Source organism: Streptomyces sp. NPDC005775 (assembly GCF_042871565.1).
In the GTDB taxonomy this organism is placed as follows: Bacteria; Actinomycetota; Actinomycetes; order Streptomycetales; family Streptomycetaceae; genus Streptomyces.
In genome coordinates this window covers 250,364-306,693 of record NZ_JBIAIU010000011.1, presented here as the reverse complement: position 1 = coordinate 306,693, position 56,330 = coordinate 250,364, and the positions used below count along the sequence as shown (strand labels likewise).

General features: G+C 71.5%; 51 protein-coding genes and 1 tRNA gene. 21 read left to right on the top strand and 31 right to left on the bottom strand.

Features of this window, described 5'->3' with window-relative positions; genetic code table 11:
• The first annotated feature begins 461 nt into the window (after positions 1-461).
• The 6 genes from tkt (at position 462) to ACFYPA_RS25690 (ending at position 7,666) form a co-directional block, all read left to right on the top strand.
• The gene (gene tkt, locus ACFYPA_RS25715) at positions 462-2,549 is read left to right on the top strand and encodes a transketolase (RefSeq protein WP_389134367.1); all 2,088 of its coding nucleotides are present in this window, start codon (positions 462-464) and stop codon (positions 2,547-2,549) included.
• Positions 2,550-2,583: 34 nt separating this feature from the next.
• Complete coding sequence (tal, locus tag ACFYPA_RS25710; RefSeq protein WP_359083382.1) at positions 2,584-3,702, top strand: transaldolase; 1,119 nt, start codon at positions 2,584-2,586, stop codon at positions 3,700-3,702.
• Between the two features lie 5 nt (positions 3,703-3,707).
• Positions 3,708-5,240, top strand: coding sequence for a glucose-6-phosphate dehydrogenase (gene zwf / locus ACFYPA_RS25705; protein WP_359083380.1), 1,533 nt, complete (start codon positions 3,708-3,710; stop codon positions 5,238-5,240).
• On the top strand, positions 5,237-6,259 hold the full coding sequence (gene opcA, locus ACFYPA_RS25700; protein ID WP_359083378.1) for a glucose-6-phosphate dehydrogenase assembly protein OpcA: 1,023 nt from the start codon (positions 5,237-5,239) through the stop codon (positions 6,257-6,259). Before zwf ends, opcA begins: the two co-directional genes overlap by 4 nt.
• On the top strand, positions 6,256-7,041 hold the full coding sequence (gene pgl, locus ACFYPA_RS25695) for a 6-phosphogluconolactonase (protein WP_359083376.1): 786 nt from the start codon (positions 6,256-6,258) through the stop codon (positions 7,039-7,041). Before opcA ends, pgl begins: the two co-directional genes overlap by 4 nt.
• A 424-nt stretch (positions 7,042-7,465) precedes the next feature.
• Positions 7,466-7,666, top strand: a complete 201-nt coding sequence (locus ACFYPA_RS25690; protein ID WP_359350403.1) for a hypothetical protein — start codon at positions 7,466-7,468, stop codon at positions 7,664-7,666.
• A 46-nt stretch (positions 7,667-7,712) separates the two neighbouring features.
• Here the strand turns inward: ACFYPA_RS25690 and ACFYPA_RS25685 are convergent, their stop codons facing one another.
• The 14 genes from ACFYPA_RS25685 to ACFYPA_RS25620 form a co-directional block, all read right to left on the bottom strand.
• On the bottom strand, positions 7,713-9,266 hold the full coding sequence (locus tag ACFYPA_RS25685) for a PH domain-containing protein (RefSeq protein WP_389134362.1): 1,554 nt from the start codon (positions 9,264-9,266) through the stop codon (positions 7,713-7,715).
• Positions 9,263-9,766, bottom strand: coding sequence for a PH domain-containing protein (locus ACFYPA_RS25680; RefSeq protein ID WP_359083373.1), 504 nt, complete (start codon positions 9,764-9,766; stop codon positions 9,263-9,265). Before ACFYPA_RS25680 ends, ACFYPA_RS25685 begins: the two co-directional genes overlap by 4 nt.
• A gap of 4 nt (positions 9,767-9,770) precedes the next feature.
• Positions 9,771-11,423, bottom strand: coding sequence for a glucose-6-phosphate isomerase (gene pgi, locus ACFYPA_RS25675; RefSeq protein WP_389134358.1), 1,653 nt, complete (start codon positions 11,421-11,423; stop codon positions 9,771-9,773).
• Positions 11,424-11,595: 172 nt separating this feature from the next.
• Positions 11,596-11,931, bottom strand: coding sequence for an RNA polymerase-binding protein RbpA (locus ACFYPA_RS25670; RefSeq protein WP_078622699.1), 336 nt, complete (start codon positions 11,929-11,931; stop codon positions 11,596-11,598).
• Between the two features lie 108 nt (positions 11,932-12,039).
• Positions 12,040-12,276, bottom strand: coding sequence for a preprotein translocase subunit SecG (gene secG, locus ACFYPA_RS25665; protein ID WP_018104607.1), 237 nt, complete (start codon positions 12,274-12,276; stop codon positions 12,040-12,042).
• 110 nt (positions 12,277-12,386) lie between these two features.
• The gene (gene tpiA, locus ACFYPA_RS25660) at positions 12,387-13,163 is read right to left on the bottom strand and encodes a triose-phosphate isomerase (protein ID WP_136328652.1); all 777 of its coding nucleotides are present in this window, start codon (positions 13,161-13,163) and stop codon (positions 12,387-12,389) included.
• A gap of 6 nt (positions 13,164-13,169) precedes the next feature.
• Positions 13,170-14,381: a phosphoglycerate kinase gene (locus ACFYPA_RS25655; RefSeq protein ID WP_389134355.1), complete on the bottom strand. Its 1,212-nt coding sequence runs from the start codon at positions 14,379-14,381 to the stop codon at positions 13,170-13,172.
• A gap of 108 nt (positions 14,382-14,489) precedes the next feature.
• Complete coding sequence (gap, locus tag ACFYPA_RS25650) at positions 14,490-15,500, bottom strand: type I glyceraldehyde-3-phosphate dehydrogenase (RefSeq protein ID WP_136328654.1); 1,011 nt, start codon at positions 15,498-15,500, stop codon at positions 14,490-14,492.
• A 258-nt stretch (positions 15,501-15,758) separates the two neighbouring features.
• The gene (whiA, locus tag ACFYPA_RS25645) at positions 15,759-16,748 is read right to left on the bottom strand and encodes a DNA-binding protein WhiA (protein ID WP_359083369.1); all 990 of its coding nucleotides are present in this window, start codon (positions 16,746-16,748) and stop codon (positions 15,759-15,761) included.
• The gene (yvcK, locus tag ACFYPA_RS25640; protein ID WP_359083368.1) at positions 16,739-17,770 is read right to left on the bottom strand and encodes a uridine diphosphate-N-acetylglucosamine-binding protein YvcK; all 1,032 of its coding nucleotides are present in this window, start codon (positions 17,768-17,770) and stop codon (positions 16,739-16,741) included. The genes whiA and yvcK overlap by 10 nt, the downstream gene beginning before the upstream one ends.
• Positions 17,767-18,732 carry an RNase adapter RapZ gene (rapZ, locus tag ACFYPA_RS25635; RefSeq protein ID WP_359083367.1) on the bottom strand — a complete coding sequence of 322 codons (966 nt, stop codon included), beginning with the start codon at positions 18,730-18,732 and terminating at the stop codon, positions 17,767-17,769. Before rapZ ends, yvcK begins: the two co-directional genes overlap by 4 nt.
• A complete protein-coding gene (gene uvrC, locus ACFYPA_RS25630; protein WP_389134350.1) occupies positions 18,729-20,795 on the bottom strand; it encodes an excinuclease ABC subunit UvrC in 2,067 nt (688 codons plus the stop codon). The genes rapZ and uvrC overlap by 4 nt, the downstream gene beginning before the upstream one ends.
• Positions 20,796-20,920: 125 nt before the next feature.
• Positions 20,921-21,793: a hypothetical protein gene (locus ACFYPA_RS25625; protein ID WP_359083365.1), complete on the bottom strand. Its 873-nt coding sequence runs from the start codon at positions 21,791-21,793 to the stop codon at positions 20,921-20,923.
• Positions 21,794-21,797: 4 nt separating this feature from the next.
• On the bottom strand, positions 21,798-22,469 hold the full coding sequence (locus ACFYPA_RS25620; RefSeq protein WP_389134346.1) for a papain-like cysteine protease family protein: 672 nt from the start codon (positions 22,467-22,469) through the stop codon (positions 21,798-21,800).
• 230 nt (positions 22,470-22,699) lie between these two features.
• On the opposite strand from ACFYPA_RS25620, the gene ACFYPA_RS25615 reads away from it, so the two are divergent.
• Positions 22,700-23,626 carry a hypothetical protein gene (locus ACFYPA_RS25615; protein ID WP_359083363.1) on the top strand — a complete coding sequence of 309 codons (927 nt, stop codon included), beginning with the start codon at positions 22,700-22,702 and terminating at the stop codon, positions 23,624-23,626.
• Positions 23,627-23,669: 43 nt separating this feature from the next.
• Here ACFYPA_RS25615 and ACFYPA_RS25610 read toward each other — a convergent pair whose 3' ends face one another.
• Both ACFYPA_RS25610 and uvrA read right to left on the bottom strand, forming a co-directional pair.
• The gene (locus ACFYPA_RS25610) at positions 23,670-24,098 is read right to left on the bottom strand and encodes a Rieske (2Fe-2S) protein (protein WP_359083362.1); all 429 of its coding nucleotides are present in this window, start codon (positions 24,096-24,098) and stop codon (positions 23,670-23,672) included.
• Positions 24,099-24,420: 322 nt separating this feature from the next.
• Positions 24,421-27,471 (bottom strand): excinuclease ABC subunit UvrA, encoded by a 3,051-nt coding sequence (gene uvrA, locus ACFYPA_RS25605; protein ID WP_359350389.1) that lies wholly within the window; start codon positions 27,469-27,471, stop codon positions 24,421-24,423.
• Positions 27,472-27,646: 175 nt separating this feature from the next.
• On the opposite strand from uvrA, the gene ACFYPA_RS25600 reads away from it, so the two are divergent.
• Both ACFYPA_RS25600 and ACFYPA_RS25595 read left to right on the top strand, forming a co-directional pair.
• Complete coding sequence (locus tag ACFYPA_RS25600) at positions 27,647-28,336, top strand: maleylpyruvate isomerase family mycothiol-dependent enzyme (RefSeq protein WP_359083359.1); 690 nt, start codon at positions 27,647-27,649, stop codon at positions 28,334-28,336.
• 10 nt (positions 28,337-28,346) lie between these two features.
• Positions 28,347-29,003 carry an MBL fold metallo-hydrolase gene (locus ACFYPA_RS25595; protein WP_359083358.1) on the top strand — a complete coding sequence of 219 codons (657 nt, stop codon included), beginning with the start codon at positions 28,347-28,349 and terminating at the stop codon, positions 29,001-29,003.
• Positions 29,004-29,075: 72 nt separating this feature from the next.
• Here the strand turns inward: ACFYPA_RS25595 and ACFYPA_RS25590 are convergent, their stop codons facing one another.
• The 5 genes from ACFYPA_RS25590 to ACFYPA_RS25570 all read right to left on the bottom strand — a co-directional run bounded on the left by ACFYPA_RS25590 (position 29,076) and on the right by ACFYPA_RS25570 (position 36,331).
• Entirely contained in the window at positions 29,076-30,089 is a 1,014-nt protein-coding gene (locus tag ACFYPA_RS25590) for a TerC family protein (RefSeq protein ID WP_359083357.1), read from the bottom strand.
• Positions 30,090-30,352: 263 nt separating this feature from the next.
• Complete coding sequence (locus ACFYPA_RS25585) at positions 30,353-32,308, bottom strand: TerD family protein (protein ID WP_359083356.1); 1,956 nt, start codon at positions 32,306-32,308, stop codon at positions 30,353-30,355.
• Between the two features lie 236 nt (positions 32,309-32,544).
• Entirely contained in the window at positions 32,545-33,123 is a 579-nt protein-coding gene (locus ACFYPA_RS25580; RefSeq protein ID WP_359083355.1) for a TerD family protein, read from the bottom strand.
• Positions 33,124-33,254: 131 nt separating this feature from the next.
• On the bottom strand, positions 33,255-35,378 hold the full coding sequence (gene uvrB / locus ACFYPA_RS25575) for an excinuclease ABC subunit UvrB (RefSeq protein WP_359083354.1): 2,124 nt from the start codon (positions 35,376-35,378) through the stop codon (positions 33,255-33,257).
• Between the two features lie 62 nt (positions 35,379-35,440).
• Positions 35,441-36,331: an MHYT domain-containing protein gene (locus tag ACFYPA_RS25570; protein WP_359083353.1), complete on the bottom strand. Its 891-nt coding sequence runs from the start codon at positions 36,329-36,331 to the stop codon at positions 35,441-35,443.
• Positions 36,332-36,545: 214 nt separating this feature from the next.
• On the opposite strand from ACFYPA_RS25570, the gene ACFYPA_RS25565 reads away from it, so the two are divergent.
• The 3 genes from ACFYPA_RS25565 to ACFYPA_RS25555 all read left to right on the top strand — a co-directional run bounded on the left by ACFYPA_RS25565 (position 36,546) and on the right by ACFYPA_RS25555 (position 39,461).
• Positions 36,546-37,460, top strand: coding sequence for a glycerophosphodiester phosphodiesterase family protein (locus ACFYPA_RS25565; protein WP_359083352.1), 915 nt, complete (start codon positions 36,546-36,548; stop codon positions 37,458-37,460).
• A gap of 46 nt (positions 37,461-37,506) precedes the next feature.
• Positions 37,507-38,049 (top strand): methylated-DNA--[protein]-cysteine S-methyltransferase, encoded by a 543-nt coding sequence (locus ACFYPA_RS25560; protein ID WP_359083351.1) that lies wholly within the window; start codon positions 37,507-37,509, stop codon positions 38,047-38,049.
• 113 nt (positions 38,050-38,162) lie between these two features.
• Positions 38,163-39,461: an MFS transporter gene (locus tag ACFYPA_RS25555; RefSeq protein ID WP_359083350.1), complete on the top strand. Its 1,299-nt coding sequence runs from the start codon at positions 38,163-38,165 to the stop codon at positions 39,459-39,461.
• 55 nt (positions 39,462-39,516) lie between these two features.
• Here ACFYPA_RS25555 and ACFYPA_RS25550 read toward each other — a convergent pair whose 3' ends face one another.
• Positions 39,517-39,879, bottom strand: coding sequence for a cupin domain-containing protein (locus ACFYPA_RS25550; RefSeq protein ID WP_328893325.1), 363 nt, complete (start codon positions 39,877-39,879; stop codon positions 39,517-39,519).
• 238 nt (positions 39,880-40,117) lie between these two features.
• On the opposite strand from ACFYPA_RS25550, the gene ACFYPA_RS25545 reads away from it, so the two are divergent.
• Both ACFYPA_RS25545 and ACFYPA_RS25540 read left to right on the top strand, forming a co-directional pair.
• Positions 40,118-41,059: a pseudouridine-5'-phosphate glycosidase gene (locus ACFYPA_RS25545; protein ID WP_359314790.1), complete on the top strand. Its 942-nt coding sequence runs from the start codon at positions 40,118-40,120 to the stop codon at positions 41,057-41,059.
• Positions 41,056-41,958, top strand: coding sequence for a PfkB family carbohydrate kinase (locus ACFYPA_RS25540; RefSeq protein WP_359083348.1), 903 nt, complete (start codon positions 41,056-41,058; stop codon positions 41,956-41,958). Before ACFYPA_RS25545 ends, ACFYPA_RS25540 begins: the two co-directional genes overlap by 4 nt.
• A gap of 17 nt (positions 41,959-41,975) precedes the next feature.
• Here the strand turns inward: ACFYPA_RS25540 and ACFYPA_RS25535 are convergent, their stop codons facing one another.
• Positions 41,976-42,623 (bottom strand): uridine kinase, encoded by a 648-nt coding sequence (locus tag ACFYPA_RS25535; RefSeq protein ID WP_359083347.1) that lies wholly within the window; start codon positions 42,621-42,623, stop codon positions 41,976-41,978.
• Positions 42,624-42,710: 87 nt separating this feature from the next.
• On the opposite strand from ACFYPA_RS25535, the gene ACFYPA_RS25530 reads away from it, so the two are divergent.
• Positions 42,711-43,076, top strand: coding sequence for a nuclear transport factor 2 family protein (locus tag ACFYPA_RS25530; RefSeq protein WP_359083346.1), 366 nt, complete (start codon positions 42,711-42,713; stop codon positions 43,074-43,076).
• 58 nt (positions 43,077-43,134) lie between these two features.
• Here ACFYPA_RS25530 and ACFYPA_RS25525 read toward each other — a convergent pair whose 3' ends face one another.
• Both ACFYPA_RS25525 and ACFYPA_RS25520 read right to left on the bottom strand, forming a co-directional pair.
• Positions 43,135-43,644, bottom strand: a complete 510-nt coding sequence (locus tag ACFYPA_RS25525) for a cupin domain-containing protein (protein ID WP_389134403.1) — start codon at positions 43,642-43,644, stop codon at positions 43,135-43,137.
• A 95-nt stretch (positions 43,645-43,739) separates the two neighbouring features.
• On the bottom strand, positions 43,740-44,417 hold the full coding sequence (locus ACFYPA_RS25520; RefSeq protein WP_359083343.1) for a helix-turn-helix domain-containing protein: 678 nt from the start codon (positions 44,415-44,417) through the stop codon (positions 43,740-43,742).
• Positions 44,418-44,505: 88 nt separating this feature from the next.
• On the opposite strand from ACFYPA_RS25520, the gene ACFYPA_RS25515 reads away from it, so the two are divergent.
• Entirely contained in the window at positions 44,506-45,717 is a 1,212-nt protein-coding gene (locus ACFYPA_RS25515; protein ID WP_359083342.1) for a pyridoxal phosphate-dependent aminotransferase, read from the top strand.
• 30 nt (positions 45,718-45,747) lie between these two features.
• Complete coding sequence (locus ACFYPA_RS25510; protein ID WP_359083341.1) at positions 45,748-46,365, top strand: peptidase; 618 nt, start codon at positions 45,748-45,750, stop codon at positions 46,363-46,365.
• Positions 46,366-46,681: 316 nt separating this feature from the next.
• Here ACFYPA_RS25510 and ACFYPA_RS25505 read toward each other — a convergent pair.
• Positions 46,682-46,768: transfer RNA gene (locus ACFYPA_RS25505), tRNA-OTHER, on the bottom strand.
• Between the two features lie 38 nt (positions 46,769-46,806).
• Complete coding sequence (locus tag ACFYPA_RS25500; RefSeq protein WP_359083340.1) at positions 46,807-47,538, bottom strand: hypothetical protein; 732 nt, start codon at positions 47,536-47,538, stop codon at positions 46,807-46,809.
• A 219-nt stretch (positions 47,539-47,757) separates the two neighbouring features.
• On the opposite strand from ACFYPA_RS25500, the gene ACFYPA_RS25495 reads away from it, so the two are divergent.
• Entirely contained in the window at positions 47,758-48,276 is a 519-nt protein-coding gene (locus tag ACFYPA_RS25495; protein WP_389134335.1) for a DUF3574 domain-containing protein, read from the top strand.
• 32 nt (positions 48,277-48,308) lie between these two features.
• Here the strand turns inward: ACFYPA_RS25495 and ACFYPA_RS25490 are convergent, their stop codons facing one another.
• Positions 48,309-48,845 carry an HXXEE domain-containing protein gene (locus ACFYPA_RS25490; protein WP_359083339.1) on the bottom strand — a complete coding sequence of 179 codons (537 nt, stop codon included), beginning with the start codon at positions 48,843-48,845 and terminating at the stop codon, positions 48,309-48,311.
• A gap of 132 nt (positions 48,846-48,977) precedes the next feature.
• Between ACFYPA_RS25490 and ACFYPA_RS25485 the strand changes: the two genes are divergently transcribed.
• Both ACFYPA_RS25485 and ACFYPA_RS25480 read left to right on the top strand, forming a co-directional pair.
• A complete protein-coding gene (locus ACFYPA_RS25485) occupies positions 48,978-49,568 on the top strand; it encodes a TetR/AcrR family transcriptional regulator (protein WP_359083338.1) in 591 nt (196 codons plus the stop codon).
• A gap of 68 nt (positions 49,569-49,636) precedes the next feature.
• Positions 49,637-49,945, top strand: coding sequence for a hypothetical protein (locus ACFYPA_RS25480; protein ID WP_359083337.1), 309 nt, complete (start codon positions 49,637-49,639; stop codon positions 49,943-49,945).
• A gap of 13 nt (positions 49,946-49,958) precedes the next feature.
• On the opposite strand, the gene ACFYPA_RS25475 is transcribed toward ACFYPA_RS25480, so the two are convergent.
• From ACFYPA_RS25475 to ACFYPA_RS25465, 3 genes are all read right to left on the bottom strand, one after another.
• Positions 49,959-51,263, bottom strand: a complete 1,305-nt coding sequence (locus tag ACFYPA_RS25475) for an SWIM zinc finger family protein (RefSeq protein ID WP_359083336.1) — start codon at positions 51,261-51,263, stop codon at positions 49,959-49,961.
• The gene (locus ACFYPA_RS25470) at positions 51,260-54,325 is read right to left on the bottom strand and encodes a DEAD/DEAH box helicase (protein WP_389134330.1); all 3,066 of its coding nucleotides are present in this window, start codon (positions 54,323-54,325) and stop codon (positions 51,260-51,262) included. The genes ACFYPA_RS25475 and ACFYPA_RS25470 overlap by 4 nt, the downstream gene beginning before the upstream one ends.
• Positions 54,326-54,537: 212 nt before the next feature.
• Positions 54,538-55,488 (bottom strand): slipin family protein, encoded by a 951-nt coding sequence (locus tag ACFYPA_RS25465; protein WP_389134327.1) that lies wholly within the window; start codon positions 55,486-55,488, stop codon positions 54,538-54,540.
• 255 nt (positions 55,489-55,743) lie between these two features.
• On the opposite strand from ACFYPA_RS25465, the gene ACFYPA_RS25460 reads away from it, so the two are divergent.
• On the top strand, positions 55,744-56,091 hold the full coding sequence (locus tag ACFYPA_RS25460) for a hypothetical protein (protein ID WP_359083333.1): 348 nt from the start codon (positions 55,744-55,746) through the stop codon (positions 56,089-56,091).
• The last annotated feature ends 239 nt before the right edge of the window (positions 56,092-56,330 follow it).

Sequence of the window (56,330 nt, the reverse complement as noted above, 5' to 3'; positions counted from 1 at the left end):
AGAGAAATCCCAGCAAGCTCCGGGCGTGAAGGCCCAGTAAAGACTTGCGCGAACCAGACCACTGTAGACGTTGGGGACAGGCCGCCCTTCGCGGGGGTGGGGTCGTGTTGATGTGGCGTGGGCCGTTGCCGCCGCACACGTGCGAACGCCCGCACGCGCCCCCGCGGAACACCGGGCCACCCGGCGCACGCACCGCTCGCACAGGTGTGCTCCAGGACACGCGCCGGAGGCCTCTCAGAAGTGGGGGCCGACGCTCGTCGGAGGCCTCAGGAGTGAGCCCGCACGCTCATCGGAGTGGGCCCATCGGTGAGCCTCCGCGCTCATACGGGAGGCGGATTCCGCGGGCCGCCCGCACCCTGGTAGGAGCCGGAAATCGCGGGTACGGACGGGGGTAGGCTCGACAACGTCCGGTGCGGTCACAGTCACCGGTTTACGACAGTGGAGAGGAGCCCTGACTCAGGGTGAGCACCAAGCCGACCACCACAGACCTCCAGTGGACCGAATTGGACCAGCGGGCCGTGGACACCGTCCGCGTCCTGGCCGCGGACGCCGTACAGAAGGTCGGAAACGGCCACCCGGGTACGGCCATGAGCCTGGCTCCCGCCGCGTACACCATCTTCCAGAAGGTGATGCGGCACGACCCCGCGGACGCGGAGTGGACCGGCCGCGACCGGTTCGTACTCTCGGCGGGCCACACCAGCCTGACCCTCTACATCCAGCTCTACCTGGCCGGGTACGGCCTGGAGCTCGATGACCTGAAGGCCTTCCGCACCTGGGGCTCCAAGACCCCGGGGCACCCGGAGTACGGCCACACCACCGGGGTGGAGACGACGACCGGCCCGCTGGGCCAGGGTGTCGCCAACGCTGTGGGCATGGCCATGGCCGCCCGCTACGAGCGCGGCCTGTTCGACCCGGAGGCGGCCCCCGGCACCTCCCCCTTCGACCACATGGTCTGGGCCATCGCCGGCGACGGCTGCCTCCAGGAGGGCATCTCCGCGGAGGCGTCCTCGCTGGCCGGGCACCAGAAGCTGGGCAACCTGGTCCTGCTGTGGGACGACAACCACATCTCCATCGAGGGCGACACGGAGACCGCGGTCTCCGAGGACACCCTGAAGCGCTACGAGGCGTACGGCTGGCACGTCCAGCGCGTCGACCAGCTGCCCAGCGGCGACCTGGACCCGGCGGGTCTGTACGAGGCGCTGCTGGCCGCCAAGGCCGAGACCGAGCGCCCGTCGTTCATCGCGGCCCGCTCGATCATCGCCTGGCCCGCGCCGCACGCCCAGAACACCGAGGCCTCGCACGGCTCCGCGCTCGGCGACGACGAGGTCGCCGCGACCAAGCGCGTGCTGGGCTTCGACCCGGAGAAGTCGTTCGAGGTCGCCGACGAGGTCATCGCGCACACCCGTCAGGCACTGGACCGCGGCCGCGAGGCCAAGGCCGAGTGGGAGAAGGGCTTCGCCGCCTGGCGCACCGCCAACCCGGAGCGCGCCGCCGAGTTCGACCGGATCTCCGCGGGCGAGCTGCCCAAGGGCTGGGAGGACAAGCTCCCGGTCTTCGAGCCCGGCAAGGGTGTCGCCACCCGTGCCGCCTCCGGCAAGGTGCTCCAGGCGCTCGGTGAGATCGTCCCCGAGCTGTGGGGCGGCTCCGCCGACCTCGCGGGCTCGAACAACACGACGATCGACAAGACGTCGTCGTTCCTCCCGGCCGGCAACCCGCTCCCCGGCGCGGACCCGTACGGCCGCACCATCCACTTCGGCATCCGCGAGCACGCCATGGCCGCGGCCATGAACGGCATCGCGCTGCACGGCAACACGCGCATCTACGGCGGCACCTTCCTGGTGTTCTCCGACTACATGCGCAACGCCGTGCGCCTGTCCGCGCTGATGCACCTGCCGGTGACGTACGTGTGGACGCACGACTCGATCGGTCTCGGCGAGGACGGCCCGACCCACCAGCCGGTGGAGCACATCGCCTCGCTGCGCGCCATCCCGGGCCTGAACGTGGTCCGCCCGGCCGACGCCAACGAGACGTCCATCGCCTGGCGCGAGATCCTGCGCCGCTACACCAAGGTGTTCGGCAAGGGCGCTCCGCACGGCCTGGCGCTGACCCGGCAGGGCGTGCCGACGTACGAGGCGAACGAGGACGCGGCCAAGGGCGGCTACGTGCTCTTCGACGCGGAGGGCGGAGAGGCCCAGGTCCTGCTGATCGGCACCGGCTCCGAGGTCCACCTCGCCGTCGAGGCGCGCGAGGAGCTCCAGGCCGCCGGCATTCCGACCCGTGTGGTGTCGATGCCGTGTGTCGAGTGGTTCGAGGAGCAGGACCAGGCGTACAAGGACAGCGTCCTGCCGTCGTCCGTGAAGGCCCGCGTCGCCGTCGAGGCGGGCATCGGCCTGACCTGGTACCGGTACGTCGGGGACGCCGGCCGGATCGTCTCGCTGGAGCACTTCGGTGCCTCGGCCGACGCGAAGGTCCTCTTCCGCGAGTTCGGCTTCACCGGCGAGGCCGTCGCGGCCGCCACCCGGGAATCTCTCGCCGCCGCCACGCGCTGACGCCGTTATACGACTAGTAGGAGATGTAATTCTCATGACAGACGCACTCAAGCGCCTCTCCGACGAGGGCGTGGCGATCTGGCTCGACGATCTCTCGCGCAAGCGGATCACCTCGGGCAACCTCGCCGAGCTGATCGACCAGAGCCACGTCGTGGGTGTCACGACCAACCCGTCGATCTTCCAGAAGGCGATCTCCTCGGGTGACGGTTACGAGCAGCAGCTCACCGACCTCGCGGCCCGCAAGGTGACCGTCGAGGAAGCCATCCGCATGATCACGACGGCCGACGTCCGTGACGCCGCCGACATCCTGCGTCCCGTCTTCGACGCGACGGACGGACAGGACGGCCGGGTCTCCATCGAGGTCGACCCGCGCCTCGCGCACAACACCCTGGCGACGGTCGCCGAGGCCAAGCAGCTCGCGTGGCTGGTCGACCGGCCGAACACGCTCATCAAGATCCCGGCGACGAAGGCCGGTCTGCCGGCGATCACCGAGACCATCGGCCGGGGCATCAGCGTCAACGTCACGCTGATCTTCTCGCTGGAGCGCTACCGCGAGGTCATGGACGCCTACCTGGCGGGCCTGGAGAAGGCGAAGGCCGCCGGCCTGGACCTCTCCAAGATCCACTCGGTGGCGTCGTTCTTCGTGTCCCGCGTGGACACCGAGATCGACAAGCGGCTCGACGCGGTCGGCAGCGACGAGGCCAAGGCCGCGAAGGGCAAGTCCGCGCTCGCCAACGCGCGCCTGGCCTACGAGGCGTACGAGGAGGTCTTCGCCGGTGAGCGCTGGGCCGCCCTCGACAAGGCGCACGCGAACAAGCAGCGCCCGCTGTGGGCCTCCACCGGCGTGAAGGACCCGTCCCTCAAGGACACCCTGTACGTCGTCGACCTCGTCGCACCGAACACGGTCAACACCATGCCGGAGGCGACTCTGGACGCGGTGGCCGACCACGGCGAGATCAGCGGCAACACCGTCGCCGGTTCCTACGACCAGGGCCGCGCCGACCTCGAAGCGATCAAGAAGCTCGGGGTCAGCTACGACGCCGTCGTCCAGCTGCTCGAGGACGAGGGCGTCGAGAAGTTCGAATCCGCCTGGAACGACCTGCTCAACTCGACAGAGGCAGAGCTCAAGCGCCTCGCCCCTTCGGAGGGCTGACCACTTTGTCTGGTGTTCCCGGAGCCAACCCGCTCCGTGACGCCCAGGACCGACGGCTCCCGCGTATCGCGGGGCCGTCGGGCCTGGTCATCTTTGGCGTCACGGGCGATTTGTCCCGTAAAAAGCTGATGCCCGCCGTCTACGACCTGGCCAATCGCGGCCTGCTGCCGCCGGGCTTCTCGCTCATCGGTTTCGCGCGCCGCGACTGGGAGGACGAGGACTTCGCCCAGGTCGTCCATGACGCCGTCAAGGAGCATTCCCGTACGCCCTTCCGCGAAGAGGTCTGGCAGCAGCTCAGCCAGGGCATGCGCTTCGTGCAGGGCAACTTCGACGACGACGTGGCCTTCGAGACCCTCAGGGCCACGATCGAGGAGCTCGACAAGGCGCAGGGGACGGGCGGCAACTTCGCCTTCTACCTCTCCGTGCCGCCGAAGTTCTTCCCCAAGGTCGTCCAGCAGCTCAAGAAGCACGGTCTGGCCGACCAGAAGGAGGGCTCCTGGCGGCGTGCCGTCATCGAGAAGCCCTTCGGCCACGACCTGAAGAGCGCGCAGGAGCTCAACCAGCTCGTGCACGACGTCTTCCCGCCGAACGAGGTCTTCCGGATCGACCACTACCTCGGCAAGGAGACGGTCCAGAACATCCTGGCGCTGCGCTTCGCCAACACGATGTGGGAACCGATCTGGAACAGGTCGTACGTCGACCACATCCAGATCACGATGGCCGAGGACATCGGCATCGGCGGCCGGGCCGGCTACTACGACGGCATCGGCGCGGCCCGCGACGTGATCCAGAACCACCTGCTCCAGCTCCTGGCGCTGACCGCGATGGAGGAGCCGGGCTCCTTCCACCCCAAGGCCCTGGTCGCCGAGAAGCTCAAGGTGCTCACGGCCGTGGAGCTGCCGGAGGACCTCGGCAAGCACACCGTGCGCGGCCAGTACACGCACGCGTGGCAGGGCGGCCAGGAGGTGCCCGGCTACCTGGAGGAAGACGGAATCGACCCCAAGTCGACGACCGACACCTTCGCCGCGGTGAAACTGACGATCAACAACCGCCGCTGGGCGGGTGTGCCGTTCTACCTCCGTACCGGAAAGCGGCTAGGCCGCCGGGTCACGGAGATCGCGGTCGTCTTCAAGCGCGCCCCGTACCTGCCCTTCGAGTCCGGTGCGACGGAGGAGCTCGGCGGCAACGCCCTGGTCATCCGGGTGCAGCCGGACGAGGGCGTGACGGTGAGGTTCGGTTCCAAGGTGCCCGGCACCTCGATGGAGGTGCGGGACGTCACGATGGACTTCGCCTACGGCGAGTCCTTCACGGAGTCCAGCCCCGAGGCGTACGAGCGGCTCATCCTCGATGTCCTGCTCGGTGACGCCAACCTCTTCCCGCGCCACCAGGAGGTCGAACTCTCCTGGAACATCCTCGACCCGATCGAGGAGCACTGGGACAAGCACGGCAAGCCCGCCCAGTACCCGGCCGGCACCTGGGGTCCGGCCGAGGCGGACGAGATGCTCGCACGCGACGGACGGAGCTGGCGCCGGCCATGAAGATCGATCTCACGGAAACCACGTCCAGCAAGATCAACCAGGCCATGATCTCGGCCCGGCGCGCAGTCGGCGCCCCGGCCATCGGCATGGTGCTCACCCTCGTCATCGTCACCGACGAGGAGAACGCCTACGACGCGCTCAAGGCCGCGAGCGATTCCTCGCGCGAGCACCCCTCGCGCATCATCGCCGTGATCAAGCGGGTCAGCCGTTCGCCGCGCGCCCGCCGCGACGCGCGGCTCGACGCCGAGGTGCGGGTCGGTTCCGACTCGGGCTCCGGCGAGACCGTCGTGCTGCGCCTGCACGGCGAGCTGGCCAACCACGCCCAGTCCGTCGTCCTGCCGCTGCTGCTGCCGGACGCCCCGGTGGTGCTGTGGTGGCCCCAGGACGCTCCGGCGGACCCGGCGAAGGACGCGCTGGGCGCCCTCGCCCAGCGGCGCATCACCGACACCTACTCGGCCGAGCAGCCGCTCGACGAGCTGGCGGTCCGTGCGGCGACGTACCGGCCGGGTGACACGGACCTCGCCTGGACCCGCATCACGCCCTGGCGCTCGATGCTGGCGGCGGCGCTCGACCAGCAGCCGGCGGAGGTCCTCTCCGCCACGGTCGAGGGCGAGTCCGACAACCCGAGCTGTGAACTGCTGGCCATGTGGCTCGCGGACCGGCTCCAGGTGCCGGTGGAGCGCACGACGTCCGGCGGCCCGGGTCTGACGGCCGTCCGGATGACGACGAAGAACGGCGACATCGTCCTGGACCGGGCCGACGGCTCGCTCGCCACGCTCTGCATGGTGGGCCAGCCGGACCGTGCGGTGGCGCTGAAGCGCCGGGAGACGGCGGAACTCCTCGCGGAGGAGCTGCGGCGTCTGGACCCGGACAACATCTACGAGTCCACCGTGAAGTTCGGGGTGGAGCGCCTCGAGAAGGTGGCGGAGCCCGTGGCCGCGAAGAAGGCGGCCCCGTCGTCCGAAGCACCCGCCGCAGCCAAGAAGGCCGCACCGGCGAAGAAGGCGGCGTCGAAGTGAGCGTCGTCCCGCAGCTCGTCGTGCACCGCGACAAGGAGCTGATGGCGCAGGCCGCGGCGGCCCGGCTGATCACGAAGGTCGTGGACGCCCAGGCCGCACGCGGGTACGCCTCGGTGGTGCTCACCGGCGGCCGCAACGGCAACGGCCTGCTGGCCGCACTCGCCGACGCGCCCGCCCGGGACGCGATCGACTGGTCGCGGCTCGACCTGTGGTGGGGCGACGAGCGGTTCCTGCCGGAGGGCGATCCGGAGCGCAATGTCACGCAGGCCCGCAAGGCCCTGCTGGACTCGGTGCCGCTGGACCCGGCCCGGGTGCACGCGATGCCCGCGTCGGACGGGCCGCACGGCCAGGACGCCGATGCGGCGGCGGCCGCGTACGCCGCCGAACTGGCCGCCGCGGCCGGTCCCGAGGACCACGGTCCGGTGCCGGTGTTCGACGTGCTGATGCTGGGCGTGGGTCCGGACACCCATGTCGCCTCGCTCTTCCCCGAGTCGCCCGCGGTGCGGGAGACCGGGCGCACCGTCGTCGGTGTGCACGGGGCGCCCAAGCCGCCACCCGTCCGCGTCTCGCTCACGCTGCCCGCCATCCGGGCGGCGCGCGAGGTGTGGCTGCTCGCGGCGGGCGAGGACAAGGCGGAGGCCGCGGCCATCGCCCTGTCGGGGGCCGGGGAGATCCAGGCCCCCGCGGCGGGTGCGTACGGTCGCAGCCGCACGCTGTGGCTGCTGGACGCGGCGGCGGCCTCGCGGCTGCCGCGCGCCCTGTACCCGCCGGCCTCCGCCTGAGCGTCGTGACCGAACGGCCCGGTCCGCCCCCGAGGGTGTGCCGGGCCGTTCGCGTGCCCGCGCCGACGAGCCGTCAGCTGCCCGGACGCCGCGTGCCCGGCCGCCGCCTCGGTCGCGGTGGCACAGTCGGGCCGACGCGCCGTCGTCGGGTCGAGGGCGTTGCGTACGAGCCGCAGGTCGACCGGGTCGTAGGGGCTGCCCATGTGGCCCGTCCGGTCCTGCGGGCAGTTGTTTTGGACGGTGATGATGGTGACCTGGTCGGCGGGGGTGCGGGGCGGAGGTACTGCCGTGCGTAGGGGGGCACGATCCTGTCCCGCCGGGTGACCACCGTGGTGTACCGCACGCCCGGCACGGTGTCACCGCCCGCGTCGAGCCGGGTGTCGACGGCCGAGCCGTCGTCCGGTCGGGCGGCGGGAGCGAGACCGTGCAGCCGCTGCGCGAGGGTGGCCGGTACCGCGACGGTGCTGCCGGGGTCGGCCGGGGCGATGCCGATCAGGTGGCGGACCTTGTTGCGGGCCGGGTCTTCGGCATCGGCGCCGCCGGGCACCCCGTGCCGTTGCCCCGGGACGCCCCTCCGCCGGCCGGCGTCGCCGCCTTCGGCGCGACCACCCTGGCGGCCCCCTGATCCCGGGCGGGCCGGCCGGAAGAACCGTGTCCGCCCGGTGTACGGCTCACTTCGGCTCGACGAACGGCGCCAGCAGGCCCGGCACGGCCTCCGCCGCGAAGGCGAGCCCCTCGGACGCGTCCGCGTCGTACACCGTGTAGGCGCCCGCTCCCGCGGCCGTCGTCGCGGTGATGTTCAGTACCCCGGCCCGTCGCTGGAAGTACGACTGCCGCACCGTCCAGCCGATCACCCCGGCCCGCTCCAGCGCGGCGGTGGAGCGCCGCAGGGTGCCCGAGCGGGTCACCAGGTAGCCGCCGCTGAGTGCGTGACCGAGACCGCGGTACGCGTCACGGGCCAGGAGCGCCCCGACGGGCAGCCCGACGACCGCGCAGCCGAGCGCCGTCCAGAGCAGGACGGGCGTCAGCAGGGCGCCGAGCAGGGCCTGCACCAGGACGGGCCCCAGGACCGCCCCGTAGGCCCGGCGCAGTCGCCGGCCGCGTGCGGCGGCCGGGTGCGGGGTCAGTGCGACACCGGTCGGGGACACCGTCTCGCGCAGCACGGCGGCGGCGGTCTCGTCGGCGACCGGCCGGGGCGCGGCGGGCAGCAGGGTGTTGTGGTCGCCGCGCTGTTCCTCGTCGTCCCCGGCCAGTCCGGTGGTGATGGCGTCGACCCGGGCGGCGCCCAGCAGCCGGACGCCGAGCGGCTCGACGAGGTCGACACCGCGCAGCCGCCGCTCCTCGATGGAGACGGACCGGGAGGTGAGCAGGCCGCGCCGGATGCGCAGGGTGCCGCCCGGTTCGCGTTCGAGGCGGTAGTTCCACCACATCTCGGCCCAGAGGCCCAGTGCGCCGACGACGCCCGCGAGCGTCGCGGCGAGGGCGAGGAGCACGATCACGGACGGCAGGGAGAAGTCCCGCAACCGCTCACCGACCCACTCGATCACCCGGCCCTGCGCCCCGAACCAGTCGCTGACCTGCAGCACGGCCCCGGCCGCGGCGCCACCGAGGGCGGGCGCGACGAACGAGACCGGTGCGTAGCGGATCCAGCGCGGGTCGAGCGTGACGAGTTCGCCCTCGCGGTGGCTGCCGCCGGACGCCTCGGTGCCGGTCCGCTCCAGGAGTGCGCGGCGCAGCCGTTCACCCTCGGCGCGCAGGACCGGGTCGAGTTCCAGGGTGGAGTCTTCTCCGGTGTGCTCGCCGGTGCCGATCCGGACGGTGACGAGGCCGAGGACGCGCTGGAGCAGGGGGGCGGTGAGGTCGACGCTGCGGATGCGTTCCCGGGCCAGGGAGCGCTTCCTGACGAGCAGGAGGCCTGTGTGGAGCTCCACCCGGTCGGCGCCGACGCGGTAGCGGGTGCGGCGCCAGCGTATGTAGTCGGCGCCCGCGCTGCCCGCGATCAGCAGGGCCGCGCCCGCCGCCACCCAGGCGACGGCGGCCGCGAAGCCGAACCGTCCGGAGAGCCCGAGCGTGGTCGGCACGGCGGCTCCGGCCGCCACGCCCGCCGTGACGAGGGCGGTGGCCAGGACCGTACGCCGGTCGAGGCGGCGCCATTCCACCGCGGTGGAACCGCCCCCACCGCTGTCCGCGGCGGTTCCCTCAGGGGCGGTGTCCGCCGTGGTCATGTGGCGTCACCGGGGGTGTCCTGGGTGATGCGGGTCAGCCGCTCGGCCAGCTCGGCCGCCAGTTCGTGGTCGAGGCCCTCGATCCGGACGGCACCCTTCGCCGACGCGGTGGTGACGGTGACGGTGGCGAGCCGGTAGAGCTGTTCGAGCGGGCCGCGCACGGTGTCCACGGTCTGGATCCGGGACATCGGCGCGATCCGCCACTCCTGCCACAGCACCCCGGTCCGCACGTACACCGCCTCGTCCGTGACCTCCCAGCGGTGGGTACGGAACCACCAGAGGGGGACGAGGACGGCGCAGCCGATGCCGAGCACCGCGAGCACCGCGGCGGGCAGCAGCAGCCAGAAGCGGGCGGACGCGAGGAACGCGCCCAGTACCGCCAGAACCGTCACCGGCACGGCGGTCAGCAGCAGCCACCGCGCCCGCCACCAGCCGACGGCCCGCGGGGCCGGCGCATGGGCCGGCGCCCGCAGCCGTACCGCCCCCTCCCCCGTGGCCATGCGCTCAGCGCCCCCGCAGCTCGCGGTACGCGGCGACGAGCGCGGCGGTCGAACTGTCGAGCTGTTCGGCGCCCTTGCCCTCCGTCAGCACCGGCTCGATCTTCTTGGCGAGGACCTTGCCGAGTTCGACACCCCACTGGTCGAAGGAGTCGATGTTCCAGACGGCGCCCTGGACGAAGACCTTGTGCTCGTACAGCGCGATCAGCTGGCCGAGCACGGACGGGGTCAGCCGGTCGGCGAGGATCGTCGTCGTCGGGTGGTTGCCGCGGAACGTCTTGTGCGGCACCAGCTCCTCGGAGACTCCTTCGGCGCGCACCTCGTCGGGCGTCTTGCCGAAGGCCAGGGCCTGGGTCTGGGCGAAGAAGTTGGCCATCAGCAGGTCGTGCTGGGCGACCAGTCCGGGCAGCAGGGCATCGACCGGTTCGGCGAAGCCGATGAAGTCGGCCGGGATGACCTTGGTGCCCTGGTGGATCAGCTGGTAGTAGGCATGCTGGCCGTTGGTGCCGGGGGTGCCCCAGACGACCGGGCCGGTCTGCCAGTCGACCGGATTGCCGTCCCGGTCCACGGACTTGCCGTTGGACTCCATGTCCAGCTGCTGCAGGTACGCCGTGAACTTGGACAGGTAGTGGCTGTAGGGCAGCACGGCGTGCGACTGGGCGTCGAAGAACGCGCCGTACCAGACGCCCAGCAGACCCAGCAGCAGCGGGGCGTTCTCCTCGGCCGGGGCGGTGCGGAAGTGCTCGTCGACGAGGTGGAAGCCGTCGAGCATCTCACGGAACCGGTCGGGACCGATGGCGATCATCAGCGAGAGGCCGATGGCGGAGTCGTACGAGTAGCGGCCGCCGACCCAGTCCCAGAACTCGAACATGTTGGCGGTGTCGATACCGAAGTCCGAGACCTTCTCGGCGTTCGTCGACAGGGCCACGAAGTGCTTGGCCACCGCGTCCTGACCCGCCCTCAGGCCGGTCAGCAGCCAGTCGCGGGCCGAGGTGGCGTTGGTGATGGTCTCGATCGTGGTGAAGGTCTTCGACGCGATGACGAAGAGCGTCTCGGCCGGGTCGAGGTCGTGCACCGCCTCGTGCAGGTCGGCGCCGTCGACGTTGGAGACGAAGCGGACGGTGAGCGAGCGGTCCGTGAAGGAGCGCAGCGCCTCGTACGCCATGGCGGGGCCGAGGTCGGAGCCGCCGATGCCGATGTTGACGATGTTCTTGATCGGCTTGCCGGTGTGACCGGTCCACTCGCCCGACCTGACGCGCTCGGAGAACGCCGCCATCTTGTCGAGCACCGCGTGCACGGCCGGCACCACGTTCTCGCCGTCGACCTCGATCACGGCGCCCCGCGGGGCGCGGAGCGCGGTGTGCAGGACGGCGCGGTCCTCGGTGGTGTTGATCCTGTCGCCGCGGAACATCGCGTCGCGCAGCTCGGCCACCCCGGTGGCGGCGGCGAGCTCACGGAGCAGCCGGAGCGTCTCGTCGGTGGCCAGCTGCTTGGAGTAGTCGATGTACAGATCACCGACGCGCAGGGTGTATCCCGTGCCGCGCTCCGGATCGTCCGCGAACAGCTGTCGCAGATGGGTCGTCCCGAGCTGCTCACGGTGCTTACCCAGCGCCGTCCATTCCGGCGTCTGGTTGAGCCTGGTTCGACTTTGTGCGTTCATCCCGGACATCAGCCCACTTCTCTCGTCACCGCAGTTCCCCGCTGCCCCTCCAACCTAATTGATCAGGACGGCGGACGGGACAACGGCGGGCTGCGGCACGGCAGAAGCGTTCCGGCCGGGCACCCTGGGGGTGTCCGGCCGGTGAATTACTTCCGCAGAGGTACGAGAGGCGTCAGATCTCGCCGCGGAGCTTGGCGAGTGCCTCGGCGAGGATGGCCTCCCCGTCCGCGTCGCTGCGCCGCTCGCGCACGTACGCGAGATGCGTCTTGTACGGCTCGGTGCGCGGGGGGTCCGGCGGGCTGTCCCGGTCCTGACCGGCCGGGAATCCACAGCGCGGGCAGTCCCAGGTCTCCGGTACCTGCGCGTCATGGGCGAAGCTCGGCTGCGTCTCGTGCCCGTTCGAGCACCAGAAGGAGATGCGGGCCCGGGGCGCGGACTCGCCGCGCTCGGCCTCCCCCATCGGCCCCGCTCCGACCCGGCTTCCCCGGATCGCGTTGCCACTTGCCACGGTCGTAACTCCCTGCGTGATGGTGCTCGAAGATGCCCCAGTCTACGTAAGGCCCAACGCGCGTCCAGTGGTTGGAGTTACACCCTCACCGGAATCGCGTACGACGGGTCAGTTGTCCAGCTTGATGAGCAGACCAAGCACCACGATGCACGCGAACCAGCCCAGACCCACCACGACGGTGATCCGGTCGAGGTTGCGCTCGGCGACCGATGAACCGCCGACGGAGGACTGCATTCCGCCACCGAACATGTCGGAAAGACCGCCGCCCTTCCCCTTGTGCATCAGCACCAGCAGCATCAGCAGCAGGCTGAAGACGATCAGGGCGATCTCGAACCCCAAAATCACGGCTGGTCCCTACTTTCCGAAAATTCCTGACTGCATGTGCGAACAACGGGGGCCGGGAGGCTGCCCTCCTGGCCCCCGCAAGGGTACGACGGATCTGCGCTACCGCATACTCACTGGTCGCGGAAGCGGACGATCTTGACGAACTCGTCGGCGTCCAGTGCGGCGCCGCCGATCAGTGCGCCGTCCACATCGGGCTGCGCCATGATCGCGGCCACGTTGCCGGACTTCACCGAGCCGCCGTACTGGATACGGACCGCGTCGGCCAGCTCCTGCGAGTACAGCTCGGCGAGGCGGACGCGGATCGCACCGCAGACCTCCTGCGCGTCCTCGGGGGTGGCGACCTCACCGGTGCCGATGGCCCAGACCGGCTCGTAGGCGATCACGATGGTCTCGGCCTGCTCGGCCGGGATGTCCTTCAGCGCGCCGTCGAGCTGCGCCAGCGTGTACGCGACCTGGTCACCGGCCTTGCGGATGTCCAGGCCCTCGCCGACGCAAAGGATCGGGGTCAGACCGTGCTTGTACGCGGCCTTCACCTTGGCGTTGCAGACCTCGTCGGTCTCCGCGTGGTACTGGCGGCGCTCGCTGTGGCCCACGGCGACGAAGGTGCACTTCAGCTTGGCGAGCATCGGGCCGGAGATCTCACCGGTGTACGCGCCGGAGTCGTGCGCCGAGATGTCCTGGGCGCCGTACTTGATCTTCAGCTTGTCGCCGTCGACCAGCGTCTGCACGGAGCGCAGGTCGGTGAAGGGCGGCAGGACGGCGACCTCTACGGCGTCGTAGTCCTTGTCGGCCAGGGCGAAGGCGAGCTTCTGGACGTGGGCGATGGCCTCGAGGTGGTTGAGGTTCATCTTCCAGTTGCCCGCCATCAGCGGGGTGCGAGTGGTCATGAAAGGTCAGTCCTCCAGAGCGGCGAGGCCGGGAAGCGTCTTGCCCTCGAGGTATTCGAGGCTGGCGCCGCCACCGGTCGAGATGTGTCCGAACGCGTTCTCGTCGAAGCCCAGGATGCGGACCGCGGCGGCGGAGTCGCCACCGCCGACCACGCTGAAGCCCGAGGAGTCGACGAGGGCCTGGGCGACGGCCCTGGTCCCCTCGGCGAAGTCGGGGTGCTCGAAGACGCCCATCGGGCCGTTCCAGAAGACGGTGGCCGCGTCGGCGAGCTTCGATGCGTAGAGCTTGTTGGTCTCCGGACCGTTGTCCAGCCCCATCTGCCCGGCCGGCATCGCGACGGCGGCGACGGTGGCGGGGTGTGCCGGGGCCTTGGTCTTGAGGTCCGGGAACGCCGGGGCGACCACGACGTCGACGGGGAGCACGAACTCCACGCCCTTCTCCTCGGCGCGCTTGAGGTACTCCAGCACCACCGGGATCTGGTCCTCCTGCAGCAGCGAGCTGCCGACCTCGTGGCCCTGGGCCTTGAGGAAGGTGTACGCCATGCCGCCGCCGATGAGGATGCGGTCGGCGCGCTCCAGCAGGTGGTCGATGACGCCGAGCTTGTCGGAGACCTTGGCGCCGCCGAGCACCACGGCGTACGGGCGCTGGACGTCGTCGGTGAGCTTCTTCAGGACACCGACCTCGGTGGCGATCAGGTCGCCCGCGGCGTGCGGGAGCCGGGCCGGGAGGTCGAAGACCGAGGCGTGCTTGCGGTGGACGGCTCCGAAGCCGTCGCCCACGTACAGGTCGGCGAGCTCGGCCAGCTGGTCGGCGAAGGCGCCGCGCTCGGCATCGTCCTTCGACGTCTCGCCGGCGTTGAAGCGGAGGTTCTCGATCACGGCGACCTGGCCGTCGGTCAGCGCGGCGACGGTGGCGCGGGCCGACTCGCCGACCGTGTCGGTCGCGAAGGCCACGTCGGTTCCGAGCAGCTCACCGAGGCGTGCGGCGGCGGGCGCCAGCGAGAACGCCGGGTCCGGGGCACCCTTGGGCCGGCCCAGGTGCGAGGCGACGACGACCCGGGCGCCGGCCGCTGCCAGCTTCTCGATGGTCGGCTGGACGGCACGGATGCGGCCGTCGTCGGTGATGGTGGTGCCGCTGAGCGGCACGTTGAGGTCGGCGCGGACGAATACGCGCTTGCCGGTGACCCCTTCGGCGAGAAGTTCGTCGATCGTCTTCATCTGTCTGGACTCCTTGGAGGACGAGGGAGCATGCAGCGGGGCTCGAACGGCGCTGCGTTGCGCTGTTCGAGCCCCGTGCTCACATCGAGGTGCCTGCCGATCCGAGGATCAGAGCTGGCCGCCGACGAAGACGGTCAGGTCGACGAGGCGGTTGGAGTAACCCCACTCGTTGTCGTACCAGCCGAGGATCTTCACCGTGTTGCCCTCCTGGACCATGGTCAGGGAGGAGTCGAAGGTGCAGGAAGACGGGTCGCCGACGATGTCCGAGGACACGATCGGGTCCTCGGTGTACGTCAGGAAGCCCTTGAGGTCGCCGTCGTCCGACGCCTTCTTGAACGCGGCGTTGACCTCGTCCTTGGTGACCTCGCGCTGCAGGGTCACGACGAGGTCGGTGGCGGAACCGGTCGGGACCGGAACGCGCATCGCGATGCCGTCGAGCTTGCCCTTGAGCTGCGGCAGGACCAGGGCGGTGGCCTTGGCGGCACCCGTCGTGGTCGGGATGATGTTCTCCGCGGCGGCGCGGGCGCGACGCAGGTCGGAGTGCGGGAAGTCCAGGATCCGCTGGTCGTTCGTGTACGCGTGGACCGTCGTCATCAGGCCCTTGACGATGCCGAAGTTCTCGTCAAGAACCTTGGCCATCGGCGCCACACAGTTGGTGGTGCAGGAGGCGTTGGAGATGACGTGGTGGTTGGCCGCGTCGTACTTGTCCTGGTTGACGCCCATCACGATGGTGATGTCCTCGTCCTTGGCCGGAGCCGAGATGAGGACCTTCTTGGCGCCGCCCGCGATGTGCTTGGCGGCGTCGGCCTTCTTGGTGAAGATGCCGGTCGACTCGATGACGATGTCGACGCCCAGCTCGCCCCACGGGATGTCCGCCGGGTTGCGCTCGGAGAGCACCTTGATGGTGTGACCGTCGACGGTGATGGTGTCGGCGGTGTGGCTCACCTCTGCCTTGAGACGACCCAGAATGGTGTCGTACTTCAGCAGGTGGGCCGTGGTCGCAGTGTCACCCAGGTCGTTGACAGCCACGATCTCGATGTCCGCACCCTGCTCCAGCAGCGCGCGGAAGTAATTACGACCGATGCGGCCAAAGCCGTTGATGCCTACGCGGATCGTCACGAACCGATCTCCTCGTTAGGTACGCCGGTTTTCGACGCCGGCGAGTTGTATGGGATGTCCCCGACCGCCTCCGACCCTACCTCTCCGAAGCCCCAGGGGTGACATCGAGCAGGGCCGCAGGAACGGCGGATGCCCGTACTCCCCAGTAGGAGTACGGGCATCCGCTTGTCCTCCCCCGCCCGCTGCGACGATTACGCAGCGTCAACAGCCGCGGGTGCGCGGCCCGTTCCCGCCGCTGCTCGCCGACGGGGGTGCGGGTCAGCCGACCAGGTTGTCGGCCAGCTCTTCGCTCAGAGTGGATTCCGTGCCCGGGATCCCGAGGTCCTGGGCCCGCTTGTCGGCCATCGCGAGCAGTCGGCGGATCCGGCCCGCGACGGCGTCCTTGGTCAGCGGCGGGTCCGCGAGGGCGCCCAGCTCCTCCAGGGAGGCCTGCTTGTGCTCCATGCGCAGCCGTCCGGCCGCCGCGAGGTGCTCGGGGACCTCCTCGCCGAGGATCTCCAGCGCACGTCCCACCCGGGCGCCCGCGGCGACCGCGGCCCGGGCGGACCGGCGCAGGTTCGCGTCGTCGAAGTTGGCGAGCCGGTTGGCGGTGGCGCGGACCTCGCGCCGCATCCGCCGCTCCTCCCAGGCGAGCACCGACTCGTGGGCGCCCAGCCGGGTGAGCAGGGCACCGATCGCGTCGCCGTCGCGGACGACGACCCGGTCCACGCCGCGCACCTCACGGGCCTTGGCCGCGATGGAGAGCCTGCGGGCGGCGCCGACCAGCGCGAGCGCGGCCTCCGGGCCCGGGCAGGTAACCTCCAGCGAGGAGGAGCGGCCCGGCTCGGTGAGCGAGCCGTGGGCCAGGAAGGCCCCGCGCCAGGCGGCCTCGGCATCGCAGGTGGCCCCCGAGACCACCTGCGGGGGAAGTCCGCGGATGGGTCGGCCGCGGCCGTCCACCAGGCCGGTCTGACGGGCCAGCTGATCACCGCCCGCCACCACCCGCACGACATAGCGGGAGCCGCGCCGCAGCCCGCCGGGAGCCATCACGATCAGCTCCGAGCTGTGCCCGAAGATCTCGAGAATGTCCCGCTTCAGCCGGCGCGCCGCCATCGCGGTGTCCAGCTCCGCCTCGATCACAATCCGGCCGCTCACCAGGTGCAGCCCACCAGCGAACCGAAGAATCGCCGAGACTTCTGCCTTCCTGCAGCAGGTCCGGGTTACGGGAAGCCGAGAGATTTCGTCCTTCACCGCTGGCGTCATCGCCATGGGCCGATCCTTCCATGCATCCGAAAAATACGGTCGTACGCGGCGGCCAACAGCTCCGGATCATGAATCGGATCGCCGTCGGGTGAGGCCACGGGCGCCAGCTCGACCGCGGCGCCGAGCCGTTTTGCGGCGTCGGCGAGGGACTCGCGGTCGGGCACGGCGGCCTCGTCGGCCAGCACCACGTCCAGGGCGAGTTTAGGGGCGTGTCGTCCCAAAACCTCCAAATGACGCTGCGGAGAGAAGCCATCTGTTTCACCGGGTTGCGGTGCGAGGTTCAGCGAGAGGACCTTCCGGGCCTTCGTTTCGATCAGTGCGTCCAGCAGATCCGGCACGAGGAGGTGCGGAATGACCGAGGAGAACCAGGACCCGGGGCCGAGCACCACCCAGTCCGCGTCCAGGACCGCCGCGACCGCCTCGGGGACGGCCGGCGGGTCGTGCGGGACCACGTGCACGGACTGGACCTCGCCGGGGGTGAGCGCCACGGTGGCCTGGCCGCGCACCGTGTCCACCCGCTCCGGATGGTCCGGGTCGTGGCCCTTCACGAGGGCCTGGAGCTCCAGCGGCACGGCGGACATCGGCAGCACCCGCCCGTGCGCTCCCAGGAGCTTGCCGACCAGGTCCAGGGCCTGTACGTGGTCGCCGAGCTGCTCCCACAGGGCGACGATCAGCAGATTGCCGACCGCGTGCTCGTGCAGGTCGCCCTTGGACTGGAAGCGGTGCTGGATGACCTGGGCCCACGTCTGGCCCCAGTCGTCGTCACCGCACAGGGCCGCCAGCGCCTTGCGCAGGTCGCCGGGCGGCAGGACGCCCAGCTCCTCCCGGAGCCGGCCGCTGGATCCGCCGTCGTCGGCGACCGTGACCACGGCGGTCAGGTCGCCGGTGATCCGCCGCAGCGCGGTGAGCGAGGCGGACAGGCCCATGCCGCCGCCGAGCGCGACGACCTTGGGCTGCGCGCCGCGCTTGCGGCCGGACAGCGGGGTGCCCCTGCGCAGTCTGCGCAGGCGCATGTTGCGACTGGTCACTCGCGCCCCATGTCCCGGTGCACGAGCACGGTCTCGATGCCCTCGGTGGCCAGCCGGGCGGCCAGCTTCTCCGACATGGCCACGGAGCGGTGCTTGCCGCCCGTGCAGCCGACGGCGATGGTCACGTACCGCTTGCCCTCGCGGCGGTAACCCGCGGCGACGAGCTGGAGCAGCTCCGTGTACTGGTTGAGGAACTCCTTGGCGCCCGGCTGGTCGAACACGTACGCGGACACCTCCTCGTTGAGCCCGGTGAACGGGCGCAGCTCGGGGACCCAGTGCGGGTTGGGCAGGAAGCGGCAGTCCACCACCAGGTCGGCGTCGACGGGCAGCCCGTACTTGTAGCCGAACGACATCACGGTGGCGCGGAGCTCCGGCTCCTCGTCGCCCGCGAACTGGGCGTCCATCTTGGCGCGCAGTTCGTGGACGTTGAGGCTGGAGGTGTCGATCACCAGGTCGGCGTCGCCGCGCAGCTCGCGCAGCAGATCGCGCTCGGCGGAGATCCCGTCGACGATGCGGCCGTCGCCCTGGAGGGGGTGCGGCCGGCGGACCGACTCGAAGCGGCGGACCAGGGCGTCGTCGGAGGACTCCAGGAAGACGATCCGACGGGTGACGCCCTTGGCTTCCAGGTCGGCGAGGGACTCCCGGAGGTTGTCGAAGAAGCGGCGGCCCCGGACGTCTACGACGACGGCGATCCGTGCCACGTTGCCCTGCGAGCGGGCGCCGAGCTCCACCATGGTGGGGATCAGCGCGGGCGGCAGGTTGTCGACGACGAACCAGCCGAGGTCCTCCAGACACTTGGCCGCCGTGCTGCGGCCCGCGCCCGACATTCCGGAGATGATCACCAGCTCCGGGATGGCCACCGTGCTGTCGCCCGTCTCGATCGAGGTGCCCGTACTCACGTGTGCTGCTCCGTCTGCTCGGTCTGTGCGGTCGTGCCCTTGTTCATTCTCGTTCTCGGTCATGTCGTGCTGCCCCCGTCGTCCTCTTCAATGATCTCTCCTGTGGCCGTGTTCACGGCGGGCGTGGCCGGGGCGGCCGCGGCGAGGGCGACAGCCACTGATTCCGCCGTCCTGCGGCCTATCCCCGGAACCTCGCAGATCTCGTCGATTGTCGCCTGCCGCAGCTTCTTCACGGAGCCGAAATGCTTGATCAGGGCCTGCTTCCGGGTCTCTCCCAGACCCGCGACCGCGTCCAGCGGGCTGGCGCGGATGCGCTTGGCCCGTTTGGCGCGCTGGTAGGTGATGGCGAAGCGGTGCGCCTCGTCGCGGACGCGCTGGAGGAGGTAGAGGCCTTCGCTGGAGCGGGGCAGCACCACCGGGTCGTCGTCATCGGGCAGCCACACCTCTTCCAGGCGCTTGGCCAGGCCGCAGACCGCGATGTCGTCGATCCCCAGCTCGTCCAGGGCGCGCTTGGCCGCGGCGACCTGGGGCTGTCCGCCGTCGACCACCAGGAGCTGCGGCGGATAGGCGAACCGCTTGGGCCGGCCGTCGTCCTCACGGGGCTCGGCGCCCGCGTCCTGGTCGGGGGCGGCGGGCACGGGGCCCGTGGGCGCGGGGCCGTCGACGGCGGAGGCCGCCGGGACGGGTCCGGTGGCGGCGGGCCCCTCCTCCCACTCCCCCGTCCGTTCCTTCTCATGGAGGTAGCGCCGGAAGCGCCGGCTGATCACCTCGTGCATCGAGCGGACGTCGTCCTGTCCCTCGAAGCCCTTGATCTGGAAGCGGCGGTACTCCCCCTTGCGGGCCAGACCGTCCTCGAAGACCACCATCGACGCCACCACGTCGTCGCCCTGGAGGTGGGAAATGTCGAAGCACTCGATGCGCAGCGGGGCCGTGTCGAGTCCGAGCGCCTCGGCGATCTCCTCCAGCGCCCGGGAGCGGGTGGTCAGGTCGGATGCGCGCTTGGTCTTGTGCAGTCCGAGGGCCTGCTGGGCGTTGCGCTGGACCGTGGCCATCAGGTCCTTCTTGTCGCCGCGCTGCGGGATGCGCAGGCTGACCTGGGAGCCCCGGCGGCCGGCCAGCCACTGGGAGACCGCCTCGGGGTCCTCCGGGAGGGCGGGGACGAGGACCTCCTTGGGCACCGAGTCGCCGGTCTCCTCGCCGTACAGCTGCTGGAGGGCGTGCTCGACGAGGCCCGAGGTGTCGACGTTCTCCACCTTGTCGGTGACCCAGCCGCGCTGGCCGCGCACCCGGCCGCCGCGGACGTGGAAGATCTGGACCGCGGCCTCCAGCTCGTCCTCCGCGACCGCGATCAGGTCGGCGTCGGTGGCATCGGCGAGCACGACCGCGCTCTTCTCCATGGCCCGCCTGAGCGCCTCCACGTCGTCGCGCAGGCGTGCCGCGCGCTCGTACTCCATCTCCTCGGCCGCCGCCGTCATGTCCTTCTCCAGGCGGCGGATGTACGTGCCGGTGCGCCCGGCCATGAAGTCACAGAAGTCGTCGGCCAGTTCGCGGTGCTCCTCGGGGGTGACGCGGCCGACGCAGGGGGCCGAGCACTTGCCGATGTAGCCGAGGAGGCAGGGGCGGCCGCTCCTGGCGGCGTTCTTGAAGACACCCGCGGAGCAGGTGCGCACCGGGAAGACCCTGAGCATCAGGTCGACCGTCTCGCGGATCGCCCAGGCGTGCCCGTACGGACCGAAGTAGCGCACGCCCTTCTTCTTGGCGCCGCGCATGACCTGGACGCGTGGGAACTCCTCGTTGAGCGTGACCGCGAGGTACGGATAGCTCTTGTCGTCGCGGTACTTGACGTTGAACCGGGGGTCGAACTCCTTGATCCAGGAGTACTCGAGCTGCAGCGCCTCCACTTCCGTGGAGACGACGGTCCACTCCACGGACGCGGCGGTGGTCACCATCGTGCGCGTGCGCGGATGGAGGCCGGACAGGTCCTGGAAGTAGTTGGCCAGGCGCTGGCGCAGGCTCTTCGCCTTCCCGACGTAGATCACCCGGCGGTGTTCGTCGCGGAATTTGTAGACCCCCGGGGAGTCGGGGATCTGTCCCGGCTTGGGGCGGTAGCTGGAGGGGTCTGCCATGTCTCCCACCCTACTGGCGGGCAGTGACAGCACGGCGTGCTCATGGAGGGTGCCGCGCTCCGGGACACGGGGTGGGGGCACGTGTCCCGGGGCGCGGGGTCATCGGGTCCGCACGGCCCCGGCGGTCAGCGTGTCCCGCGCCGGCGGCTGCGGGCCCGCAGGGCGGTGACGCCGCAGAGGGCGAGCACGGCCACGGCGCCCGCGGCCGCTGCCCCGGAGGCCGCGGTCAGGGCGGTACCCGCGGGGCTCGCCGGGGTGGCGTCCGCGGCGATGGCGGGTGCCTGGGCCATGGGCCCGTAGCCTCCGGCACGGCCCGCGCGGGCGTAGCCGGAGCCGGGGAGCTTGTCCGCGTACGCCGCCCGCACCCGGGTGCCGTAGGCGGCCAGGGTGGTGCCGCCCCGGCCTACCGCCCGGACGGCGTCCCCGTCCAGCGGGAGGACCCGGCCGCCCTTCCGGACGTACCAGGCGTCGATCTGCGGTTCCCGGAAGACGGTGCCGCCGGGCAGCTTGCGGGCCCCGGCGAGCGCGTACCGGGTCTCGTCGTCGCCGGTGGCGATGTTCACCACCTGCCAGTTCCCGTCCTTCCCCGGCTCGGGAAGCGTCCAGAGGGATGCTCTCTGTCCGTCGGAGGAGACCGCCGTGCTGGCGAGGTAGTCCAGCGTGGCGACGGGCGCACCCGGCTCCCCCGCGACGAAGGCGGCGGACAGGGTACGTACGGGCACCGCCGCCCCCTCGATCCTGGGTTCGGCGGAGGCCCTGGCGACGGCGCCCTCGCGGGCGAAGAACCGGGACAGCGTGTCCAGGGTCGTGGCGTCGGTGGCCGCCGCGTGGGCCGCCGCCAGCGCCGCAGGTGTGGCCGAGGGTCCGGTGGCGGCGGCGGCCTGAGGGGCGACGGTGAGCAGGGCGGCACCGGCGAGGACACCGCTCGCGGCCAGGGCTGCCGCCAGGGAACGTGCGGTACGTGTGGCCGGGCGGACCGCGGATTCGGTGGAGGTCATGCCGTCACGCCCCTATCCGGTAGAGCGAGTGCGTCCAGGAGAACTCGCCGTTGTTCACGTACCAGGCGTGCGAGGCCCAGTTGTAGCGGTTGCTGGAGGGCCAGGGATCGCCCCAGTAGACCCAGCTGTTCGCGTCGTCGTACCCGTACAGCACGTGCATGTGGCCGCCGCCCGAGGCCCACTGGATGCGGGTCTCCACCGGGCGTCCCGCGGCGATCTCGGTCTGCACGGTCGGGTAGCGCAGCCAGCCGGTGACGTACGAGCCGGGGGTGATGCCGGCCCAGGACAGACCGTCCTGGACGTTGCCGAGCGAGGCCTGCGAGTTGGGGCACTCATAGCCCTGGGCGCGGCCGAACGCCGCGTTGCAGAACTGGTTCTGGCTGTAGTTCCGGCCGAACCAGGTGGCGATGGTGTTGCCGGAGGCGGCCCAGCACCAGTTCGTCTTCTGCTGCGCCTGCATGCTGATGTTCAGCCGCTGGGCGGCGGCGAGGGCGCCCGTCACCGCGGCGACCGGGGCGTGGTGCCGGCCGGCGGTGGTGGCCGGGGTGTGCCGCTGATGGGCGGCGGTGTGGTGCTGATCGGTGGCGGTGGCGGTCGTCGTGGGGGCGACGAGCAGTACGGCGGCGAGCACGGCTGTCACCGACAGCCGACCCGGCCTGACTCTTCGGTTGCGCATGGCGGCGTTCCTCCCGTGGCGGGGGGTGGGGGATCCAAGGGGCGCGTCCGGACGCTGCCGAGGAGCATCAACCGTTGTCGGGAGCGGGTCAACACGCTTCAATGCGGGGGAACACCGCGGTGTGAACGCCGGTGGCGGGTGCGTGAACGCTCCCCCCCGGCCACCTGCGGCCCCACCCCCGTCGGCGCGGCCCGGCTGCCGCCCGTCGTGAACGTTCACCTGGAGGACCCATGCAGCACACCGAGGCCGAACTGGCGCAGGTGCTGCACACCGGCCCGTTCCACCTGGCGCTGCGCACCGCGCTCTCGGTGCGCGGACTGCCGCTCCAGCGCGTGCAGCACCATCTGGCGCACCGCGGTGTCAAGGTCGGTGTGACCAGCCTCAGTTACTGGCAGCAGGGTGCCCGCCGCCCGCAGCGCCCGGAGTCCCTGCGGGCCGTCAAGGCGCTGGAGGAGGTGCTGGAGCTGCCGGGGAACTCCCTGCTCGGGCTGCTCGGGTCCGGGGAGTCCCGCCCGGACACCGACCGCCCCGCGGCCCGCTCGTACCGCTCCCTGGTGGACGCGTCCGGCGCGGTGGAACGGCTGCTCGCGGCGATGGAGTCACCCGCGGACGGCGGGCTGCACACGGTGGGGCATCAGGAGCGGGTACGGATCGGGCCCGGCCGTCGGATGCAGTACCGGAGCTCGCAGCACGTCGTGCGCGCCCACCGCGACGGCGTCGACCGCTATCTCGCCGTGTACCGCGGCGACCTCGGATGCGATCCGGCCCGGGTCGGGGTGCGCGCCCGGGAGAACTGCCGGACGGGTCGGGTCCGCTGGGACGCGGAGGCAGGGGTGCTGGTCGCCGAACTGCTCTTCGACACCCGGCTGCGGGCGGGTGAGACGTACCTCTTCGGATACGGCTTCGAGGACGGCACGGGAGGGCCCTGCGGCGAGTACGTCCGCGGCTTCAGCTTCGGCGGCGGGCAGTACGTGCTCCAGGTCCGGTTCGACGAGGAGGCGCTGCCCGTCCGGTGCCGTCGCTTCGCACAGGTCTCGGCGGGGGCGCCGCGGGGCGCCCGGACCGACCTCACGCTCACCGGCCGGCACCGGACCGTTCACCTGGTGGAGCAGGGGGTGCGGCCCGGTCTGGTCGGCATCGACTGGGACTGGGAGTGAGGCGGGCCCACTGGACGCCCGCCGGAGCGGCTTGACGGCCGGGTCAGGCGTCGGGGCCCGCGATCAGCTTTCCGCCTTCGACCTTGACCGGGACGGAGGGCAGCGGCACGGTCGCGGGACCGTGCACGGCCTTGCCGGTCGTGGTGTCGAACAGGCTGCCGTGGCAGGGGCAGTGCCCCTCGTTCTTCTCGACCTTGTCCAGCAGGCAGCCCGCGTGGGTGCACTGGGCGCTGAACGCCTTGTACTGCCCCTTGGCCGGGCAGCTGACGATGACGCGCTGCTCGCGGTAGAGCTTGGACTCGCCGACCGGGATCTCGTCGGGGGCGCCGAGCTCGACGGGCGCGGTGGGGGTCGGCGTCTGGGCGTGCCCGAGCTTCGAGTCGGTCGAGCAGGCGGCCACTCCCAGCCCGGCGACGCCTGCGAGAGCGGCGCCCTTCAGCACGGTGCGGCGGGCGGCGGGCTGGCCGGACATGCGGTCTCCACGGGTCAGAGGGGTAGAGGGTGCCAAGGCTGGCGCGACGCCCCGGACGGCGGGACAGCGGTGACGTAACCGACGATACCGGCGGAGACGGACGCCCCCGCGCGCGGGCCGGTCGCGCACGATCGCGCCTGGTCAGGGCCTGTTCAGGACGCGACGGACCGGGCGGTCGGGACGGTAACTCCGTCGGCGCGGGACGCGGCCGGAACGAAAGCCCCGGCCGAACCGGGACGGGAGCTCGGCCGGCCCGGGACGCGGCGAGGTGGCGGCCCCTCCCTCGGGAGGAGCCGCCACCTCGCCCACATGAGCCCAGTGGTCAGGCCTTGCGCGCGCGGGCCGCCTTCTTGGCCGCGGGCTTCTTCGTCGCTGCCGTCCCGGCGGCCTTCGGCGTGGCCGTCCTGGCCGTGGTGGCCTTCGCCGTCGCCGCCTTCCGCGCGGGGGCGGACTTCGCGGCGACCGCCTTCTTCGCGGCCGCCTTGCGTGCCGGCTTGCGCGCTGCGGGCACGGCCGCCTCGCTCACCCGGTCCGCGCCCAGGATGCTCTGGAGGAACTTCCCGGTGTGGCTGGCGGGGACCCCGGCCACGTACTCCGGGGTGCCCTCGGCGATGACCAGGCCACCGCCGTTGCCCCCTTCGGGGCCCATGTCGATGACCCAGTCCGCGGTCTTGACGACGTCGAGGTTGTGCTCGATGACGATCACCGTGTTCCCCTTGTCGACCAGGCCGGAGAGCACCTTGATCAACTTGGAGATGTCCTCGAAGTGCAGACCGGTGGTCGGCTCGTCCAGGACGTAGACCGTGCGTCCGGTGGAACGCTTCTGGAGCTCACTGGCCAGCTTCACGCGCTGGGCCTCACCGCCGGAGAGCGTCGGAGCGGACTGACCGAGCCTGACGTATCCGAGACCGACCTCGTTGAGCGTCCGCAGGTGACGCGCGATGGTGGGTACGGCCTCGAAGAACTCCAGGCCCTCCTCGATCGGCATGTCCAGCACCTCGGCGATGGACTTGCCCTTGTAGTGGACCTCCAGCGTCTCCCGGTTGTAGCGCGCTCCGTGGCAGACCTCGCACGGGACGTACACGTCCGGCAGGAAGTTCATCTCGATCTTGATCGTGCCGTCACCGGAGCAGTTCTCGCAGCGGCCGCCCTTGACGTTGAAGGAGAACCTGCCCGGGAGGTAACCGCGGACCTTGGCCTCCATCGTCTCCGCGAACAGCCTGCGGACGTGGTCGAAGACGCCGGTGTACGTCGCCGGGTTGGACCGGGGTGTCCGGCCGATGGGCGACTGGTCGACGTGCACGACCTTGTCGACGAGGTCGTCCCCGTCGACCCGGGTGTGCCGGCCGGGCACCGACTTCGCGCCGTTCAGCTCGCGGGCCAGGTGCGTGTAGAGGATGTCGTTGACCAGCGTCGACTTCCCGGAGCCGGAGACGCCGGTCACGGCGGTCAGCACCCCGAGCGGGAAGGAGACGTCGATGTCCTGGAGGTTGTTCTCCCGGGCACCGTGGACCGTGAGCAGCCGCGAGGGGTCGACGGGGCGCCGGATCTCGGGCATCGCGATCGACTTCTTGCCGGTCAGATACTGACCGGTGATCGACTTCTCGTTGGCCAGCAGTTCCTCGAGTGATCCGGAGTGGACCACCTTGCCGCCGTGCTCGCCGGCACCGGGGCCGATGTCGACGACCCAGTCGGCGACCTTGATGGTGTCTTCGTCGTGCTCGACGACGATGAGCGTGTTGCCCATGTCGCGGAGCCGGACCAGGGTCTCGATCAGGCGGTGGTTGTCGCGCTGGTGCAGGCCGATGGACGGCTCGTCCAGCACGTACAGCACGCCGACCAGGCCGGAGCCGATCTGCGTGGCGAGCCGGATGCGCTGCGCCTCGCCACCGGACAGGGTGCCCGCCGCGCGGTTCAGCGACAGGTAGTCCAGACCGACGTCGACCAGGAACTTCAGCCGCTCGTTGACCTCCTTGAGCACCCGCTCGGCGATCTTCTTGTCGCGGGCATTCAGCTTCAGGCGGCCGAGGAACTCGGCGCACTCGCTGATCGACATCGCGGCGACCTCGGCGATGGACTTCTCCATCACCGTGACCGCGAGGACGATCGGCTTGAGCCGGGTGCCCTCACAGGTCGGGCAGGGCACCTCGCGCATGTAGCCCTCGAAGCGCTCCCTGCTGGAGTCGCTCTCGGCCTCCGTGTGCCGCCGCTTGACGAACTGCACCGCGCCTTCGAAGGAGGGCGTGGTGTAGGCGCGCTCGCGCCCGTACCGGTTGCGGTAGCGGACCTCGGTCTGGATCTTGTGACCGTGCAGCAGGGCCTTCTTGGCCCGCTGCGGCAGCCCGGCCCAGGGGATGTCCGTACGGAATCCGAGGGCTTCGGCGAGCGCGTTGATCTGCCGGCCGAAGTACTCCTTGGTGTGGCCGTGCGACCAGGGGTGGATCGCGCCCTCGTCGAGGGACTTGTCCTCGTCGGGGACGATCAGCTCCGGGTCGACCTCCATGCGCGTACCGATGCCCGTGCAGTCGGGGCAGGCGCCGAAGGGGGAGTTGAAGGAGAAGGAGCGCGGCTCCAGCTCTTCGAAGGAGAGGTCGTCGTACGGGCAGTAGAGGTGCTCGGAGTACATCCGCTCACGCTCGGGGTCGTCCTCGGGGAGATCGACGAAGTCGAGCACGACCATGCCGCCGGAGAGGCCCAGCGCGGTCTCGACCGAGTCGGTCAGCCGGCGCTTGGCGCTGTCCTTCACCGTGAGGCGGTCGATGACCACCTCGATGGTGTGCTTCTCCTGCTTCTTCAGCGTGGGCGGCTCGGAGAGCTGGATGGTCGCGCCGTCGACCCTGGCCCTGCTGTACCCCTTGGTCTGCAGGTCGGCGAAGAGGTCGACGAACTCGCCCTTGCGCTCGCGCACCAGCGGCGAGAGGACCTGGAAGCGGCTGCCCTCGGGCAGGCCGAGGACCTTGTCCACGATGGCCTGCGGCGACTGGCGGGAGATCGGACGGTGGCACTCGGGACAGTGCGGCTTGCCGATCCTGGCGAAGAGCAGGCGGAGGTAGTCGTAGACCTCCGTGATGGTGCCGACCGTCGAGCGCGGGTTGCGCGAGGTCGACTTCTGGTCGATGGAGACGGCGGGCGACAGCCCCTCGATGAAGTCGACGTCCGGCTTGTCCATCTGGCCGAGGAACTGCCGGGCGTACGAGGAGAGGGACTCCACGTAGCGCCGCTGACCCTCGGCGAAGATCGTGTCGAACGCGAGCGACGACTTGCCCGACCCGGAGAGCCCGGTGAAGACGATGAGGGAGTCGCGGGGGAGGTCGAGCGAGACGTTCTTGAGGTTGTGCTCGCGAGCGCCACGGACGATGAGACGGTCGGTCACGCCGGTCCGCACCTTTCTAGAGAGAAGCGGGGGAACTGAGCCCCTGCCCCAGGGTATGGGGGGTGCCACAGCGATGTACGAAGCTTTCGACTCCGAGCGTATAGCACGCGCATTCGATTTACGGACGACTGATGACTCCTTCACCCGATTGAGTGGCCGACGCTAGGCTCGGCCCATGACTGATCATGTGCACGACCTGGCCGCACTGCGCGCGGCGACCGACCGGCTGCTCAGCGCCACGGAGAAACTGGACGCCGCAGCACTCGCCGAACCGTCGCGCCTCCCCGGCTGGAGCCGGGGTCATGTCGTCGCGCACCTCTCACGTAACGCCGACGCGCTCGTAAATGTTCTCCAGGGCCGGCCCATGTACGCAGACAGCGAAACCCGCGACCGTGACATCGAGCGCGACGCGCCCCGGTCGCAGGCGGAACAGCTGGCTGACCTGGTCGCGAGCGCGGACCGCTTCGTGGAGGCCGCCGCGGCCCCGGCCGACTGGTCACGGACCGTCACGATGCGCAACGGTGTGACGGACTCGGCCTCCCGGATCCCCTTCCGCCGCCGCATCGAGGTCGAGCTGCACCACGTCGACCTGGGGGTCGGCTACGAGCTGGAGGACCTGCCCGACGACTTCACCGCGCGGGAGATCGACTTCCTGGCCGAGCGCTTCGCCGGGCACCCCGACGTCGTCCCGACGGGCGTGGCCGACGACCGGGGCCGGATCTGGACGACCGGCGGCGGCGCGGAGGGCGGGCCCGTCACGGTCCGCGGTACGGCGTCCGACCTGCTCGGCTGGCTCTGCGGGCGGCGCGACGGGGCCGTCCTGACCGTCGAGGGCGGAACCCTTCCCGCCCTGCCCCCGCTATAGGCTGAGACGCATGACGTACAGCGGAACGGTCAAGGTCGGCGGGCGCGCTGACGTGCACGAGTTGACGGATCTGATGATCTCCAAGGTCGCCGTCGGCCCGATGAACAACAACGCCTATCTGCTGCGCTGCCGGGCGACCGGGGAGCAGCTCCTGATCGACGCGGCGAACGAGGCCGGGACCCTGCTGCGGCTGATCGGTGAGGACTCGATCGCCTCGGTCGTCACCACGCACCGGCACGGCGACCACTGGCAGGCGCTGGGCGAGGTGGTCGCGGCCACCGGTGCGCGCACGTACGCCGGGCGCTTCGACGCCGAGGGGATCGCGGTCCCGACGGATGTGCTCGTCGAGGACGGGGACACGATCCGGGTCGGCCAGGTCGCGCTGACCGCCCGGCACCTGACCGGCCACACCCCGGGCTCGATCGCGCTCGTCTACGACGACCCGCACGGCGCTCCGCACCTGTTCACCGGGGACTGCCTCTTTCCGGGCGGGGTCGGCAACACGTTCAAGGACCCCGAGGCGTTCGTGAGCCTGCTGCACGACGTGGAGACCAAGCTCTTCGACGCCCTGCCCGACGAGACCTGGGTCTACCCGGGCCACGGACACGACACCACCCTGGGCGACGAGCGACCGCGACTGCCCGAGTGGCGCGAACGGGGCTGGTGACGACGGCGGGGGGTGTGGGCGCACGACCTGCGCACCCACACCCCCCGCCTCCGCTCAGGTGCCCCGCCTTCGTCAGGCGTCTATACCGGCGCCCTTGTCCGCGGGGTCCGCGGCCTTCCCCGCCTCCGCGGCGGCCTCCGCCTCGGCCGTCCTCTTGTTGGCGATGAGGCTGGTGATCGTGGTGATCACCAGCACGCCACAGATGACGCCGAGCGAGACCGGGATGGAGATCTCGGGGACGTGCACCCCGGACTCGTGCAACGCGTGCAGCACCAGCTTGACGCCGATGAAGCCGAGGATGACCGAGAGCCCGTAGCTGAGGTGGACCAGCTTCTTGAGCAGGCCGCCGATCAGGAAGTACAGCTGCCGCAGCCCCATCAGCGCGAAGGCGTTGGCGGTGAAGACGATGTACGGGTCCTGGGTCAGGCCGAAGATCGCCGGGATGGAGTCCAGCGCGAACAGCACGTCGGTGGTGCCGATGGCGAGCATGACGACCATCAGGGGCGTCAGGACGCGCTTGCCGTTGACGCGGATGAAGAGCTTGGTGCCGTGGTACCGGTCGGCGACACCGAAGCGGCGCTCGATGGTCTTGAGCAGGCGGTTCTCCTCGAACTCCTCTTCCTCCTCGTCGGCCCGCGCTTCCTGGATGAGCTTCCAGGCGGTGTAGATCAGGAACGCGCCGAAGATGTAGAAGACCCACGAGAAGTTGGCGATGACCGCGGCACCGGCGGCGATGAAGATCGCCCTCAGCACCAGCGCGATCATCACGCCGACGAGCAGCACCCGCTGCTGGAGGTGGGAGGGCACCGAGAACTTCGCCATGATCAGCACGAAGACGAAGAGGTTGTCGACGCTCAGCGACTTCTCGGTGATGTAGCCGGCGAAGAACTCGCCCGAAGCCTGACTCTCGCCGAAGGCGAGCAGCCCGAGCCCGAAGAGTACGGCCAGCACGATCCAGACGATCGTCCAGATTCCGGCTTCCTTGGTCGACACGTCATGGGGCTTGCGCCCGATGAAGAAGTCGACGGCGATGAGGGCGCACAGACCAAGAATGGTCAGCGCCCAGAGGGTCCATGAAACGTCCACTGCGCCTCCGGCAGTTCGCTACGGCTACTGATCAGCGTCGTCGCTGCCGGAGGTCTCTTCCACCTGGGCGCACGGGATGCGCGCCTGGGCCGGCGCCCCGGGACCGGTCACAGTCCGTACTGACGGGCACGCCGCGATCGGGAGTACTCCCCTCCGCCCAAAGAACAGTACAGGGAACACCAAGGAAAGGTAAAGACAAGGGTAAAGATCATTCAAAACAGCAGGTCGGAAGTGGTGCGGTCCGAGCGGTCCGACCGGTGGGCTCAGCGGTGCCCGGTACGGCGCGCGGCCGCCACCCGGGCCAGTACCTGCTCCAGCACCCGGCTTCCAGCCGGGGTCCTGAGCGGCTCGTACGTCCATGCGTGACCGACCCAGGGGTCGGCCAGATGGTCGTCGGCGACCGGAGTGACGCGGAGCAGGGACCGCCACAGCGGGTCGAGCACCGGACCGTACGCGGAGGCGTCCTCCCGGTCCGCGACCATCATCAGATGTACGCCGACGGAGGGCCCCTCGTCGGCGAGGTAGCGCAGTTGGGTGACGGCACGGTCGTCGAAGCCGTGCGGGAAGTCGTTGACGATCAGCAACTGCTCGGCCGGGTCCAGATCGGGCGGCAGCGAATCGGCGGCCCCGGCCCTGAGTGCCATCTGCACCAGGTCGACCCGGCGGGTGAGGTGGGCGAGGACCGAGGACACTCCCCCGGGCCCGGAGGCGGGCGGACCCGCGAGCACGCCCGCGCCCACCAGCGGGGCCAGTGCCGCGGCGGCGGAGCCCGCGGGGTCGATGACATGGACCGAGAACTCGTTCGGCGGGTAGACGGCCAGCATCCGCGCGGCGTGCAGGACGGCGCTCTCCATGGCCAGCCTGCGCAACTGGTCCGCATCGGTCAGGGCTGCCGCCTCGGACGCCGTGCGCCCGCTGTCGATCCACATGCCGCGCTCCAGCGGCAGCCGGACGAGCAGGGGGATGCTCATCCCGGTGCTCTCCGGCAGATGCAGGTCCCCGATCCGCAGGGCCATGGGAATCTCCATCGGAACCCGGTAGTCGTGCCAGACCGGGTTGTCCCAGCCCGCGTACGCGGCGGGCAGCGCGGGTTCCACCACGGCGGCCTCGGCGGCGAGCTGCGCGAGGTCGCGGTCCAGCGCCTCGCGGGCGCGGCCGGTCAGCTCGTCGCGCTTGGCGCGGGCCTGCTCACGGGCCCGGTCGCCCGCGCCGCCGATCCGGCTGCGCGGATCGGACAGGGTCCGCTCCAGCTCCTGGTCCATCCGGGACTCGGCGAAGTCGACGGCGCTGCGGTAGGCGGCGGTGGCCCGGGCCAGGTCCTCGAACATGCCCCAGACCTGGTTGTAGAGGCGCTCGTCCATGGACCAGCCGGTGGCGTCCCCGGCCACGGGAGCCGGGGGGCGGCCGGGCTGGGCGGGAGGCGCCGCGGGCGGAGGCGGCGGGGGCGCCGTGGCCCGGCGGCGCGGGTGCGCGTAGTCGATGGGGCCCCCCGCGGGGGGCGAGCCGGGGGCGATCGGGGTGGTGGCGGGCGCCGGGGGCTCGTCCTGGGAGGCGGGCTGCGGGGCGGCCTGGGGCCTGCCCGCGCCCTGGGTGGCCGCGGAGCCCCCCGCATGCCTGACCCGGTCACCCTCCTGGGTGCGGGGCGGGGGCGGGGCCACCGAGCGCGCCAGGCCGCGGGCGACCGCTTCCTGGATCGACCGTGCCAGTTCGGCGGCGCCGGTCACCCCCTGATCGGCGAGCATCGCGGCGAGACCGCCCGCGTAACCCTGGCCGACGGCGCGGACCTTCCACGCCCCCTGCCGCCGGTAGAGCTCCAGGGCGGTGACAGCGGACTCGGTGTCCAGGCCGGTCAGGGTGAAGGTGGCGATCTCCGTGCCGTCGAGTCCGGTGACCGCGACGAAGGGCGAGGCGACGGCCCCGAACCGGTTCGGGCCGCCCGCCTCGAGCGGCAGCGCCAGCAGCACCGTGACCCGGTGCACCCCGTCGGGCAGGGCGTCGAGGTCTACGGCGAGCCGGTGCTCGGCCGCGGCCTGCCTGGACACCTCCAGTCCCGGCAGCTGCGGAGATCCGGGGTGGGCTATCCACTCGACGCCGCGCACCGTGCCGTGCTCGTTCCCGAGCGTGGCACCGGCCACGACGGGTGCGCCGGCCGAAACCCGGATCTCCAGACGGGTCTGGGGCAAGGTGTGGTTCTGCCCCCGGACCAGCTCGGCCGTCATTGCCCTGTCCCCTCGACGAGTTGCTGCTGCGCAATGCGTGTCGTACGTGGCGCGGTGTCATGCGTGGTGCGGTGTCGTGTGGCGCGGTGTCGTGTGTGGCGCGGTGTCATGCGTCGTGCAGCGCGGTGCCTCGTGCGAAGCCGGGCGGTACCGGTGCCGCGATGCGGTGCAGCTCCCGGCGGCCGATGCCGCCGGGAGCTGCGCGTCATGATGCGGACCCGTGGGCCCGGCACTGCCTACAGGTGCGGCAGGATCGCCGGCATGAGGTCCTGGAAGGTGCGGCCGTTGGCCGGGGTACCGATGGCGGTCATCTGCCATCCGCTCCCCGAACGGCTCACCTTCGCCATGATCTGGGCGGTGTACTGCCCACCGCCGTCCAGCGTGTAGCGGGCGAGCTCCTGGCCGTTGGTCTCGTCCACGATGCGGCAGAAGGCGTTCTGCACCTCCTGGAACGTCTGGCCCGTGAAGGAGTTCACCGTGAAGACGATCTGGTCGATGTGGACCGGCACCCGCTGGAGGTCGACCAGGATCGCCTCGTCGTCGCCGCCCGAGCCGGCGCCGCCGACCAGGTTGTCCCCGGTGTGCTTGACCGAGCCGTCGTCACTGACGAGGTGCCGGAAGAACACGACGTCGACCGGCTGCTTGTCGGCGAACAGGACCGCCGAGGCATCCAGGTCGATCTCCCGGGTGCGCGAGCCGAACAGACCGCGGCGCGGAGCCGCCTGCCAGCCGAGCCCCATCCGTACCGCGGTCAGGGTCCCCCCGTCGCTCTTCTGCAGGCTGATGGCCTGACCCTTGGTCATATTGACCGTCACGCGCTGTCCCCTCTCCGCTGTCCCCGCAACCGTCCTTGCGCGGTTTTCCAGCACCCTACGCATTCACACCACGGGCACAGCCCCCGAGGGCCGTTTTGTGTCGGTCTTGCAACACACCACGTGCGGCGTGGTCAGGCCAGGCCCGCCTCCCGCATCTGGCGCAACTCCTTCTTCAACTCCCCCACCTCGTCACGCAGTCGTGCGGCCACCTCGAACTGCAGGTCGGCAGCGGCCGCACGCATCCGGTCGGTCATCTCCTCGATGATCCCGGCGAGTTCAGTGGCCGGGCGGTCGGTGACCGCGGCCTTGTCCGCGCCGGCCTTCCCCTTCGCCGCACCGGCCTTGATGCCCAGCGTGGGAACGGGCGTCTTGGCCCCCGCGGTCTGGCGGTAGCCGGTGCCGAGCAGCTGCTCGGTGTCGATCTCCTCGCGGGCAATCGACGCGACGATGTCGTTGATCTTCTTACGGAGCGGCTGCGGGTCGACCCCGCGCTCGGTGTTGTACGCGATCTGCTTCTCGCGGCGGCGGTTGGTCTCGTCGATGGCCTGCGCCATCGCCGGGGTGACCTTGTCCGCGTACATATGGACCTGACCCGACACGTTACGGGCCGCGCGTCCGACGGTCTGGATCAGTGAGGTGGCCGAGCGCAGGAAGCCCTGCTTGTCGGCGTCGAGGATGGCCACGAGCGACACCTCGGGCAGGTCGAGGCCCTCACGCAGCAGGTTGATCCCGACCAGGACGTCGTACTCGCCGGAGCGCAGTTCGCGCAGCAGCTCGATCCGGCGCAGGGTGTCGACGTCACTGTGCAGGTAGCGGACCTGGATGCCCAGCTCCAGGAAGTAGTCGGTGAGGTCCTCCGACATCTTCTTGGTGAGGGTGGTGACCAGGACCCGCTCGTCCTTCTCGGTGCGCGTGCGGATCTCGTGCACCAGGTCGTCGATCTGGCCCTCGGTGGGCTTGACGACGATCTCCGGGTCCACGAGGCCGGTGGGCCGGATGATCTGCTCCACGAAGCCGTCACCCCGGGAGAGCTCGTACTTACCGGGGGTGGCGGAGAGGTAGACCGTCTGATTGATCCGTCCGAGGAACTCCTCCCACTTCAGCGGGCGGTTGTCCAGGGCCGAGGGCAGCCGGAATCCGTGGTCGACGAGGGTCCGCTTGCGGGAGGCGTCACCCTCGTACATCGCGCCGATCTGCGGCACGGTGACGTGCGACTCGTCCAGGACGAGCAGGAAGTCCTCGGGGAAGTAGTCGAGGAGGGTGTGGGGAGCGGTGCCCGGATCGCGGTCGTCGAAGTGCATCGAGTAGTTCTCGACGCCGGAGCAGGTGCCGATCTGGCGGAGCATCTCGATGTCGTACGTCGTACGCATGCGCAGTCGCTGGGCCTCCAGCATCTTGCCCTGCTTCTCCAGCTCGGCGAGGCGCTGCTCCAGCTCCCTCTCGATGCGGCCGACCGCCTTCTCCATGCGCTCGGGGCCCGCGACGTAGTGGCTGGCGGGGAAGACGTGGAGCGAGCGGTCCTCGCTGATGATCTCGCCGGTGAGCGGGTGCAGCGTGGAGAGGGCCTCGATCTCGTCACCGAACATCTCGATGCGGACCGCGAGCTCCTCGTAGACCGGGAAGATCTCGATGGTGTCGCCGCGCACCCGGAAGGTGCCGCGGGTGAACGCCAGGTCGTTGCGGGTGTACTGCATCTCGACGAACCGGCGCAGCAACTGGTCACGGTCCATCTCGTCGCCCACCTTGAGCTGGACCATCCGGTCCACGTACTCCTGCGGGGTGCCGAGGCCGTAGATGCAGGAGACGGAGGCGACCACGACGACGTCGCGCCGGGTGAGCAGCGAATTCGTGGCGGAGTGGCGGAGCCGCTCGACCTCCTCGTTGATCGAGGAGTCCTTCTCGATGTAGGTGTCCGACTGCGGGACGTACGCCTCGGGCTGGTAGTAGTCGTAGTACGAGACGAAGTACTCGACGGCGTTGTTCGGCAGGAGCTCGCGGAACTCGTTGGCCAGCTGGGCGGCGAGTGTCTTGTTCGGCGCCATCACCAGGGTGGGGCGCTGGAGCTTCTCGATCATCCAGGCAGTGGTCGCCGACTTGCCGGTGCCGGTCGCGCCGAGCAGCACGACGTCCTTCTCACCTGCCCGGACGCGCCGCTCCAGCTCGGCGATGGCCGCCGGCTGGTCGCCGCTGGGCTGGTAGGGACTGACGACCTCGAAAGGCGCCACCGAACGTTCGATCTTCGAAACGGGCCGCATGCAACCACCGTACGACCCCCCACTGACAACGGGGCCCGGTCAGCGCCCGCGGCGGCCTCCTGTCACCAGTCCCGGGGCTGTGCCGAGTCCTGTCGCTGCGAGTGGAACGAGGCCGGGTCGGCGTGCGTACCGAACCGGGGCACCTGTCGCTGGGCGGGAATCCCGGGCATCCGGGCTCCGCGCGCGGCCGAGGGGTCATCCCAGTCGGGGGTGCCCATGACCACCAGGGGGTCGAACATCACGACGACGGCGGCCAGCACGAGGAAGCAGGCCGGGCCGATCAGCATGGGGACGAGCAGCGCGGTCGCGCTGTCGCCGGTGCCGGAGGGGGTCCCGGTGAGGGCGGCGGGATGGAGATGGACCCTGAGCGCGGCCATGCCGGTGTAGTGCATGCCGGTCACCGCGACGCCCATCACGACGCCGGCACCGAGGCTGGGCAGGAAACCGTGGATGGAGACGGCGGCCCACAGGGCGGCGGTCGAGGCCACCACGGCGATGACGACGGAGAGCGACACGGTGATCGTGTCGTACTCGAACTGCCCATCAAGTCGCATACCGGCCATGCCGAGGTAATGCATGGAGGCCACGCCGAGTCCGGTGATCGTGCCCCCCGTCACCAGCGCCATGCGGGTGGCGCCGCGGTACCCGACCAGGAAGATCCCGATACCGACCATGACGATCGCCACGGCGAGGCTGGCGAAGGTGATCGGCTTGTCGTAGCCGACCGGCACCTCTTCGACCGTGAACCCCACCATCGCGATGAAGTGCATCGTCCAGATGCCGGAGCCTATGGAGGTCGCCCCCAGAGCGAGCCAGCCGGCCTTGAACGATCGCTCGGTGCGCAATGACCGGGTGGTGCAGCGCAGGCCCAGGGCCGCGCCGAGACAGGCCATGAGGAAAGCGGCCACGGGAGTGACCATCCCGTAGCCGAAACCATCGATTGTGCCCTGCATGCTCGTACGCCCTTCGCAGAAGCCCGGGTGCGGATGACCCTGAGGCGCAAGGCCCGGCAAACAAACAGAAGAGCTGCATGTTACCGACAGCGGTAGCGGCCCGTGCCCCGGTCCCCGGAGCGCGTTCACGTCGCGGCCACCCTTCGCCCGTCCGCCGTTCCGGGACGGCTGGGAGCCTCGGGCCGTCCGTGTCCCTGACGCAAGGAGTGTCCCCGTGTACGCAGGCACCGCGACCGCCTCCGTCGCCGCCGCCGCCCTGCTGGGTGCCGGCACGCTGCTGATGTCGAGTACCACCGCCGCCGCGCCGGGCACGGAAGCCCGGACGGCCGACCCGCTCGTCATCGCCCACCGGGGCGCGTCCGCGTACGCGCCGGAGAACACCCTGGCGGCGGTGGACAAGGCTGACGTCCTGGGCTTCGAGTGGGTGGAGAACGACGTCCAGCTGACCCGGGACGGCGTGCTGGTGGTCATCCACGACACCGGTCTGAAGCGGACCACGGACGCCGAGGAGGTCTTCCCCGACCGTGCGCCGTGGGCGGTCAAGGACTTCACGGCCGCCGAGATCGCCCGGCTGGACGCGGGCAGCTGGTTCGGTCCGCAGTACGCCGGGGCCCGGGTCCCGACGCTCCGGCAGTACCTACGGCGGATCGGGCGCAACCAGCAGAACCTGCTCCTGGAGATCAAGAGCCCCGATACCTATCCGGGAATCGAGCGGGCGACCCTGCGGGTGCTGCGGCAGGAAGGGTGGCTCGACCGCGATCACGTTCGCGGTCGTCTGGTGATCCAGAGCTTCGGCGCCGGCAGCGTGCGCAAGGTGCACGAGCAGCGCCCCGACGTCATCACGGGCCTCCTCGGCACCCCGGCCGCAGCCGACCTGCCCTCGTACGCGGAGTTCACCGACCGGATCAACCCGGCGTACACCTCGATCTCCGGCGAGTACGTGGCGGCGGTGCACGCGCTGAAGGGCCCCCATGGCAAGCGGCTCCAGGTCAACGCCTGGACGGTCAACGACGCGGAGCAGGCGCTCCGGGTGGCCGGCTACGGCGTGGACGGCATCATCACCAACGCCCCCGACGTGGTGCGCGAGGCCACCGGCCGACCTGCCGGGGACACTCGGGCCCGGCCCTGACGGCCGGCGCCGCCCGTTGTCAGTGGGCGGCCGTACGGTGGTTCCCATGAACAGCGACGGGGTTGTCGAGTGGGCCGTGGTCGACAGTGACATCGGCCCGCTCCTGCTGGCCGCGACCGGGAGCGGGCTGGTGACCGTGGCCTTCCACGCCCGGCCGGCGGTCCGGGACGCGGTGCTGGACCGGTTGCGCACCCGGCTGGGCGCCGAAACCGTGGAGTCGCCCGGCTCCGCCCGTCTCGCCGAGCCGACACGTCAGCTCGCCGCGTACTTCGCGGGCGCCCTGCGCGAGTTCTCGCTCGACCTGGACTGGTCGCTGACCAGTGGCTTCAACCGCCAGGTGCTGCGCGAGCTGGCGGCCGGCGTGCCGTACGGCGCGGTCGCCGGGTACGGGGATCTCGCCGACCGGGTGGGGCAGCCGGGGGCGGCCCAGGCGGTCGGCGCCGCCATGGGCTCAAACCCGCTGCCCGTGGTGGTGCCCTGCCACCGGGTGGTGGAGAGCGACGGCGGACTCGGCGGCTTCGGCGGCGGTCTGGAGACGAAGCGGCGGCTGCTGGCTCTGGAGGGCGTGCTGCCCCAGCCGCTGTTCTGAACCGGCACGGCCTGCGGGGGCTGGGGGGCGGGGACCTGAGGGCCTGCGGGGGGGGTGAAGCGGCGTGACCGACGGGGGTTCGAACGCGGCGTACCGCCTGGCACACTGCGTCGGTGACCAACACCCTCGACGACCCCGACGCACCCGGCGGCCCTAGCCCTGCCCGGCCGGTCACCGCGGCCGACCTGCCCCGACTCCGGCGCAGGACCTCCGCCGTGCTCATCGTCAGCCAGATACTAGGGGGCCTCGGCGTGCCCATCGGCATCGCCCTGGCCCCGGTGCTGGCCACGCGCGTCAGCGGCTCCGAGGCGCTGTCGGGCCTCGCCCCCACCGCGTCGGTGACCGGCACGGCACTGCTGTCGCTGCCGCTGGCCGCGCTGATGACCTCGCGGGGGCGCCGCCCCGGGCTCGTACTGGCGTATCTGATCGGGGCACTCGGCGCGGGTCTCGTGGTGCTGGCGACCGTCGTGGAGAGCTTCCCGCTGCTGCTGCTCGGCATGGCCGGGTTCGGCGCGGGTTCCTCGGCCAACCTCCAGGCCCGGTTCGCCGCCGCCGACCTGGCCGAACCCGACCGGCGCGGCCGGGCGATCTCGACCGTCATCTGGGCCACCACGATCGGCTCGGTGCTCGGGCCCAACATCGCCGCCCCGGCGGGCCGGGTCTTCCGCGGCACGGCCGTCTCGGAGACGGCCGGACCGTTCGTCTGGGCGGCCGGCATCTTTCTGCTCGCCGCCGTCGTGGTCGCGGTGCTGCTGCGGCCCGATCCCCTCCTCACCGCGCGCGCCCTGGCGCCGCAGGAGACCCGGTCGGCCGGGGGCCGTTCGCTGCGGGCGGGGGTCGCGGCCGTACGGGCGTCGCCCATGGCCCGGCTCGCCCTGGTGACCGTGACCGTCTCGCACACCGCTATGGTCTCGATCATGGTGATGACGCCGGTCGACCTCGGTCACCACGGCGCGGACCTCCAGCTGATCGGCCTGGTGATCAGCGGCCACATCGCCGGGATGTACGCGTTCTCGCCGGTGATGGGCTGGCTGTCGGACCGCTTCGGCCGCCTCACCGTCATCGGGCTCGCGGCCGGGCTGCTCGCCCTCGCCGCACTGCTGGCAGGCACCGCGGGCGCCGCCCACGGCAGGACAGCGGCCGGACTGTTCGTGCTCGGGCTCGGCTGGTCCGCGGGCCTGGTGGCGGGTTCGGCACTGCTCACCGACTCCGTGCCGCAGGCCGCGCGCGCCGCCGTGCAGGGACTGTCGGACCTCACCATGAACGCGTCGGCGGGCATCGGCGGGGCGGTCGCCGGGGTGATCGTCTCCCAGGCAGGCTACGGCTGGCTCAATCTGGCCGGGGCGTGCCTGCTGCTGCCGATGGCGGCGTCGGCACTGCGCCGGACCCTCGCCCGCAGGCCCGCGGTCTGAGATCGCGAGCGTCCCGGGGCCGGGCCGCCCTGCCGCGAACCGGACCCGAGGCTGCTCAGAGGCTGATGTGGTACGCCTTGCGCAGCGTCTCGTGCACGGTCCACGTCGTACGGTCGCCCTCGCGCAGCACACAGGCGTCGCCGGGTCCGATCTCCAGCGTGGCGCCGCCCTCGACCGCCACGGTCGCGCGCCCACTGACGACCACGAACAGCTCGTTGGCCTCGGTGTCGGTGACCACGCCCGGCGTGATCTGCCAGATCCCGCGCACCTGCTTCCCGTCGGCCGACTCCCACAGCACCTTGCCGGTGACCTCGGGCTCGCCCGAGACGATCTGCCCGGGTTCGAGCGGTTCCGGTTCGAGTACGGCATCCGGAATGTGCACGGCGAACGAGGCAGGAGCTTGATCAAATGTGGTCATGGCCGGTCACCTTAGCCACCGCCTGTAGACGTCTCGCCACCAGGACGGGCTGAAAGCAGTCCGACACCCGTCGGGGTCACGCGCGTCCCCGACACCCGTCGCGGTCGCGCACGTCCCTGCCACCCGCCGGGTCGTGCACAGGGGCTTCATGGCCCGACGCCACGGCGGGCGAAGCGACTTCCGGCCGCCCGCACGCACGCACGTTTGAGGCCTCCCCGTCCGCGACAGGGATGTGAACATGTCACTGACTGAGTCGTCCGACACCGCTCCCCGCACTCCCGTTCTCTCCGCGGAGGTGCGGGCCGCTCTCGCCGAGCACCGGCCCGTCGTCGCCCTGGAGTCGACGATCATCGCGCACGGCCTGCCCCGCCCCCGCAACCTGCGGGTCGCCGAGGAGCTGGAGCAGATCGTGCGCTCGGCCGGTGCCGTGCCCGCCACGGTCGCCGTGCTGGACGGCAGCGCCCGGGTCGGGTTGGACAAGACCCAGTTGGAACGGGTCGCCGAGGACCCGGCGATGCGCAAGCTGGGGCACCGGGACCTCGCACCGGCACTGGCGACGGGTGCGAGCGGGGCCACGACGGTCTCGGCGACCGCGTTCCTGGCCGCCCGGGCGGGGCTGCGCGTCTTCGCGACCGGCGGGCTCGGGGGCGTCCACCGGGGCTGGACCGAGACGCAGGACGAGTCCGCGGATCTCCGGCTGCTGGCGCGGACGGGGATCACCGTGGTCTGCGCGGGAGTGAAGTCGATCCTGGACGTGCCCGCCACGCTGCAGCGTCTGGAGACGCTCGGGGTGGGGGTGCTCGGTTACGGCACGGACCGGTTCCCCGGCTTCTACCTGAGCAGTTCGGGCGAACCGGTCGACTGGACCGTGCGGTCGCCCGAAGAGGTGGCCGACGTGATGGGGGCGCAGGACGCGCTCGGCGGTCCGCAGGCCGCGCTGATCGTGGCCAATCCCGTAAGGCGGGAGGAGCAGCTCGATCCCGTCCTGCACGACCGGGTGCTGGCCGAGGCGCTGGACGCGTGCCGGGAACGCGGCATCGCCGGACAGGCCGTCACCCCGTTCCTGCTCGACCATCTGATGCGCTCCACCGGGGGCGCCTCGCTGGAGGCCAACCTGGCGGCCGTCCGCGGCAACGTGGCGCTCGCCGCGCGCATCGCCACCGCCTGGGCCGCCCGGTGACCGGCGGCCTTCTCGTCGTCGGGGACGTGGTCACGGACGTGGTGGCCCGGCACGGTTCGGAGCTGCTCCACGGTACGGACACGACGGCGAGGATCCGGACGCGGGCCGGCGGTGCGGGGGCCAACGTCGCCTGCTGGGCGGTGCGTTCGGGATGCCGGGACGCCCGTCTGGTGGCCCGTGTCGGTGCCGACTCGGCCGACTGGCACCGGGACCTGCTGCGGCGCGCGGGGGTGCGCGGGCTGCTGGCCGTGGACGAGGGGGCGCCGACCGGCACCGTCGTCGCGCTGGTCGACCCGTCCGCCGAGCGCACTTTCCTCACCGACAGCGGGGCGGTGATCCGCCTCTCCCCCGACGACTGGTCACCGTCCATGCTCGACGGCATCGCCCACCTCCACCTGTCCGGCTACCTCCTCTTCGCCGCGACCAGCCGCGCGACGGCCCTGCTCGCCCTGGGGGAGGCCCGACGGCGGAACATCCCGGTGAGCGTCGACCCGGCGTCCGCCGGATTCCTCGCCGGACTGGGCGTCGACCGGTTCCTGGCCCTGGTCGCGGGCGCCGATGTCCTGCTGCCCAACGCGGACGAGGCCCGGCTGCTCACCGGGCTCCCCGAACCGGCCGACGCCGCCGCGAAGTTGAGCCTGCTGGTCCGCCAGGTCGTGGTCACCCTGGGCGAGGGCGGCGCCCTGCTGGCCACGGCGGGGGTGGTGACCGTCCGCGAGCCGGCCGGGGCCGTGCCCGCGGCCGTGGACTCAACGGGGGCCGGCGACGCGTTCACCGGGGGCTTCCTGGCGGCCCGGCTGGCGGGCGCCGACGACGCGGCAGCCGTGGCGGCGGGGTGCGGGGCCGGGGCGGAGGCCGTCATGACCGTGGGCGGCAGACCCCCGCTGCCCGCCGGGTGACGCCGTGGGCGCCTCCCCTACCCGTCCTGCCGCAGCCCGGTCCAGGCCGGATGGTGCGGGTCGTCGGCCCTGACCACCGCGTCCGCGGCGGCGGTGGGGGCCACCTCGTCCTCGTACCGCGCGAAGGCGGGCAGGGTCCACTGCTCGTCCGCCTCCGTGCGCCGCCGCAGCGCGCCGGCCGACAGCCGCAGATGGACGCTCAGGTCGAACGGGAACCAGTGCCCCAGCAGCAACGGCCCGTGCAGGAGCAGCACGCCGCCCTCCGGCAGGGCCCGGTACGGGCTCCGGGTGGCCCGGTCCGTCACCGGATCCCACAGATCGGGCAGCACCCGCCCGCTGCCGCCCGGCTCCAGCGGGCCGAACACCTCGCGCCACAGCGCCCCCGTGTCGAACCAGCTGCCGTAGTACGAGTCGGGGTCGCGCCTGCCGTACTCGTACCGCAGACTGGCCGGCCGGAGGAACCCCGCGGTGGACACCGGGAGAACGGCCCTCCCGCGCAGCCGCAGCCCCTCCGCGACGGACTCGGCCAGCTCGCCCGTACGCGAGGCCGGAGCGCCGTCGACGGCGACCTTGAGCCAGGGCCCGGCGTCGGACGGCTTCAGGGCGTCGGCGTGTGCCGCCAGCGCGTCCGCCAGCCGTTCCCAGGTGATCGCTTCGAATCGCACGTGACCATCGTGCTCCCCTCAGCCGAAAAAGCCGCTTTGCCGAAAAATGCGCGACGCCCACCGGCTGCGCCCCTTACCGTCCTGCCCATGGATCTCGAATTCGCCCGCAGGTTCGCCACGCAGTGGCAGAACGACTGGAACTCCCACGACCTGGAGCGCATTCTGGCGCACTATCACGAGGACGTGACGTTCAGCTCACCCATGATCGCCCGGTTCACGGGCGACGCCTCCGGTACGGTCCGCGGCAAGGCTGAGCTGCGCGCTTACTGGGCACGCGGGCTGGAGCTGATCCCCGACCTCGCGTTCGAGGTGATGGACGTGCGGGTGAGCGTCGACACGGTGGTGATCGACTACCGCAACCAGATCGGGGGCCGGGTGTACGAGGTGCTGACCTTCTCGGGCGGCCTGGTGAGCGCCGGTCTCGGTGCGTACGGGGAGACACTCGCCCGCTGACGGTCGGCGCCCGGCGGCTCGGTGGCCGTCCGGGGCGCCAGAGGGCGGGTGCCTCGCGCTACTTCCCGCCGCCGCAGTCCACCGCTTCGGCGTCGTCGGAGAGCGGACTGCCCTCGGGCAGCAGATAGGTCACCCAGAGGACGACGGGCTCGGTGCCCAGGTTGCGTCCGACGTGGCGGTGCTTCGTGCCGGCGGGCTCGATGAAGGACGTGCCCGCCGGCGTCACCTCGACCGTGCAGTCGTCCAGGGTGCGGGTCAGCGCCCCGGACTCGACGACGACGATCAGCTGACCGCGGTGGGTGTGCCAGCCGGTGGAGCCGCCCGGCGCGACGGTGATCGTCCGGAAGGTGACGTCGGTGCGCCCCTTCGGCGCCTTCACCTTCAGCTTGCCCGCCGATGTGCCTTCCGCGACGACGGTGCCGCTCACCCCGCTGCCGGGGGTGGCGACGGCCGCCGCCGGTACGAAGCCGAGCGCGGCCACACAGCCCCCGATGACGAGCGCCTTGCCCAGGCGCCTCTGCTGTCCCTGCCGCTCCCGCCGCCCCTGCCGCTCCTGCTGTCTGCCGATTCTCACGGGCAACTCCTTCCTATCGGTGTCCCGGACATCCCAAATGCCCCGACGCTACCCAGAAGTTGACCGATCAAATCACGCCACCGCAACCGTCACGCGCCGCGCAACTCCGCGGCGAGCGGCCCCTCACCATCCACCTCGATCCGCCCGTCCCGCACGGCCTCGGCGAACGTCAGCTCGCCACGTCCCAGCGCGAGACAGACCTCGGCGTCGAGGGTGATGCGCGCGTCGGCGCGAGCGGCGGGCCCGTCCCCGTACACCGGTTCGCCCGGGGCCGGCTCCCCCGTACGGACGTGGAACTCGCCCTCGTCCAGGTGCACGTCGACCACGCCGCCGGCAGCCCTCGCCCCGGCCCCGTCCAGCGCGCGCAGCAGCGGAAGGGCGAACCAGTGCGCCCGGACCGCGTCCGTGGGCCGCCGCTCCGCGAGGGCCGGAGCCCCCCACTCGGCGAGCGCCGCGAGGACGGGCAGCAGTCCCTGTCCGCGCTCGGTCAGTTCGTACACCGAGGCGGCGGCGGGCGGAGGCAGCCTGCGACGGGTGACCAGCCCGCCCTGCTCCATGTCCTTGAGCCGGGAGGCCAGGACGTCCGTACTGACGCCGGGGAGGTCGGCGTGCAGATCGGTGTAGCGGCGGGGGCCTGCCAGCAGTTCACGGACGATCAGCAGGGTCCACCGGTCTCCGACCGCGTCCAGCGCCCGGGCACCGGCACAGAACTGGTCGTAACTCCGGCGGCGGACCGGGCGGGTTGCGGGCTGTTGCTGACGTGGCATGCGACGCAGTCTAGACATGTTGTTGGACTTTCCAAGCTCAAGCTTGGTAAAACCAAGTATCGCAATCGGGTCGGGGAGGCAGCACCGCATGGAATTCCGCCAGTCCAGCAAGCTCAACGAGGTCTGTTACGAGATCCGGGGCCCGGTCATCGAGCACGCCAACGCCCTGGAGGAGGCGGGCCACAGCGTGCTGCGGCTCAACACGGGCAATCCGGCACTGTTCGGCTTCGAGGCGCCCGAGGAGATCGTCCAGGACATGATCCGGATGCTTCCGCAGGCCCACGGCTACACGGATTCCCGCGGCATCCTCTCCGCCCGCCGGGCCGTGGCGCAGCGCTACCAGGCGATGGGGCTGGCCGAGATCGGCGTCGACGACGTCTTCCTCGGCAACGGCGTCTCCGAGCTGATCTCCATGGCGGTACAGGGGTTGCTGGAGGACGGCGACGAGGTGCTCATCCCGTCCCCCGACTATCCGCTGTGGACCGCGGTGACGACGCTGGCCGGCGGGAAGGCCGTGCACTACGTGTGCGACGAGGCCTCGGACTGGAACCCCGACCTCGCCGACATGGCCTCGAAGATCACCGACCGCACCAGGGCCGTCGTGATCATCAACCCGAACAACCCGACCGGCGCCGTCTACCCGCGCGAGATCCTCGAAGGCATCCTCGACTTGGCCCGCCGGCACGGTCTGATGGTGTTCGCCGACGAGATCTACGACCAGATCCTGTACGACGACGCCGAGCACCACAGCGTGGCGACCCTTGCCCCGGACCTGGTCTGCCTCACCTTCAGCGGGCTCTCCAAGACATACCGCGTGGCCGGGTTCCGCTCGGGCTGGATGGTCGTGTCGGGGCCCCGGCAGCACGCCCGCAGCTACCTGGAGGGGCTGACGATGCTCGCCTCCATGCGACTGTGCCCCAACGCCCCGGCGCAGTACGCGATCCAGGCCGCGCTCGGCGGCCGCCAGTCGATCCGGGAGCTCGTCGTGCCCGGGGGCAGGCTGTACGAGCAGCGCAACCGCGCCTGGGAGAAGCTGAACGAGATCCCCGGGGTGTCGTGCGTGAAGCCGAAGGGTGCCCTGTACGCCTTCCCCCGCATCGACCCGAAGGTGCACCCGATCGTCGACGACGAGAAGTTCGTCCTCGACCTGCTGCTGCGCGAGAAGATCCAGGTCGTCCAGGGCACGGGTTTCAACTGGCCGCGGCCCGACCACTTCCGGATCCTGACGCTCCCGTACGCTGACGATCTTGACGCGGCGATCAGCCGCATCGGCCGCTTCCTGGCGGGATACCGGCAGTGAGCGGACGCCGGCGATGAACGGACACCGATCGTGAGCTGCCCCACCTGTCAGGTCCCCGTGCACACCCAGTTCGCCTCGTTCGAGCTGGTCGGGCTGATCGTCGAGGGCGGGCTCGACCCGGCGTCCGACCCCGCCTGGCCGGACTCGGGCGCGGACTCACCGGCGGAGTACGCGCGCTGGGCGGGCCATCTGTGCGGGATGACCTGCCTGCGCATGGCTCTCGGCGCCGGCGCTCCGTCGCTCTTCGCGCTCCGGGACGGAGCGCTGGGGTACGGCGCGTACACGGAGGACGACGACGGCACGATCCGGGGCCTGGTGTACGCGCCCTTCGCCGCCTACGCCCGCGAGAAGCACGGCCTGGACGCCACGGTCCACCGGCATCTCGCACCGGCGGAGATCCTGGACCTGCTGGACGCGGGCCGCTCCGTCATGGCGTCGGTGCACTACGCGATCCGGCACCCGCAGCGGCCCGCACCGGGACGCGGCGGCCACCTGGTGCTCCTGACGTCCCGCACGTCCGACGGGACGGGCGTGCACTTCCACAACCCGTCCGGCACGACGGCCGCGACGCGCGCGGCGGATCTCCCCCTGGCCGAGTTCGAGCGCTTCTTCGCCGGCCGCGGGGTGTCGCTGCGCGTGGCGGGGTGACGACGGGCCGCTGGAAAAGGAGCGGGCCCGGGGGCATAGCCGGCCCCCGAGCCCTGTGGTTGCCGCCTGTACGGCACGCCGGCACTTTTAAAGGTCCCGTGTCAGTTTCATGTCGCCGCGTCCTGCCTTTAGACGACCGCGGATCGAAGCTCCACGGGCCGGAGTCGAACCGGCATCTCGACGCGCACGGGCACGGGCCCGGTTGATCCGGCGATAGGCGGCGCATGCTGAGTCTGGAGCAAGAGTCTGAGATTGATCGCGGTCGCCTCTGCCAGTTGGGCCACCCCGGCCCGTGCCCGTACGGGAGGTACAGAAGTGCCGGGGGGAGGACTCGAACCTCCACTTGAACCGCGTCGTCAGGACAAGCTTCATTTTCAGCTTTGCGCTCCTCGCGCACCCCGGCGGCGTTGACCGTCGCCGGGGATTCCATGGCCGGTCACCTCATCCGAAGAGGTAACCGAAGACCGCATCACCCACCCGCCGGTCCGTGACGTCCACACCGTTGGCCTCCTCGCGGGCGAACTTGACGGCCTGCTGGAGCTTCTCCACCCGGTCGAGCAGTTCGTTGATCCGCCGCGCGGGCAGCGCCCCGGAGAACTTCACCGTCGTCCAGTAGCCGATCGGGATGTCCTCGTAGTACACCTCGACCTGCGCCGGGTGCTTGTCGGTGGCCTCCGCCTTCACGTGGTTGCGCGGGACCTTCTTCGTGCGCAGGGTCCGCACCGGCTCGGTCTTCCAGGAGTCCGTGGACGGGTCCTGGGCCCATGCCTCGGACGCGTCGAGCACCGGGAGCTTGCGGACGAAGGTGTTGATGTCGGTGAGCTGCTTCTCCAGGAAGAGCAGGTACGACACCGGCACGCCGCTCACCAGGACGCGTCCGTCGACCGAGACGTCGGCGCGGGCCGCGCAGTTCGCCCAGTCCTTCGTGGCGGTCACGTCGAAGAGACGGGTCAGGGTCGCCGCGGTCTCCCGCAGCACGTCCTCGGCCTTGATCTGCACCAGGGTCGACTCGGACGGCAACTGCTCGCCCTCCTCGTCCTTCGGCTGGTACGTCCGGGAGATCCCGGCCAGCAGTCCGGCCTTCTGGAGGCCGTGATGCGCCGCCGTCAGGTCCTGGTGAGCCTTGGACTTGACGCCCTTCTCCACTGCGATGATCTGATTGAGTTTCGCCACGTCCCGGAAACTAGCAACAGCAACACGCGCCGCACCAGCGGTTTTTGCCGCGCCGGATGCGCCTGGAGCACTCGGAGCGCCGCCCGCGTGTGTGCGCTCCCGCCCGTTCGGGTGGTTTCCGGGCGGCGCCCCTGCACCACGGCGGTCCGGCGGGAGCCGCTTGCCAGAGTGGGCCCGCGCGTCCGCGCCTCCCCCACCACTGGAACGAAGGGCCTGCCCATGCCTCGTCCTGCCCACTTCACCGACGCGCAGAGCCCTGCCACCCTCCGCCCCCTTCGCCATGCCGCGCTCGCCGCCGCCACGGCCGGCCTCGCGGTCCTGGCCATGGGCACACCCGTCGCGTATGCCACGCTGGGCGCCCACTCCCCGGAGGACGCCAGGCCGGTGACGGGTGCCGCCGTGCGGGGCAAGGACTACGTCGAGACGCGCCTGCTCTTCGGCACCGAACGCCCGGACGCGGGCCCGGACGTGACCGACCGGCAGTTCCTGGACTTCATCGACGCGGAAGTCACGCCGCGCTTCCCGAACGGGCTGACCATCCAGGACGGCCGGGGACAGTGGCGGGACTCCCACGGGGCCATCGAGCGGGAGCGCAGCTACGAACTGACATTGCTCTACCCGGCATCCGAGGCCCGGTTGCGCGATCCGCAGATCGAGCGGATCCGCGACGCGTACGAGAAGGCGTACGCGCAGGACTCGGTGGCCCGGCTGGAGGAGCGTACGACGGCGGACTTCTGAGCACGGGCGCGGTGCCCGGCCGCCCGCACCGTTCACACACCGCCCGTGCGCCGGCCTGACAGGAGGCGGGCCGCCACGTGCACACCCGCCACGGCCACCGGCAGGAACACCATCCCGGCGGCCACCGTACGGCCCCCGCCCGCCGGGACGCCCGCCGCCCGCAGCCGGCGCACCGCCCAGAGCGAGTACGGAATGACGACGGTCGGCGACGTGGCCACTCCCGGCGTGTAGCCGCCGTACGCCGCCGACTGCGCCAGGTGCACCACACCGTGCAGGCCGAAACCGACCAGGACGGCGCGGTAGAGCGGGCTGTGTCCGCCGGTGCGCGCCCCGTCCGCAGCAGCCGCCGCGATGATCCCGCCCATGAGACCGATCGCCGTGTTCACCTCGCGCTGCGAGAGGGCCGTCCGTTGCCACACCCGTTCGGGCACCCGGGGCCACCGCTTCCCGAGCTTCGGCCGGGCGGTCCGGAGCCAGCCCGCCATGGTGGTGATCTCCTCCAGGTCGTTGGCCGCCCAGGCCGCCAGCAGTCCCCACGTCACCGCTCCGGAAACCTTGTCCCCCGCCATGGCGAACCCCCTCCGTCGTAGGCCGGTACCGCTGTGTCCGGCAACCGAGCGGGCAGCCGGGCAGTCGGGTAGCCACCCTATAATGCAACGCAACGTTGCGTTGCATTATAGGCATTCCCGAGGAGCCGCCCCATGCCCGCCCCGACCTCGCACCGCCGCTCCGGCAAGGGCCCCCGCGCCGCCGAGGCGATCTTCGACGCCACTCTGCGGCTGCTCACCGAGCGCGGGTACACCGGACTGACCATGGAGGCCGTCGCCCAGGAGGCAGGGGTCAACAAGACGACGATCTACCGCTGGTGGCCGTCGAAGGCAGCGCTGCTGCACGCCGCGCTGCTCCGGGCCCGGGTCCTGGACATCGACCTTCCCGACACGGGCACGCTGCGCGGGGACCTGATCGCCCTGGCGGAGCAGATCATCGACCTGGTCACCGGCGTACGCACCCAGCCGGTCGTACGGGCCGTGACCTCGGGGTCGGGGCTGCCGGACGACGAACTCACCTCGCTGACCCGCGACTTCTTCGCCGACCGGTTCTCCCGCGAGCAGCCGGTGTTCGCCCGGGCCACCGCACGCGGCGAACTCGCCCCGGACGTCGACCCGATGCTGTTGCTCGACCTGATCGCCGGAGCCGTCTGGATGCGGGCGCTGCTGCGGAGCGAGCCGGTTCCGCCCGGTTTCGCCGCTGCCGCCGTCGACGCGGTGCTGCCCGCCCGGCGCGGCGCCTGAGCCGTCGGGTACTGTGCCGCGGCCGGGTGCCGGGGGCACCGGACTTCGACCAGCAGGGAGCAAGCCGAATGGGTACGCCCGTACGTCACTTCACGGCGACGACCGAGCAGGGGCAGGTGTTCACGGTCAACATGGAGCGCGACTTCAGGTACGACCCCTACCGCGACTTCCTCGTCTGTACGCACTGCGACTGGTCTCCGTCGCTCCTGACGACCCGGCGGATCATCGACATGGCAGGCGAGCACCTGGCGTCCGCCCACGGTGCCGGCCGCGGGCTCGCGCAGCAGGACGACGAGTCGTTCCGCAAGGCGCGGCTGATCGTGCTGCCCGTCGTCGCCGTGCTGTTGATCGGTCTGCTGATCGTCCTGAACAGCTGAGCTGCCGGTCGGCTCAACCGCCGCTGAGTTCCAGCAGCGCGCCCACCGGGTCGGAGGCAGGTGCGGCCCTGGGCCACCACTCGTCCTCGCCGGGGTCCGACTCGTAGCCGTACCACCAACCGTCGTGGCCGAAGCGGAGCTGGAGTGTGCCACCGGGGTGGGTGAGGTGGTTGCGCCATGGCTGGAAGCGGGGGAAGCCGGCCGCCGCGAGGGCCGGGCGGGCGCGGTCGAACGGGCCGGCCGGGGGGTCCCACGGTGTCTCCAGGACGGCGAGCCCTTCGGCGCCGCCCTGGCGCCACGCGGCCACGGCCCGGGCCAGGTCGGTGGTGTTGCGGCCGGTGGCGGATGCCAGTTCACGGTAGAGGGCGCGGGTGGTGGAGGTGAGTCCGGCCGTGGGGCGGGCGGCGGCCAGCCGGACCGCGTCCTGCCAGGCGGTGAGCCCGGCCAGCGGGTCGGCACCGGTCGTGAGCAGCGCGTGGGCGCGGGCGGCGGCGTCGGAGGCGAGCTGGTCGAGGGCGAGCGGGTCCCGGGCGCCGGGGAACTCCGGGTACGAGGGCGGCCGGCCCGGATGCGGCTCCACCGGGAACGGCGCCGGCAGCGGCGGCAGGAAGCGCTCGGCGAGCGCCTCCTGGGCCGGTACGGAGGGGGCGGCGGGCGGCGCGGGCCGCTCGCGCGCGGAGTGTGCGGCGTTGCGACGGCCCAGGTCCTCCAGGAGTGCGCGCTCGCCCCGGCCGCGCAGCAGCAGGAGGACGAACGGGTCGGCGTCCAGCAGTCGGGCCATCTGGTAGCAGAGTGCCGCCACGTGCTTGCACGGCCAGCCGTGGTCGGGGCAGGAGCAGCCGGGGTCGAGGTCGTCGGCCGTGGGGAGCAGGGCGACTCCGGCGGCGGCTGCCGTGTCGGCCAGGGAGTGCGGCATCTCCTTGGCGAGCAGGGCGGCGAGATGGCCGGGGCGCGCGGCGACCGCGTCGAGGAAGGTGTCCCAGTCGGGGTCGGTGAACGCGCGCAGCCGGAGCTCGGCGCGGTAGGGGCGGGCGCGGCTGCCGTGCACGTAGGCGACGACGCGGCCCGGGGTGACGGTGATCGCGGCGACGTTGCCGCTGTCCGCGTACGCGCGTCCGCGGGCCAGGCGCGGCGCGTCCATCGAGAGGTCCTCCAGGGCCGTCACCCAGGCCCTGCCCCACCAGCTGTCCGCGAACGGTTCGTCGTCGCCGGAGGTGCGTGCGGGCACGGCCTCGAAGGTCCGCCGCAGGTCGTCGGGGCCCGGGCGGGAGCGCGTCACGGGCCGCGCGCGCGAGGGGGACGGGGGGCGGGGGCTCATGACGGCCTCCGGAGCGAGACGAGGTCGGCCAGGTCGCGGTCGCTGAGCTCGGTCAGCGCGGTCTCCCCGGTGCCGAGCACGGCGTCGGCCAGAGCCCGCTTGGCCAGCAGCATCTCGCCGATCCGGTCCTCGACCGTTCCCTCGGCGATCAGCCGGTGCACCTGGACCGGCTGGGTCTGCCCGATGCGGTAGGCGCGGTCGGTGGCCTGCTCCTCGACGGCCGGGTTCCACCAGCGGTCGTAGTGGATGACATGGGCGGCCCGGGTGAGGTTCAGCCCGGTGCCGGCGGCCTTGAGGGAGAGCAGGAAGACCGGTACCTCGCCGGACTGGAAGCGGTCCACCATCCGCTCACGCTCGGGCACCGGCGTGCCCCCGTGCAGGAGCTGGGAGGGAATCGCGCGCGAGGTCAGGTGCGCGGAGAGCAGCCGGGCCATCGTCACGTACTGGGTGAAGATGAGCACCGAACCGTCCTCGGCGAGGATCGTGTCGAGGAGCTCGTCGAGCAGGGCGAGCTTCCCCGACCGGCCGGTGAGCCGGGTCGGTTCCTCTTTCAGGTACTGCGCGGGGTGGTTGCAGATCTGCTTGAGCGAGGCCAGCAGTTTCATGATCAGGCCGCGCCGCGCGATGCCCTCGGACGCCTCGATGTACGCCATGGTCTCGCGCACCGTGGCCTCGTAGAGCGTGGCCTGTTCGCGGGTGAGGAAGACGGGGTGGTCGGTCTCCGTCTTGGGCGGCAGCTCGGGGGCGATGCCCGGGTCGGACTTCTTGCGGCGCAGCAGGAAGGGCCGGACCAGCCGCGACAGCCGTTCCACCGCTTCGTCGTTGGCGATCCCGGCGGCCGTGCCGGTGTTCTCCACGATGCGGGCGTGGCGGGCGCGGAAGGCCTTGAGGGGGCCGAGCAGTCCGGGAGTGGTCCAGTCGAGGAGCGCCCAGAGTTCGGAGAGGTTGTTCTCGACGGGGGTGCCGGTCAGGGCGACCCTGGCGGGGGACGGGATGGTGCGCAGCGCCTTCGCCGTGGAGGAGTGCGGGTTCTTCACGTGCTGCGCCTCGTCGGCGACGACCAGGCCCCAGCTGTGGGCGGCCAGTTCGGCCGCGCTGGAGCGCATCGTGCCGTACGTGGTGAGCACGAAGCCGCCGTCGGGCTCGGCGAGGGTGCGGTCCGTGCCGTGGAACCGTCGCACGGGGACGCCGGGCGCGAAGCGGTTGATCTCCCGGTGCCAGTTGCCCAGCAGCGAGGCCGGGCAGATCACCAGCGTGGGCGCGGGGTGGGCGCGGTGCAGGTGGAGGGCGATGAGGGTGATCGTCTTGCCGAGGCCCATGTCGTCGGCGAGGCAGCCGCCGAGGCCCAGCGAGGTCATCCGGTCGAGCCAGGCCAGGCCGCGCAGCTGGTAGTCGCGGAGGGTGGCGTCGAGGCCTGGCGGCGGGGCGATGACGCTGTCGTCGTCCGTGATGCGGGTGCGCAGCGCGGCCAGCGCACCCACCGGCACCGCCTCGACCTGCTCGCCGTCCACCTCGGCGGTGCCGGTCAGGGCGACGGCCAGGGCGTCCACCGGGTCGAGCAGGCCCAGCTCCCGCTTGCGCGCCTTGCGTACGAGGGCGGGGTCGACGACGACCCACTGGTCGCGCAGCCGCACGACGGGCCGGTGTGCCTCGGCGAGCACATCCATCTCGGCCTCGGTCAGCTTCTGGTCCCCCAGAGAGAGCTGCCAGTTGAAGGAGAAGAGCTGTTCGGCGTCGAAGAACGAGGTGCCGTCGGTGGCCGAGCCCGGCGCCGGGCGCACCACCGCCGCAGCGGTGAGGGAACGGGCGAGCTCCCTGGGCCAGTGCACGCTCACCCCGGCGGCCGAGAGCCTGGCCCCGCCGGCGCCCAGCAGTTCGTACAACTCGTCCTCGGTGAGAGCCAGTACGTCGGGGACGGGCTGGTCCAGCAGTCGTTCCAGCGGGGCCCAGACGCGGGCGGCGCGGCGCAGGGCGAGGACGGCGTCGATCCGGGACCGCGGGCCGAAGGGCTCGCCCGCCGTGCCGTCCCACAGGGCGGCCGCGTCGACGACGTAGGTGGGGTCGGCGAGGCTGTGCACCTGGGTGATGGCGGCGCCGGCATGCCGAGCGGCGGCCGGTGTGTAACCGTCGGCCGCCCCGTCGTCCGCCACGCCCTCGGTGGTGCCGGTCATCTCGGTCGCGCCGGTCGCGTCGGTCGGGTCGGGCACGTCGGTCGAGTCGGGCACGTCGGTCGCGTCGAAGAGTTCGTACGCGGAGAGGTCCAGGCGCAGCGACACCCGTACGCCCGCGTCCAGTCCGGCCGCGACCTCCACTGCCCATTCCCGGGCGCCGGGCAGGTGGCGCCCCTCACGGGCCGCGAAGGGCGCGCCCATGGCGAAGGCGGCCGCGGGGGTGCGGGGCAGGGTGTCGGCCACCGCGTCGAGGAAGGAGCCGATGAGCGGCTCGGGGTCGGGGACCCGCGGGGGCGAGCGGTCCGGGACGGGCACCGCGTATCCCTCGGCCGGCATGGCCGCGGCGACCGCACGCAGGTGGGCGACGTCCTCGGCGTCACGCGGTCCGGCCCGCCAGGCGTCATGGTCGCCGGCGGTCAGCCCGGGGAGCATCCGGCCCCGGGAGACGAGGTGGAGGGCGTGCAGGGTGGCGGCGCCCCAGCAGCGGGTGGCGGGGTGGGCGGATCGCAGGTGGCGGGCGCGGGCCAGCAGGGGCACGGCCTCGGCCACCGGGAGCAGCAGGGCGGGCACGGTGATCCGGCGGACGTCCGCCTCTTCGTCATGGCGCCGGACGACCGCGGTCTCCGCGGCCTGGACGGCCGCGGTCCCGGAGGCCTGGACGACGGTGATCTCGGAGGCCCGCACTCCCGAGCCGTCCGCCTCGGCAGGTCCGGCGGGGCCCGCCTGCGCGCCGGCACCGGGCCACAGGTCCTCGGGGTCGGGCAGCGGGCGCCCTTCCGGGTCCCAGAACGCGATCCGCCCGTCGCGAGGGAGCTCGGCGGGCAGGAAGACCGCGGCGCAGCGCAGCAGGCGGCCGACGGCCGCGTCCTGCGGTGGCGGTGCGCTACCCACCGGCCTCTCCCCCTTCCCGTCCGGGCCCGCTCGTGGGCCTGCGCGTCCTCGGTTTCTCCGTGCCCGGCCGGTCCGACCGGCACGCGAACCCTCCGACTGGCGAGTCTAGGCGGGCGGTCTGACAACGGACCGGCCGCCGCCTTGCCCGCACCTCGTACGGGGTCCGGCGGCGGCCGGAACATGTCCGGGGCAGTACCCGGCGGGCTGCCCGGTCAGTGCCTGGCGAGCGGCTTCGATCGGGTCGGGCTGGGCCGCCCGGAGGCCGGAGCGTCGGTCTCCGGCGTGACCGGGCGCAGGCGGCCTGGGGCCGAAGCCGACGGAGCGGATGGGGCAGGCGCGGCCGGTTCGGGCGACGGCGACGGGGCTGCCTCCGGCGCCCGGTCCACGGGCTGCGGCGCCGGCTGCTGCTGGGCCCGCTCCAGGAAGCGGAGGAGCTCGACGGGGAACGGCAGGACCAGAGTGCTGTTCTTCTCCGCCGCCACCGCCACCACGGTCTGCAGCAGCCTCAGCTGCAACGCGGCAGGTTCGGCGGACATCTCGGACGCCGCCTCGGCCAGCTTCTTGGAGGCCTGGAGTTCCGCGTCGGCGTTGATCACGCGGGCACGCCGCTCACGGTCGGCCTCCGCCTGGCGGGCCATGGAGCGTTTCATCGTCTCCGGCAGCGAGACGTCCTTGATCTCGACCCGGTCGATCTGCACGCCCCACCCGACGGCGGGGCTGTCGATCATCAGCTCCAGGCCCTGGTTGAGCTTCTCCCGGTTGGACAGCAGATCGTCCAGATCGCTCTTGCCGATGATCGAACGCAACGATGTCTGCGCCATCTGCGAGACGGCGAACCGGTAGTCCTCCACCTCCACGACGGCGCTCGCCGCGTCGACCACCTTGAAGTAGATGACGGCGTCCACCCGCACCGTGACGTTGTCCCGCGTGATCCCGTCCTGGGCGGGCACGGGCATGGTCACGATCTGCATGTTGACCTTGCGGAGCCGTTCGACACCGGGCAGCACCATCGTGAATCCCGGCCCGCGCACGTCGTCGCGGAGCCGGCCGAGCCTGAGCACCACGCCCCGCTCGTACTGCTTGACGACCCGGGCGGCCGCCGCCGTGTACAGGGCTGCCGCCGCTATCACGGCAACCACTGCGATCAAGAGCTCCTGGACCATGACGGCCCCCTGCCATCCGGAAGTACCGGAACATCCGCTTCACTCTGAATATCGAGCTATTACCACGTTATGCCCCCTTTGGGCACCGGGCGAACCTCGACCCGTCCTCCTGTCCCCCGCCCGGCCGCCTCCCGGATGCCGGGCCCGCCGCGAGCGGGCAGGGTGACCAGCGTCAGCACGTCCCTCCGTGGCACACGGGGGTGGCGTGACGGAGTGCGTACGGATGAGCCGGACGAGACAGACGAGGACCCGCCCATGCCCGTGATCGACCACCGACGCCGCCGTCTCGGCATCGCCGCCGGGACAGCGCTCCTGACCCTCACCGTCGCAGGCTGTTCCGGCCTCGGCCGGACAGCGGTCGGCCCGGTCGTCTACACGACCGAGCGGGATGCCGTGATCATGGTGAACAGTCCTTCGGTGAAGGGATGCCACCGGCTCGCCCCCGCGGGCGCCAAGGAAGTGACCAACGAGACGCTGATCGACATCATCCTGTACCGCACCCGGAACTGCACGGGCCCGGGCACGACGTACCTCGCGACCACGCTCTCCGACGTCACCGCGCCGAGCGCACTCCCGTGGCGCAGCTTCACCACCGTGCACTGAACCAACCCGACCACTGCCCAGCCCGGCCCCTGGCCAACCCGAGACGGGCCCTCCCGACGACGGGCCCTCCCGACGACGGGCCCTCCCGACGACGGGCCCTCCCGTACGGACATGCGCCGGGGGGGCGCCCCCCCCCCCGGCCCCCCCCCCGCGCCCCCCCCCCCCCCGGGGCCCGCCCCCCCCCCCCGGCGGGCCCGCGCGGGCCGGGGCGCCCGCCCCCCCCGGCGGGCCCGGGCGGA

Excerpts from the sequence above, each read along its gene's own strand:
- uvrB (WP_359083354.1), bottom strand. The coding sequence starts at position 35,378 with ATGCGGCCCGTTTCGAAGATCGAACGTTCGGTGGCGCCTTTCGAGGTC.
- ACFYPA_RS25490 (WP_359083339.1), bottom strand. The coding sequence starts at position 48,845 with ATGGCGGGGGACAAGGTTTCCGGAGCGGTGACGTGGGGACTGCTGGCG.
- ACFYPA_RS25550 (WP_328893325.1), bottom strand. The coding sequence starts at position 39,879 with ATGACCACATTTGATCAAGCTCCTGCCTCGTTCGCCGTGCACATTCCG.
- ACFYPA_RS25530 (WP_359083346.1), top strand. The coding sequence starts at position 42,711 with ATGGATCTCGAATTCGCCCGCAGGTTCGCCACGCAGTGGCAGAACGAC.
- rapZ (WP_359083367.1), bottom strand. The coding sequence starts at position 18,732 with ATGACCGAGAACGAGAATGAACAAGGGCACGACCGCACAGACCGAGCA.
- ACFYPA_RS25625 (WP_359083365.1), bottom strand. The coding sequence starts at position 21,793 with ATGACCTCCACCGAATCCGCGGTCCGCCCGGCCACACGTACCGCACGT.
- ACFYPA_RS25465 (WP_389134327.1), bottom strand. The coding sequence starts at position 55,488 with ATGGTCCAGGAGCTCTTGATCGCAGTGGTTGCCGTGATAGCGGCGGCA.
- ACFYPA_RS25480 (WP_359083337.1), top strand. The coding sequence starts at position 49,637 with ATGGGTACGCCCGTACGTCACTTCACGGCGACGACCGAGCAGGGGCAG.
- ACFYPA_RS25685 (WP_389134362.1), bottom strand. The coding sequence starts at position 9,266 with ATGACCACGGCGGACACCGCCCCTGAGGGAACCGCCGCGGACAGCGGT.
- ACFYPA_RS25585 (WP_359083356.1), bottom strand. The coding sequence starts at position 32,308 with ATGACGGCCGAGCTGGTCCGGGGGCAGAACCACACCTTGCCCCAGACC.
- ACFYPA_RS25600 (WP_359083359.1), top strand. The coding sequence starts at position 27,647 with ATGACTGATCATGTGCACGACCTGGCCGCACTGCGCGCGGCGACCGAC.
- ACFYPA_RS25520 (WP_359083343.1), bottom strand. The coding sequence starts at position 44,417 with ATGCCACGTCAGCAACAGCCCGCAACCCGCCCGGTCCGCCGCCGGAGT.
- ACFYPA_RS25460 (WP_359083333.1), top strand. The coding sequence starts at position 55,744 with ATGCCCGTGATCGACCACCGACGCCGCCGTCTCGGCATCGCCGCCGGG.
- ACFYPA_RS25595 (WP_359083358.1), top strand. The coding sequence starts at position 28,347 with ATGACGTACAGCGGAACGGTCAAGGTCGGCGGGCGCGCTGACGTGCAC.
- ACFYPA_RS25610 (WP_359083362.1), bottom strand. The coding sequence starts at position 24,098 with ATGTCCGGCCAGCCCGCCGCCCGCCGCACCGTGCTGAAGGGCGCCGCT.
- ACFYPA_RS25515 (WP_359083342.1), top strand. The coding sequence starts at position 44,506 with ATGGAATTCCGCCAGTCCAGCAAGCTCAACGAGGTCTGTTACGAGATC.
- tpiA (WP_136328652.1), bottom strand. The coding sequence starts at position 13,163 with ATGACCACTCGCACCCCGCTGATGGCGGGCAACTGGAAGATGAACCTC.
- ACFYPA_RS25615 (WP_359083363.1), top strand. The coding sequence starts at position 22,700 with ATGCAGCACACCGAGGCCGAACTGGCGCAGGTGCTGCACACCGGCCCG.
- whiA (WP_359083369.1), bottom strand. The coding sequence starts at position 16,748 with ATGGCGATGACGCCAGCGGTGAAGGACGAAATCTCTCGGCTTCCCGTA.
- tal (WP_359083382.1), top strand. The coding sequence starts at position 2,584 with ATGACAGACGCACTCAAGCGCCTCTCCGACGAGGGCGTGGCGATCTGG.
- ACFYPA_RS25560 (WP_359083351.1), top strand. The coding sequence starts at position 37,507 with ATGAACAGCGACGGGGTTGTCGAGTGGGCCGTGGTCGACAGTGACATC.
- ACFYPA_RS25485 (WP_359083338.1), top strand. The coding sequence starts at position 48,978 with ATGCCCGCCCCGACCTCGCACCGCCGCTCCGGCAAGGGCCCCCGCGCC.
- ACFYPA_RS25655 (WP_389134355.1), bottom strand. The coding sequence starts at position 14,381 with ATGAAGACGATCGACGAACTTCTCGCCGAAGGGGTCACCGGCAAGCGC.
- ACFYPA_RS25495 (WP_389134335.1), top strand. The coding sequence starts at position 47,758 with ATGCCTCGTCCTGCCCACTTCACCGACGCGCAGAGCCCTGCCACCCTC.
- uvrC (WP_389134350.1), bottom strand. The coding sequence starts at position 20,795 with ATGGCAGACCCCTCCAGCTACCGCCCCAAGCCGGGACAGATCCCCGAC.
- opcA (WP_359083378.1), top strand. The coding sequence starts at position 5,237 with ATGAAGATCGATCTCACGGAAACCACGTCCAGCAAGATCAACCAGGCC.
- ACFYPA_RS25680 (WP_359083373.1), bottom strand. The coding sequence starts at position 9,766 with ATGGCCACGGGGGAGGGGGCGGTACGGCTGCGGGCGCCGGCCCATGCG.
- ACFYPA_RS25570 (WP_359083353.1), bottom strand. The coding sequence starts at position 36,331 with ATGCAGGGCACAATCGATGGTTTCGGCTACGGGATGGTCACTCCCGTG.
- ACFYPA_RS25545 (WP_359314790.1), top strand. The coding sequence starts at position 40,118 with ATGTCACTGACTGAGTCGTCCGACACCGCTCCCCGCACTCCCGTTCTC.
- ACFYPA_RS25475 (WP_359083336.1), bottom strand. The coding sequence starts at position 51,263 with ATGAGCCCCCGCCCCCCGTCCCCCTCGCGCGCGCGGCCCGTGACGCGC.
- pgi (WP_389134358.1), bottom strand. The coding sequence starts at position 11,423 with ATGAACGCACAAAGTCGAACCAGGCTCAACCAGACGCCGGAATGGACG.
- ACFYPA_RS25620 (WP_389134346.1), bottom strand. The coding sequence starts at position 22,469 with ATGCGCAACCGAAGAGTCAGGCCGGGTCGGCTGTCGGTGACAGCCGTG.